Raw genomic sequence first — 56220 nt, forward strand, 5'->3', positions numbered from 1 at the left:
CAGTATCCACCGCCCCCTCGCCGCTCCGAGACTCCGGCTCATGCGCAGCTACCGAACCCTCTTCCGCACCCCGGAGTTCAGCCCGTTCCTGCTCTCCTTCGGCGTGTTCGCCGTGGCCCAGACGATCGGCGGCCTGGCTCTCGGCACGCTGGTCTTCCGGGCCACAGGATCCCCCTTCCTGTCGGCGGTGAGCATGTTCGGCCCGCAGCTGGCGCAGTTGGTCGGAGGCGCGTTCCTGCTCTCGCTCGCCGACCGCCTGCCGCCGCGCGCGATCCTGTCCGGGCTGGCCCTGGCCTTCGCGGCCGGCACGGCGGTGTTGGCGCTGCCGGGGCTGCCGGTCCCGGCGGTGTTCTGCGTGATCCTGGCGCAGGGGCTGATCGCGTCGCTCGGCGGGGGAGTGCGCGGTGGGCTGCTGACCGAGATCCTGTCCAAGGACGGTTACGTGCTGGGGCGTTCGGTGTACAACATGCTCTGGGGTCTGACGCAGGTGGCCGGTTTCGCGACGGGCGGCGCACTGCTCGCGCTGCTGTCCCCCCGGACCTGCCTGCTCCTGGCGGCGGCGCTGTACGTGCTGGCGGCCGGTGTCATCCGCCTGGGCCTCACGGCCCGCCCGCCGCGTTCCGCCGGCCGCCCGTCGGTCTCGGCGACCTGGCGCGGCAACGCCCTCCTGTGGTCCTCGCGTCCCCGCCGCCTGACGTACCTGGCGCTGTGGGTCCCCAACGGCCTGGTGGTCGGCGGTGATTCGCTCTACGTCTCGTACGCCCCCGAGGCCGCCGGCACCCTGTACGCGTGCGGGGCGCTCGGCATGTTCCTCGGCGACCTCGCGGTGGGCCGCCTGGTGCCGCCCGCCGTGCGTCCCCGGTTGGCGACCCCGCTGCGCCTGCTGCTGGCCGCTCCCTACCTGTTCTTCGTCCTGCGGCCCGGGGTGGCGCTGTCGGCCGTGGCCGTGGCCGTCGCCTCCTTCGGTTTCGCCGCGAGCCTGGTCCTCCAGGAACGCCTGATGTCCCTCACCCCCGACGACCTCACGGGCCAGGCCCTCGGCCTGCACGCCACCGGCATGACCGCGATGCAGGGCGTCGGCGCCGTCATCGCGGGCGCGCTGGCCCAACTGACCTCCCCGGCCACGGCGATCACCCTGATGGCGGCCGGATCGCTCACCGCGACCCTGACCCTGGCGGCGCTTGGCCGGCACGAGCAAGCCGCAGGTCGCCCAGCGCGCTGGCAGCGACCAGCAGCAGGGTGAAGCCCACGCCGGCGAGCACCGTGACGGACGGTGTCGCGGCACTCTGCACGGCCCCGGCCAGCGCGGCGCTGCCGCCGTAGCCGACGCCGACCACCGCGTACATCACCGAGTAGGCGGCGGCGTGCGCGCTGGGCGGCAGGGCCGCGCGCAGGGACAGCACCCGGGTCACCAGCACGCCGGCCTGCAACAGCCCGGCGACGAGGAGCGCGCCCGCGATCCAGGGCAGCGAGCGGGCCGTGGCGGCGAAGGCCACGCAGCCGGTGACGGCGAGCAGCAGGACCAGGCTCTGGGTGCGCAACGAGCCCGGCCAACTGTCGCGCAGGCCGTAGAGGGCGGCCCCCGCGGCGGCCGCGACCGAGTAGCCGGCGAGCAGAGGGCCCGTCCAGCCGACGCCGATCGCGCGCTGTTCGAGCAGCGCGGGCAGCACGAGTTCGGCCAGCGCAAGCAGCGACATCGCGGCCGCGCCGGTGAGGTAGACGGGCCAGGCGCGGACGAGGGTGCGCGCCATGGAGGCGCCCCGCCGGTCGTCGGGCTCCGCCTGCCACCCCGCCGGCAGCGCCCACAGTCCGACGGTGGCCGCGGCCATCAGCAGCGCGGCGAGCAGCAGCGGCAGCGCCGGGCCGACGCCCAGCGCGAGCCCCCCGACGAGCGCGGGCGCGGCGGCCCAGACCGCGTAGGTGAGCACGGACTCGACGCTCAGCGCCTTGACCACGAGCTCTTCGGGCAGCGGCGCGGTCAGCAGGGCACGCAGCCCGCCGGGCGCCGCGGCCGGCACGGCGCCGGAGAGCGCGGCGAGGGCGCCGAGCAGCACCGGGTGCGCGTCGGGCAGCAACCCGATCCCCGCGAACGCGCAGGCGCCACCGGCCAACCCGGCCGCCAACTGACCCCGCGCCCGCGCCGGCCGCAACCGCGGCCCGAGCGCCACCGCCCCCACGACCTCCCCGATCACATACGCCGCGGCGATCCCGGCGCCCAGCGCGGAACCGTCCGGCCGTTCGCGCACCAGGAAGACGAACGCGAGCGGCGCCATCGCGACGGGCAACCGCGCCCCCACGGCGACGAGCACCCAGAACAGCACGGGCCGGGTGGCCAGTTCGCGATATCCCACGGCTCTCCCTCCACGAGGTTCCGCCCCCCCCGGCGCCGACTGTGTCCTCACCGACGGCCGGCCGCAACCACCTTTCCCACCCGCGGACAAGGCAGCGCGGGAGCACGGTGGTTGGGCGAGCAGGTGATGAGGTCGAGGGTGGTGTAGCCGGTTGCTTGGAGATACCAAGCGGCGTGTGCGTCACCTCCCCGGTGGAGGGTGGCGGCGACGTGCGCCAGCTTCGCGGCGAGCCGCGCCGGTTCACGCTCCGGCGGATTGGCGAAGCCGGGCGCGGCGCGCGTCATCTCTTCCTCGAACCAGCGGACGGCGTCGTGGACGTCGTGGAACGTGCCGGCGATGGCGCTGGCCGGCCGCAGAAGCCAGTTGGCGATGAGGATCGGCGTGCAACCGTTCGTCGCGAACGCGGGCGACTCCGGTCGGCGTGGGCCCTCCTGGTCGTAGGTGCGGCGGTCGCCGCTCCAGCGGTAGGCGTGGACGTGCCGGCGGGGCCGGCCCCTTCCGGGGGCCGGCCGTCGTGCGCTTCTCGCTCCGGACGCGCCCACCATCTCCCAAAGGGCCGGTGAAATCGGAGAGTCGCCGGAATCCTTGGCGGGCGGGGTCCAGCTCACCGAGGCTGCCCTGAAAGGGCTCGGTGCTTCGTGCGACCTTCAGGTCTGGCGATATCGACTTCTGCCCACGTGGCGCATCATCCGGCTCGATTCGAGGATGTTCGTCTCCGCGTTCGACGCGGGTTGGGAGGGGCACGAGTCGGCGATGTACGAGATCGCGGAGACTCCCAGCGGTCCGCTCTACCACGGGTTTCGGAGGATGTTCGAGGTAATACGGGCTGACAGTGAACGAACAATCTGATGTCAGGAGGCGGCGTGATCGAAGCCGAACTCAAGGCGCGGGTGCGTGACCCGGAGGAAGTCGCGCGGCGGCTCGGGCAGTACGGGACGAGCCGTGTCGAGCGTTACTGGGACACGTACTACGACGACGGTCGTACGCTCAGCGGGCGTGACCAGGAGCTCCGAGTGCGAACGGTGGAGAACGCTCGGGGCAAACGTTCCGTGCTCACCTTCAAGGACGCCGTGATCGACGCGGAGTCGGGGTCCAAGCCGGAGCACGAGAGCGAGATCGCCGAGGTCGAGGCGTTGCACGCCATTCTGAGCGGGCTCGGCTACCGGCCGTTCATCGCCTTTGAAAAACGGTGTCGCAACTACGAGTTCGAGGCTCGTGGGCGTCGGATGCTGGCAACGCTCGTGCGGGTTCCGGAGATCGAAGGGGACTATCTCGAGGTGGAGACGCTGGTCGAGTCGAGCGACGACCTCCCCGCAGCGCTGGCCGGTATTCGAGAGGTGCTGGCCGAACTCGGAATCGGGGAGGCAGAGCTGACCCGCGAGCTCTACACGGAGGCGGTCGCCGCGACCCGGCGGACGAACGCGAGGCCAGCCCACAGCGAGGCCGGCCAGGTGCCGACGTGAGGCGTTGCGCCGCAACAGCGGATTGAGACCAGAAGGGAACACGGTATGACGGACGAGGCGGGGCGGATCTTCCGTGAAGCGTGGATCGCCGGCGTGAAGAAGCACTACCCCGGTGAGCCGAAGCCTGGCTACGTGACGCCCTGGGACGAGACGCCGGACTGGGAGCTTCAGGCCGCTGCCGCGGTCTGCGGTCAGGTGCGCGAGTTCATCTCGGTCAGCGACGGGAACACCAGGAAGCTCACCAGGGAGCAGAAAGGCCGGTTCGTGGCCCTCTGTTGGATCGCCCAGATCCACAAGCTCATCGACTCGCCCAAGCCGGGCTACGTGGCGGACTGGGCGGAACTCCCGACGTGGCAGCGGGAGACCGACGCGGACATCTTCGAAGCCATCGAGCACAGCGGAATCCAGCAGTCCTGAAGCCTGGAGAACCGCTTCGTGCCCTGGCGGGCGGCCTGCGACCCCGGCGAGCCGGCCGTGGGCGCCCCGGCGTCGGAGACGTGGCGGTGTGGCCATCGCCGGTGGCGTACCGTACCGGCTGCGACAAGATCACGTTGTCAACGCTGAGGGGCGAGATGAGAACTGCGAAGTCGAGGGTCGTGCGCCGGGTCGGTGGCATATGTGGGCTCGCCGTGGCGGCGGCGCTCACCGTGACGGCCTGCTCGGACGAGTCCGGGGAGTCGGCGGACACGACTTCGGAGGCCACCGAGTCGCAGCAGGCCGAGGGGGCGGAGGAGTCGGAGGAGTCGACCGAGGCCGACGAGTCCGCGGCGGACGCGTCCGGGGAGGCGCAGGGCGGCGGACAGGCGGCGGCCGGTGACGCGGTGGCGGTGTGGATCACCGCGATCGTGGAGGACCGGCCGGTGGACGCCTGCCTCGCGATGGGGACACCGGGTGTCGACGGCGCGGTCGCGGCCAACACCGCCGAGATGTGCGAGGGCGAAGGACCGCAGGCGGAGCAGGCACGGCAGAGCGTGAGCGCGCTCCGCGAGTCGTTCGCCCCCGAGAACCCGGGGCAGCCGCTCGCCGTCGAGGTCGCCGAGGGCACCGAGTCGGCCGGGACGGTGACGTTCGACGGGGAGCAGGTCACCGTGGACGGTCAGACGCTCCAGGACATCGTCGTGTCGAACTCGACCGGCGTGGAGCCGGGGCAGATCGGCATCGGGATCGACGCCAGCGAGATCGAAGGGCTCTGGTACGTGACCGACATGAGCCTCTCCTTCGGCTGAGGCTCTGAGGCCCGGGCCACGCCCGGCTCACGCCCCGCGCGACGCCAGCCAGTCGCGCAGCAGGGCGTGGAAGTCGGACGGGCGCTCGAGCGACGGCAGGTGGGCGACGTCCGGCCAGTCGACGCGGCGGACGTCGGGGACGTCCGCCGCCAGCCGGGCGGCCGCCGCGTGGATGGCCTTCAGGTCGAGGGCGCCGAGCAGCACCAGGGTGGGGGCCCGTAGCTCGCCGAGGCGGTCGAGGGCGGGCGGGTCCGCCTCGGCCGCCTCCACGTCGTCCCAGTCGGCGGTCAGCTCGAAGGCGCGGCGCTGCATGAGCCGCACCAGGTCGCGGACGGCCGGGTCCACCTCGTCGCCGCGCCGCTGGGGTCCTTCGACCCACCAGGCGATGTTGGCCTCGACGGCGGCCGTCAGGTCGCCACGGGTGAGGGCGGCGCGCTCGGCCTCCACGAAGGTCCGCAGGTCAGGGGTGAGTTCGGGGATGAGGGAGCCGCCGGGCGCGGCCAGCAGCAGCGAGGCGACCGACGACGGCTCTGCCAGGGCGAGTTCGACGGCCACGCCCGCGCCGTAGGAGGCTCCGACGAGGTGGCTGGGGCCCGTGACGCCGAGCGCGGCCAGCACGTCGAGCACGTCGCCGACGGGGGAGAGCGCGCCGGCCGGCCGGTCACCGGAGTCGCCGAAGCCGCGCAGGTCCAGGCGGATCGCGTCGCGTTCCGCGGTGAGCTCGGGCCAGAGCGGGTCCCACATCCGGCGGTCGGCGACGCCCGCGTGGATCAGGACGACGGGCGGCCCGCCCGCGGGGCCCGCCCGGTCGTAGGCGATGCCCGTGGGGGTGCTTGACGTCAGTGCCACTCGGGGTTCCTTTCCTCAGGGAGGCACGCAAACACGTCGGGCCGGGCGGGCGCAAACCGATTACCTCAGGTGGCCGTGCACCGATCGTCAAGTCGGTGGGCGCTGCCGGTCAAGGACAGGGGAGCCAGGACTGCCCACAATGACAGGTGCGTTCCGGCTGAGCCCCCGCTCCCGCACACCCCGTGGGAGCGGGGGCGCATCGGATGCCCGCCCCGGCGGCGGCACGGGAGTGGGGTGCCGCCGCCCAGCAGGCCGGGGAATGCTGTGGGCATGACGAACGACCCCGACACGGCCGCGCCGAGGACAGCCGCCCATCCCGCCGTCGTCGAGCAGGACCGGCCGCCCAGGGGCGTGCTGCCGGCGCTGTGCCTGACCTCGATCACCAGTTGGGGCATCCTCTACTACGCGTTCCCCGTGCTGCTGCCCGCCATCACGGCCGACACCGGCTGGTCGGCGAGCGCCTGCAACGCCGCGTTCTCCGCCGCCCTGCTGGTCTCGGCCGGCGTCGGCATACCTGTGGGCCGGCTGATCGACCGGCGCGGGCCACGCGCCGTGATGACCTGGGGCTCGGTGCTCGGCACGGTCGCGCTGCTCGGGCTCGCCGCCGCGCCCAACCCGGCGGTGTTCGCGGTGGCCTGGCTGGCGGTCGGCGTCGCCATGGCCGGCACCCTCTACCAGCCGGCGTTCGCCGCCGTCGCCCGCTGGTGGGGGCCGCGCCGGGTGCGGGCGTTGACGGCGGTCACCCTGACCGGCGGCCTGGCCTCCACCGTCTTCGCGCCGCTGACCGCCGCGTTGGCCGAGCCGCTCGGCTGGCGCGGCGCCTACCTGGTGCTGGCGGCCGTGTTCGCGGTCGTCACCGTGCCGCCGCACTTCCTCGCGCTGCGGGCCCCCTGGCCGGCGCAGCCCGAGCCGGGCCCGGCCGGCGCCGCCGGCACGGGCGTGGCGCGCAGCCGCCCCTTCGTGCTGCTCGCCACCGCCCTCACCCTCTCCGGGTTCGTGGTCTTCGGCGTCGTCATCGCCCTGGTGCCGCTGCTGACCGAGCGCGGTCTCTCGCCCTCGACGGCCGCCTGGGCGCTTGGCCTGGGCGGGGCCGGGCAGACCCTGGGGCGGGCCCTGTACGCGACGTTGGCCCGCCGCACCGGGACCGTGGCGCGCACGGTGACGCTGATCGCGCTCGGCGGGGCGACGACCGCCGCGCTCGGCCTGGTGCCGGGCCCCGCCTGGCTGTTGGTGGTGCTTTCGGTGCTCGCCGGGATGGTGCGGGGCAACGTGACGCTGCTCCAGGCGACGGCCGTGCCCGACCGTTGGGGGAGCGCGGCCTACGGGCGGCTCTCCGCGCTGCTGGCCGCGCCGGTCACGGTGGTGGGGGCACTGACGCCGTTCGCGACGGCCGCGTTGGCCGGGCCGCTCGGCGGCTACCCGCGGCTGTTCGCGTGGCTCGCCGTGCTGTCGGCGGTGGCGGCGGCGTTGGCCGTGGCGACGGGTGTGCGCGGGGCGCCTACGAGGTGATGGGCGTCCCGCGGTCCCGGGAGCGGGTCGCGTCAGCCGGCGACGGTGGTGGCGATCCAGTCCTTGTGGCTGGCGACGGCCGGCAGCACGTCCGGCTCGGTGGCGCAGTCGTCGCCGACGCCGCGACTGACGACGCCGACGACCTCCCAGCGGTCGTTGACCCACTGGAGCGCGGGCGAGCCCGAGTCGCCGCCGCAGTAGCCGCTCTCGGTCTCGGTGCTGGTACAGAAGTCGCCCTCGCCGATGTCCCAGGGCCCGCCGACGACGCAGTCCTCGGCCGGGCTGACGAGACTGTCGAGCTGCTGGAGCCGGGTGGGCAGCGTGGTCGCGCCGTTGGACTGGTAGCCCCAGCCGATCATGCGCAGTTCGGAGCCGACCTCGGGGACGTCCTCGGCGAGCACGGCCGTCGGCTGGTCGGTGATCGGCTCGGCCAGCCGCAGCAGGGCGAGGTCGCCGATCATCCGCTCGTGGTCCGCCAGGTAGTCGGGGTGGACCACGACCTCCGTCACGTCGGCCGTACTGCCGCCCGCGGTGCGGTCGTTGGAGCCGACCCGGGCGGTGAAAAGCGAGGCGTCGAGCACCTCGCCGGTGTCGCGGTCGGCGACGCAGTGCGCGGCGGTGAGGATCCACTGCTCGTCGACGAGCGAGCCGCCGCAGCGGAACCGGTACTCGCCGTTGTCCCGCAGCATGTCGATCGCCGTCATGAACGAGTAGGTCTCGGTGGCGTCCCCACCGCCGATGATGCGGGGCGCGGCGTCGTCGGCGTGCGCGCCGCCCTGGGTGGCGAGCAGCGCCGCGGCGGCGAGGGCGGCGGTCAACGTGCCACGCAGCGTCCGGGGGTGTTTGCTCATGCGGGGTTTCTCCTCCTGTGGTTCCGGGTCCTGTCGCCGAATCAGCCTGGTGCAGGACCTGGGTGGGAGGCGAGAGTCGTGCGGATCTTGCTGACTAGATCACAGAGAGGTTTGCCGGAGCGACCGTCCGTTTCGGCCGGAAAGGCAACGGCGCTGACGGCCCGGACGACTCCCCTCCGTGTCCTCCGAGCCGGCCAGCGCCGGCAGTGTCCGGTGCCGCCGCCGCGGCGACCGGACGGGTCCCGGGTCGACCGCGTTTTCCCCCGAAACGCGGTCGCCTCCGGCGGGGTTCGGTCCAGGCGGCGCCCCCTCCGCGCCGCCTGGACCACCTCGCACCGGCGCCCGTCCGGCAGCTCCCCCGTCACTGCCGAACAGAACCCGGGACCGAGTGACCGACCGCGCACCCCTGTGCGGTCGAACACTTATGAGCATGACAGCCACCAATAAACAGGCGATAAACGATTTCGCGGGGCGGGCCCGAGGGCTCGCCCCGCGAAGCGGAGCGGGTTACTCGACGGTCGCCGGGGCGGTGGTGCCCCAGTTGTCGCCGTTGGGCTCCGTCACCGGAGTGGACGCGTTCGGCCCGAGGGCCAGCGCGGGGGCGGTGGCGCCCAGGACACACGCCACCGTCGTGAGGCAGACGGCGAGGATCCTCTGAGTGCGAGTCATGCGGAGTCTCCTAGTAGCTGTTCGCTCTCCAATCGAATGTGCCCGGGATTGGGCACATAAGAACCGGCCGCCGCGGCGACGAGTCTCCGCTGCGGCCGGTCGCTCGGTGGTGCCCCCGGTTACTTCTGGGGCGTGTCGGCCGGCTGGCTGGTGCCGTAGTTGTCACCGAGCGGCTTCACCGGCGGCTTCGCGGTCGACGCGGCCAGCGGCTTGACGGCCGGCTCGCTGGTGCCGTAGTTGTCGTCCTCGGTGTCGACGGGCTCGCTGGTCCCGTAGTTGTCCCCCAGCGGCTTGATGGTGGTGCCCTGCGCGTCCCTGGTGGCCCGCTGCTTGTTGTTCTCGGTCACGATGAACTCCAGTCCTGAAGGTGAGCGGGCGCGGGCCGTCCCTTGACTCCCCCGTGGCCAACGGACGGCCCGGCCGGCAACCGTTGCCCCCGAATGTGGCGGTTGCTGCGCATGAGCCTCGCATGCCGAGATAAACGATTGATATATGGGGTGCTGGCGGGAGGTTTGAAAGCTCAGATGGCGCTGGAGCGCAGAAGGTTGCGGACGGCGTCGGCTTCCTGGCTGCCCAACTCCTCGAAGGTGGCGAGGGCCTGCTCCCAGCAGGCGTGGGCGCGGCCGGCCTGGCCGATGGCGGAGAGGGCGTGGCCGAGCAGGGTGAGGATCTGGGCGCGTCGGTAGTCGCCGCCGACGTCGCGGAGTTGGGCGAGGGCCTGCTCGGCGAGGCGCGCGGCCTCGGTCGGCTGGTCGGTGCTCAGGTGCACCTCGGCCATGCGGAAGAGGGTCATGCCCTCCCAGAGCCGCTGCCTGTGGGACGTGAAGGTGGCCAGCGCGGCGGTCAACTGTTGCATGGCCGCCTGGGGTTGGCCGTCAGCGGCCAGGGAGCGGCCCAGCGCGTACTGGCCGTTGGCGAGTCGGATCCCCGACCCGGGTGACTTGAGGATCTCCAGGCACTGGTAGGCGAGTTCCACGGCTTGGGTGGTGCGGCCCAGATTGAGGCAGCTGCGGGACAGGTTCGCCAGGGCGCTGGCCTCGCCGGGGCGGTCCTGGTACTCGCGGAACGCGTCGAGTGCCTTGAGGAGATAGCCCTCGGCGTCCGCCTCCCGGCCCAGGTAGCCGGCGGCGATGCCGCGCAGGTTGGCGGCCTGCGCTCGGATGGTGGGCTCTTCGGCCGCGACGCCGAGCAGCCAGGCCCGCTGGGCGTGCGCGTCCGAGGACTCGAAGCGTCCCGCGTGGTTGTCGGCCTGGGCCAGGGCGATCAGCACCCGCCCCTCGGTGCGCGGGTCGTCGGCGTCCTGGGCGGCGCGGAGCAGCGCCTCGGCCGCCCGCTCGTACTGGAAGGAGAACACCCCGGACTCGGACAGGTCGCGGGCCACCAGCAGCAGGTCGGCTCCCGGGCGCACCCGGCCCGGCTCGACGGCCTGCCGGGCGCAGGAGAGCAGGCAGTCGGCCTCGGTGAACAGCCACTCGACCGCGGCCTCGGCCGTGTCGAAGTCGAGGCCCGGGTGGCTGGTGGGCGTCAGGTGGTGCGGCAGCCGGTCGCCGGGCCGCTCCAGCTCGTAGACCCGGGCGGTGGTGGCCAGGTAGAAGTCGAGCAGCCGCACCCGCGCGGCCTCCCGCTCCGCCGGCGGCTGCTCGTCCCGTTCGGCGCAGGCGCGGGCGAAGAGCCGCACGAGGTCGTGGAAGCGGTAGCGGCCCGGTGCCGCGGACTCCACCAGGGAGGTGTCGACCAGCGTCTCCAGGACGGACTCGGCGGTCTCGGCATCGCGGTCGAGGAGCGCGGCGGCGGCGTGCAGGGAGATGTCGGGGCCGTCGGCGAGGCCGAGGAGGCGGAAGGCGCGGGCCTGTTCGGCGTCCAGCTGGCCGTAGCCGAGTTCGAAGGTGGCCTTGACGGCCTGGTCGCCGGCCTGGAGGACGTCGAGGCGGCGGCGTTCGTCGCTGAGCTTGCTGGCCAGCACCGAGACGGTCCAGGTGCGGCGGGAGGCGAGGCGGGAGGCGGCGATGCGGATGGCCAGCGGCAGGAAGCCGCAGGCGGCGACGACGTCCATGGCGGCCTGGCGCTCGGCGTTGACGCGTTCGGCGCCGACGATGCGGGTGAAGAGGGTCAGGGCCTCCTCGGGGCTCATCACGTCGAGGTCGACGAGGTGGGCGCCGGCGAGGTCGACCATCCGCACCCGGCTGGTGATGAGGGTGGCGCAGTCGGGGGTGCCGGGCAGCAGGTGGCGGATCTGGGCGGCGTCGCGGGCGTTGTCGAGCAGGATCAGCAGTCGCCGACCGTCGAGCAGCGAGCGGTAGTGGGCGGCGCGCTCCTGGAGGCTCTGCGGTATGGCCTCCTCGGCGGTGCCCAGCGCCCGCAGGAAGGCGCCCAGCACGGCCTTGGGGTCGGCGGGCGTGGAGCCGGCGCCCTGGAGGTCGACGTAGAGCTGCCCGTCGGGGAAGTTCTCCCGGGCCGCGTGGGCGACCTGCACGGCCAGCGTGGTCTTGCCGACGCCGCCGATGCCGGCGACGGCGGAGACGACCATGACGCGGCCGCCGGCGGTGGCCAGTTGGGCGCCGAGTTCGGCGACGAACGCGGCGCGCCCGGTGAAGTCGGGGACGGCGGCCGGGAGCTGGGCCGGGCGGATCGGCGGCGGGGCGGAGGTCTGCGGCTGGCCCACGTAGTTGAGGGAGGCGTCGGCGTTGAGGATGCGCTGCTGGAGCTCGGAGAGCTCGGCGCGCGGCTCGACCGCCAGCTCGTTGATCAGCTTCTTGCGGGCGTCGGCGTAGACGGCCAGCGCCTCCTTCTGCCGGCCGCAGCGGTAGAGCGCCAGCATCAGCAGCTCCACGAACCGCTCGTGGTACGGGTTCTCCGTGGTGAGCGCGGTCAACTCGGAGACCGACTCCGCGTGTAGACCCGCCTGGAGGCCCACGTCGAGGCGCTGTTCCATGAGGTTGAGCCGCTGCTCGGCCAGGCGGGTGCGCTGCATCTCCGCTTCGGGGCCCGGCACGCTGCCCAGCGCCTCGCCGTCCCACAGGCCGAGCGCCTGCCCGTACAACTCGTGGGCCCGGCTGAGCTCGCCGGCGGCCGACGCCTTCTCGGCCGCCGCGGTCAGCCGGGCCACGACGTTCACGTCCAGCTCGTCGTCGGGGCCGAGCCGGAGGGCGTAGCCGCCGAACTCGCTCACCCACACGTCGGCCCGCCCGCTCAGCATCTTCCGCAGCCGCGAGGCGTAGGTGCGCACCGTGGCCACCGCCTGGGAGGGCGGGTCCTCGCCCCACAGGGCGCTCACCAGCTCCTGGGCGGTGGCCGTGCGACCGTGACGCAGCAGCAGGGCCGCGATGACGGCCCGCAGTTGAGGGGAGGTGGAGGACAGCTCCCGTTCGCCCTGCCGGACACGGACGGGCCCGAGCACGGAGAAGTACAGGGTCCCCTGGGCGGTCCCCTCACCAACGGTCATGGGTTTTCTGCCTCTACCTCATTAACGTATGGGGCGAACGTTGGAGTCTATCGGCCTGAACTGCCCCCGAGGAAGACCGGATTGCTCATCGCGGCCATCGCTCCGGGCAGCCCGGACGCCCCGCCGTCGGCCGGTCGGTGGCGTACCTCGGCCCGAACATAGGCCACCAGCGAGACGGTTGTCTCCCAGGTGAGGGTCCCCGAATTGATGTCCGACGAAAGCTGCGTCGAACGCATGAGGCCCTGGTCCGTGATCAGTCGCAGCACCCCGCCCGGCACTCCGGACACCTCGAGCCGGACGGTGACCTTCCGGTCCGCCGGGGCGTCCAGGCGTTCGCCGATGCCGGCGCGCCGGCCGCGTTCGTCGGTGACCGTCAGGTCGAGCGTGACGGCCGAGGACTCGGCGAGGTAGCTCCGGCCTGCCGCGATGCCGGCCAGGACGGAGCGGCGGTCCAGACCATCGGCCAGCACCACGGTCTGGGCGAGGCCGACCGGCTGCGGCTCGCGGTGCGCGTCGCTGTTGCCCATCGCCGGCAGCCAGTCGCCGCCGCCACGCAGCAGCGACTCCCAGCTGGCCAGCGCCAGCTCCTCCTCGGCCGTCCACTCGCCGTTCCACAGCTCGACGGCGTCGGCCTCGCGGAAACCGAACTTCCACGAGCAGCCGATGCACGCGGCATGGGCGTGCGCCGGTACGACGAGTCCACCCGCCCGGTGGATACGGCGTGCGTAGCGGGGGTACGCGTCGTCGCGCGCGCGGTAGCGCCAGTCGACGAAGGTGCCGGGGTCGGTGCCGAGCGCCAGGTAGTGGCCGTTGCGGGTGGTGACCTCCTCGCCGCAGAGGACCAGCAGGTCGTCGCCGTCCAGGCCGCGCCAGGCGCCGTGGCCCGAGGTGGTGTTGTGCTCGGTGGTGACGATGAAGTCGAGCCCGGCCGCGCGGGCCGCGGCGGCGACCTCGGCCGGGGTGCGGCGCCCGTCCGAGTGGACGGTGTGCAGGTGGCAGTCGCCCCGGTACCAGGCGCGGCCACGGCCGCGGGCGCGCTCGCGGGGGTAGGTGGGGCGCGGGGTGGTGCCGGCCGGCCCGTACTCCAGGGTGATGGTCAGTTCGTAGTCCAGGCCCTGGGGGGCGATGGTGTAGGGGCCGAGCGCGACGTGCCAGGTGCCGGCGTTGACCGGTCCTGCCAGGTAGCCCGGGGTGGCCTCCTCGGCGCTCAGGAAGAACTCGGTGCGCGCGCCGCCCGACCAGCCGCGGAAGCCCTCGCCGCCGAGCTCGGTGCCGCGCTCGTCGAAGACGCCGATGTCCAGCGCGTTGCCCGGGGTGCCCGCGGGCACCTGCGGCCGGTCGTAGCTGTAGGAGACGGCCAGCCGGCGCACGCCGCGCGGCACCCGCACCGGGACGTAGACGAAGTCGGGCGCGCCGGTGTCGAGGTGGCCGCGCACGGTGCGGGTCTCGGGCCGGGCGGAGGCGTCGCCGTCGTCGGCGTTCGCGAAGTCCACGGGGGCCAGGGTAACGGCGGCCGCGCCGCCGGTGGCCGCACCGAGTCTGAGCAGGTCACGTCGGTTCACCGCGCCCATGGGCACAACTCCGTTCGGTCTTTCGGGGGTTGGGGACCGAGCCACGGTCACACGCCCGGCGGGCCCCCACATGACGTGCGGGGGAACGCCAGAGGGCTACCTGCGTCGGCCCCACCCCACTCTTATGCTCGGTGGCATGACAAGTAGCGGAGCGGCCCCCACGGCCAACGCGATGCGGCGCGCGCTGCGCCGGGCCAGGGACGGGGTGGCCCTGGACGTGACCGAGGCCGCCGTGCTGTTGCAGGCCAAGAGCGAGGACCTGGACGAGCTGGCGACCGCCGCCGCCCGGGTGCGGGACGCCGGCCTGGAGGCGGCCGGCCGGCCCGGCGTCATCACCTACTCCAAGGGCGTGTTCATCCCGCTCACCCGGCTGTGTCGGGACCGCTGCCACTACTGCACCTTCGTGACCGTGCCGGGCAAGCTGCGCCGCGCCGGCCACGGCATGTTCCTCTCCCCCGACGAGGTGCTGGAGATCGCCCGGCGCGGCGCCGAACTCGGCTGCAAGGAAGCCCTGTTCACGCTCGGCGACAAGCCGGAGGACCGCTGGCCCGAGGCCCGCGAGTGGCTGGACGCGGCCGGCTACGACTCGACGCTCGAGTACGTGCGCGCCATGGCGGTGCGGGTCCTGGAGGAGACCGGGCTGCTGCCGCACCTCAACCCCGGCGTGCTGAGCTGGACGGACTTCCAGCGGCTCAAGCCGGTGTCCGCCTCGATGGGCATGATGCTGGAGACCACCGCCACCCGGCTGTGGTCGGAGCCGGGCGGCCCGCACCACGGCTCGCCCGACAAGGAGCCGGCCGTCCGGCTGCGGGTGCTGGAGGACGCGGGCCGGTCCAGCGTGCCGTTCACCAGCGGGCTGCTGATCGGGATCGGCGAGACGTACGAGGAGCGCGCCGAGTCGCTGTTCGCGCTGCGCCGGGTGTCCAGGACCCACCGGGGCATCCAGGAGATCATCATGCAGAACTTCCGCGCCAAGCCGGACACCGCGATGCGCGGCATGCCGGACGCGGAGCTGGCCGAGCTGGCCGCCACCGTGGCCGTGGCCCGGCTGCTGCTCGGCCCGACGGCCCGCATCCAGGCGCCGCCGAACCTGGTCGACGGCGAGTTCGACCTGCTGATCCGCTGCGGCATCGACGACTGGGGCGGCGTCTCGCCGCTCACCATCGACCACGTCAACCCCGAGCGGCCCTGGCCGCAGATCGAGGAGCTGACCCGCCGCACCGCGGCCGCCGGCTTCACGCTGCGCGAACGCCTCCCGATCTACCCGGAGTTCGTGAAGCGCGGCGAGCCCTGGCTCGACCCCAGGATCCTGCCGCACGTCACGGCGCTCGCCGAGCCCGAGACCGGCCTGGCCCGCGAGGACGCCATCCCGCGCGGCCTGCCCTGGCAGGAGCCCGACGAGCCGCTGACCGCCGCCGGACGCACCGACCTGCACCGCGCCATCGACACCGAGGGACGCACCGGCGACCGCCGGGCGGACTTCGACGAGGTGTACGGCGACTGGGCCGCGCTCGCCGAACTGGCCGCGCCCGGCATGGTGCCGGAGCGGATCGAGGGGGACGTGCGGGCCGCGCTCTCCCGGGCCGCCGACGACCCGACCCGGCTGACGGACGAGCAGGCCCTGACGCTGCTGCACGCGGAAGGACCGGCGCTCGACGCGCTGTGCCGGATCGCCGACGACCTGCGCCGCGCCGTGGTCGGCGACGAGGTGACGTACATCGTCACCCGCAACATCAACTTCACCAACGTCTGCTACACCGGCTGCCGGTTCTGTGCCTTCGCGCAGCGCCGCACCGACGCCGACGCCTACACGCTGTCGGTGGCGCAGGTCGCCGACCGCGCCGCGCAGGCGTGGGAGGTGGGCGCCGTCGAGGTGTGCATGCAGGGTGGCATCCACCCCGACCTGCCGGGCACCGCCTACTTCGACATCGCGCGCGCGGTGAAGGAGCGGGTGCCGGGCATGCACGTACACGCCTTCTCGCCGATGGAGGTCGTCAACGGCGCGGCCCGCACCGGGCTGTCGATCCGCGAGTGGCTGGTCGCGGCCCGCGAGGCGGGGCTCGACACCATCCCGGGCACCGCCGCCGAGATCCTCGACGACGAGGTGCGCTGGGTGCTCACCAAGGGCAAGCTGCCGGCCGACACCTGGATCGAGGTCGTCTCCACCGCCCACGAGTTGGGCATCAGGTCGTCCTCCACGATGATGTACGGCCACGTCGACCAGCCCCGGCACTGGCTCGGCCACCTGCGCACCCTGGCCCGGATGCAGCGGGCGAACGAGGAGAAGGGGCTCGCCGGCTTCACCGAGTTCGTCACCCTGCCGTTCATCCACACCAACGCCCCGGTCTACCTGGCCGGCATCGCCCGCCCCGGGCCGACCCACCGGGACAACCGGGCGGTCACCGCGATGGCCAGGCTGCTGCTGCACCCGCACATCACCAACATCCAGACCAGCTGGGTGAAGTTGGGCACCGAGGGCGCCGCCGAGATGCTGCGCTCGGGCGCAAACGACCTGGGCGGCACGCTGATGGAGGAGACCATCTCCCGGATGGCCGGTTCCTCCTACGGCTCCTACCGCTCGGTCGCCGAACTGAAGGCCATCGCGGACTCGATCGGCCGCCCGTCCAGGCCGCGCACCACCACCTACGGCGAGGTGCCGGCCGAACGGGTGGCGGCCGCCGAGGCGGCGGACGGTCGACTTCCCAAGCTGCTCCCGGTGTTGGGCGGCGAGGGGTGAGCGTGCCGACGGGGGGCGCGCTGTGGGGAAGGTCCGACCAGCAGGACTTCCGCAGCCGGGTACGTGGCTGCCTGCTGGGCGGCGCCATCGGGGACGCGCTGGGCGCCGGCGTCGAGTTCGACTCGCTGGAGCGGATCGTCGAACAGCACGGCGAGGACGGCGTCACCGACTACGTGCCCGCGTACGGCCGGCGCGGCGCGATCACGGACGACACGCAGCTGACGATGTTCACGGTGGACGGCCTGATCAGGGCGCACGTTCGCCGGGACACCGGCGCCTGGCACCCGCCGACCGACCTGCACGCCGCCTACCGCCGCTGGTACGTCACCCAGCGCGAGTGGGGCCCGGACGAGCGGCGCGCCGAGGACGGCTGGCTGGCCCGCGAGGAGTGGCTGTACTCCCAGCGCGCCCCCGGCCGGGCCTGCCTGAGCGGGCTCGGCGACGCCAGGATGGGCACCGTCGAGCGGCCGAAGAACCCGGACTCCAAGGGCTGCGGCACGGTGATGCGCTCCGCGCCCTTCGGCCTGCTGGTCGGCTGGGAGCCGCAACTGGTCTTCCAACTCGCCGTGGAGTGCGCGGCGCAGACCCACGGCCACCCCACCGGGATGCTGGCGGCCGGCGCGTTCGCGGCCATCGTGCACGGCCTGGTGCGCGGCGACGACCTGGACGCCGCGATCCAGAAGGCGCTGGTGCAGCTGGCCACCCGCCCCGGCCACGAGGAGACCACCGACGCCCTGAAGCGCGCCCTCGGCGCCGTCCGGCAGGGCATGCCGAGGCCGGAGCTCGTGGAGTCGCTCGGCGAGGGCTGGACGGCGGAGGAGGCGCTGTCCATCGGGGTCTACTGCGCGCTGGTGGCCCAGGACATGCGGCACGGCCTGCTGCTCGCCGTCAACCACGGCGGCGACTCCGACTCCACGGGCTCGGTCTGCGGCAACCTGCTGGGCGCGTTGCACGGCGAGACGGCGCTGCCACCGGCCTGGGTGGCGGAGCTCGAGGGCCGGGAGACGCTGCTGACGCTGGCCGACGACTTCGCGATGGAGATGACGCAGGGCCCGTCGCTGCACAGCCCCGGCGAGTCGTCCTCGGTCTGGCTGGAGCGCTATCCGCGGTCCGCCGGCTGATCCGGGGCGGCGTCGTCCGGCGCGCTACCGGTGCGCCGCCGGCTGACCGGCCGCGGCCTCGCCGCCCGGCGCGGTGGCGTCGTCCCGCTCGATGCCGAGGACGTCCAGGAAGGCGGTCGCGGCCGGCGTGCGCGCCGAACGGCTCCAGATGACGTACTCGACGCGGGCCGGCGCGTCGGACACCTCGACGGTGACGACGCCACCGGGCAGCTGTGGCACATAGGCCGAGGGCAGCATGGCCACGGCCAGGCCGGCGGCGACCAGCCGGGCGACGTAGTCCGCCGTGTTCACCTCGAAGGCGACGTCCCGGCCGAGCCCGGCGGCCGCGAAGGCCAGGTCGGACTGGGCACGCCCCGCCGTGCCCGCCGGCAGGTCGGCGAACACCTCGTCAGCGAGCCGCCGCAGGTCGACCACCGGCTCGCCGGCCAGCGGATGGTCCGGCGCGACCACGGCGACGAGCCGGTCCCTGGCCAGCTCCCGCACGGCGACGCCCCGGGGGTGCGCCGTGGTCGGCAGGCCGAGGAACGCCACGTCGACGGCGCCCTCGCGCACCTGCTCGACCAGGGTGTCGCTGCCGCCCACCCGCAGGCTGACGCGCACCTCCGGATACCGCCGGCGGAAGTCGCGCAGCGCGCCCGGCACGTCGACCGCGGCGACGGTGGGGATCAGGCCGACGGCCAGCCGGCCCCGCACCTCCCCGACGGCCGCCGCGACCTCGGCGGCCGCCCGCTCCGCCGCGTCCAGGCACTGGCGGGCGGCCGGCAGGAACGCCGCGCCGGCCGGCGTGAGACGCACCCGGCGGCTGGTCCGCTCGAAGAGCCGCGCGCCGAGCTCCCGCTCCAGGCGGGCGATCTGGTGGCTGAGCGCCGACTGCACCACCAGGCACCGCTCGGCGGCCCTGGTGAAGCTGTTGGTCTCGGCGACGGCGAGGACATAGCGCATCTGCTGGAGCTCCATGGATCCATCGTGGATCGAGATCGATGAACTGACAAACATGTGTTGGACTCATCGATCACCTCGAACGAGACTTCGAGCATGACCAGTGACCTGCAACGGACCGCCCTGACGGCGCTGGCTCCCTCGGTGTGGGGCACGACCTACGTCGTCACCACGGAGCTGCTCCCGGCCGGCCACCCCCTGTTCGCCGGGCTCCTGCGCGCGCTGCCCGCCGGCCTGATCGCGCTGGCGATCACCCGGACCCTGCCGCGCGGAGCCTGGTGGGGGAAGGCCGCCGCGCTCGGCGTACTCAACATCGGCCTCTTCCTCCCCCTGCTGTTCGTCGCGGCCGAGCGCCTGCCGGGCGGTGTCGCCGCGACGCTGGCCGCCGCCCAGCCGCTCGTCGTCGCGGTGCTGGCCGTGACGGTGCTGCGCGAGCGGCTGTCCGGCTGGCGGCTCCTGTGGGGCGTGGCGGGCGTCGTCGGCGTCGGCCTGGTGGTGATCGGGCCCAACGCGTCCCTCGACACCGTCGGGATCGCGGCCGGCCTCGCCGGCGCGGCCACCATGGGGCTCGGCGTGACGCTCACCAAGCGCTGGGGACGCCCCGCCGGGGTAGGCCCGATGGCCTTCGCCGGCTGGCAACTCGCCGCCGGCGGCCTGTTCCTGGTGCCCGTCACCCTCCTCGCCGAGGGCCCACCCCCGGCCGTCGACGCGCCCGCCGCCCTCGGCTACCTCTGGCTCGGCCTGGTGGGCGGGTTGATCACCTACACCCTGTGGTTCCGGGGCGTGACGGCCCTGCCCGTCACCTCGGTCGCCGTCCTCGGCCTGCTCTCGCCGCTGGTGGCCGCCCTCCTCGGCGCCGCCCTGCTCGGCGAGACCCTGGGCCTCGTCCAGCTCGCCGGCTTCGGGCTCTCCCTCGCCGCGATCGTCGCGGGACAGCTCCCCGCGCCCACCCGTGCCCGTCTGGCCACGGTGCGCCGGGGCCGGGCTGAGCACCCGCCCGGTCGACCGGTCACTGCTTCGCGGCGTCCCACGGATCGCCGACCCAGCTGTCGAAGGCACGCAGCAGAACCAACAGCGCCGCCCCCAGACGCCAGTCCGTCTCCGGCGCGTGCAGGAGCAGACGGTCGCCGCCAGACCTGAACTCCAACGTGGCCCGCCCGCCCACGCGCCAGATGATGCGCCGGGGCCCACGCGCGACGTCACCACCGCCGGAGAACAGGCTGGCCAGGACGATCAGAGCCTGCACCGGCCACAGAGGCCACCACACGCACCACCAGAAGATCCGCCCCTTGAAACCCACCGCCGCGGGACCACCGGCCTGCGTCACCGTCCAGCGAGTGCGCAGACCCCTGCCGCGCAGCGCCTTCTCACGTACGAACGAGCCGATCAACTCGCCCTGCGGACCCAGCACCTGGAACGTCGCGACACCACTCGCGGCAGAGGCGGTCACCAGGGTCGCCACCCGCTCCCGACGGTGCTCGTCGGCCCACAGGACGAAGGAACGGGCCCCACTGCCACGGGCGGCCAGGTACGCGGGTATGCCGCCCGGCGGCAACTCGCGCTCCGCGTGTGCGACCACCCGTGGCGCCCCCGATCCCTCGGAGAACTCGACCCAGGTCTTGACCGGCTCCGGAGTGCCGCCCGGACCGGCGGGACGGCGGACTTTCATGGTCAGTACGTTGCTCACCCGACGTGCTCCCCCTTGTGCGCGGAGCCCTCCGCTCTCTGAGACTCCCCGGCTGATCCTACGGACGGCACGGGCGGCGACAACAGCCACCGTGCTCCGACCAGCCCGCCGATCGAACACATCGCCCGAACCAACCTCGCTCCCGCGGCTCGACATCCACAGGAGCTCCCCCGCACAGGAAGGAACCCTCGTTGAGGATCACCGTGTTGGGAGCGGCCGGCATGGTCGGCTCCCGCGTCGTCGCCGAGGCCGCCGCCCGGGGCCACGAACCGGTCGCGGTCCACCGGCGAGCGCCGTCCGGCACGTCCCCGACCGCCGTCGTGGCCGACGCCGACGACCTCCACCGCATGACCGAACTGTTCGCCTCCACCGACGTGGTCGTGGCCGCGACCCGACCCGCACCCGGCCACGAACCGACCCTCGTCCCGACCACGACCACCCTGCTCGACGCGGCGGCCAAGGCCGGCACCCGGATCCTGGTCGTCGGCGGCGCCGCCCCACTGCGGCTCCCGGCCGACCCCGACCGGATCGTCCTCGACAGCGCGGAGTACGTGCCGCCGCCATACCGCGCGATCGCCGCCGCCAGCGCCGCCCAACTGGCCACCTGCCGCGCCCACCCGGCCGACTGGACCTACCTCAGCCCACCCGCCCTCCTCCAACCCGGCCCCCGCACGGGCCACTACCGGCGCGGCACCACCACCCTCCTCACCACCGCCGACGGCACCTCCCACATCTCGGCCGAGGACCTGGCCGTCGCCATCCTCGACGAACTGGAGAACCCGCGCGCGGACCGGCACTTCACCGTCGGCTACTGAGCGGCACCACTCTTTCGTGCGGATGTCCGGCGAACTCCCCTCGGTTCGGCGGCGATCGACCTGGCGTGCCCAGGGGATCGTGGCGAAGGAGTGTGCGCATGCCGGCGGAGAAGGAGAAAGCGCGCGCGGACGAGCGGTCGGCGCGGCAGACGTTCGTCCAGGAGTTGGCCCGGCTACGGGCCGAGGCGGACTGGTCCTACCGGGAGTTGGGCGCGAAGGTCGGCTACGACTTCTCGCACCTCTACAAGATGGAGCACGACGGCAGCCTCGGCAGCGCGGAGATTGTGGCCGACCTGGACGCGCCGTACGGGACGACACCGCATCTGACGCTGCTGTGGCGGCTGGCCAAGGTCGAGGCGTTCCGCAGCAAGTACCTGTCGTACATGCGGACCGAGGCGGAGGCCAGCGTTCTGCACCAGTTCGCGGTGTCGTTGGTACCGGGCCTGCTCCAGACCGAGGACTACGCCCGTGAGTTGATCCGGTCCGCCGAGCCGCTGGAGGACGACGTGGAGGAGCAGGTGGCGGCACGACTGGCCAGGCGATCCCTGCTCACCGGTGCGGACCGGGCCGACTTCCGGGCGGTCCTCGATGAGGCCGTCCTGCGCAGGCCGCTGCGGGACCCAGTGGCCTGGCGCGCACAGCTGGCGCAGCTTGTGGAGATGGCGCAGTGGCCGAACGTCACACTCCAACTGCTGCCGTTCTCCGCAGGGCACCACGGCTTGAGCAACACGGACACCATGCTGCTGTGGTTGCGGGACGGGAAGGGAGTCGACTACACCGAGACGGGATACTCCGGGAATCTGATCGAAAGCCCGTCAGGGTTCGATCGCCTACGTATCGCCTACGATCGGCTGCGAGACGTAGCCCTGCCGCCACCAGAAACCGTGGCGTCCATCGAGCAGTTGATGGAGGAGCTCCCATGCGATCCCCCCGAATCGACGTGAGCCACGCGGCTTGGCGCAGGTCCAGCTACAGCAACCAGGACGGCGGCAACTGCGTGGAAGTCGCCGACGGCTTTCCCGGTGTCCTGCCGATCCGGGACAGCAAGCGACCGGACGGCCCCGTGCTGGTGGTGGACGGTGCGGCCGTGGCACCGAACCGCCCCGCTCCGGCGGGCTCAACTCCTCCATGACCAGCAGCATCGCCGAGACGGCACCTCAGCACGGAGGCCATGTCAGCCGCTCGCCCCGTCGCCACTCGCCGCGCTCGTCAGGATCGCGCTCGTGACGAGCTCGAAGAGGTGATCAGCGCGCGGGGCGAGCGAAGGCTGTTCGCCGAGCCACGCGAGCGCCGCGATCAGTGCGAACAGGTCGGTGCCGTCGACGTCGGCCCGCGCCACGCCCGCGGCCTGGGCGCGGGTGAGGAGCCGAGCACCGGACGCGCGCAGGGTGACGCACGCAGCGTGGAGTGCGGACTCGGGGGCGCCGATGGCCGCCGCCATCAGCACGATCACGCCACGGTACTCGGTCGCCCACGCGGTGTAGTCGCGCACCCACGATACGAGAGCGTCTTCGGGTGAGCTCGACGTCTCGAGCTCGCCCGCCCTCGCCGTCAGTGCGTCGAAGCTCGTGCGGAGCAGGGCTTCGAGCAGCGCCTCGCGGGTCGGGAAGTGGCGGAGCAGCGTGGCGAGTCCCACGTCGGCCCGGCGCGCGATGTCGCGCAGCGACGCGTCGACGCCCTGCTCGGTGATGACGGCACCCGCGACCGCGAGCAGGTGGTCGCGGTTCTTCCTGGCGTCGGCTCGCATCTGCCTCCTCTTGATTATCCGGATCACTGGTCCATATATTTGGATCAGTGATCCGGATAAGTGTATCCCGCGAAACGAGAGGGAGAGAATGATGTCGACGCGCACGATGAGGGCGGTCCGGCTCCACGAGCACGGAGGCCCCGAGGTCCTGCGGTACGACGAGGTGCCGATTCCCGAGCCGGGGCCGAGCGAGGTGCTCGTGCGCGTGCGCGCGGTCGGCGTCAATCCTCCGGACTGGTATCTGCGCGGCGGGCTGACCAGGGTGGCCGGGTCGGACTCGACGGTCAGTCTGCCGGTGATTCCGGGCACGGACGTGTCGGGGGTCGTCGAGGCCGTCGCCGCGGACGTGGCCGGTCTGGCCGTGGGAGACGAGGTCTTCGGTCTCCTGCGCTTCCCCAGTTTCGACGGCCGCGCGTACGCCGAGTACGTGGCCGCGCCCGCGTCGGACCTCGCGCGCAAGCCGGCCGGCATCGATCACGCGCACGCCGCCGGGGCACCGATGGCCGGGCTGACAGCGTGGCAGTTCCTGATCGAGCTCGGGCACGATCATCCCTCGCCCCTCCAGGAGGCACCGCATCGCCCGATCGCGCTCGATGCCGACACGACGGTGCTCGTCAACGGCGCCGCGGGCGGCGTGGGGCACTTCGCGGTGCAGTTGGCGAAATGGAAGGGGGCGCGTGTCATCGCGGTGGCTTCGGGCGCGCATGAGTCGTTCCTGCGCGAGCTCGGCGCCGACCGGTTCATCGACTACACCAAGGAGCGTCCCGATGACCTCGTGCGCGACGTCGACCTGGTTCTCGACACCGTCGGTGGCCGCGACAGCAGCCGCTTCCTCCGCACGCTCAGGCACGGCGGCGCCCTGTACCCGGTGTTCCCAGGCGACTTCGACGACGCCGAGATCGCGAAGTCAGGCGTCACGGTCTCGGTCACCCAGGTCCGCTCGAACGGCGCGCAACTCGCCGAACTGGGACGGTTGCTCGACGCGGGCGCGGTCCGCGTCGCGATCGACAGCACGTTCCCGCTCGCGGCGGCCCGAGCGGCGCACGAACGCGCCGCCCGAGGCCATATCCAGGGCAAAATCGTGCTCACGGTCGATGAGCGGTGAGCCGACAGCCCCGCCGCGTCCGGCGCTCGTCCTCGGGGACTTCGGGGACTTCGGGGACGTGGCCCGCGGCGTCGCGCGGCGCCGGCGGCCTGTCTGGACTCGCTTCCACCGAAACCGGCATCCGGATCCGCACCGGTCGAAGCCGGTCCGTCACGCACCGCAGGAGCGGCGGATGGTCAGCACGGGGTGTAGCACCACCTGGCGCAGGGGGAGTGGTTCCTCGGCGTCGAGGCGGTCGAGGAGCAGGTGGGCGGCCTGCTCGCCCAGTTGGCGTTTGGGTGGGGCGACGGCCGTGAGGGGGGTCTCGGCCAGGGCGGCGATCTCGTCGTCGTAGGCGATCAGGGCCAGGTCCTCCGGGGTGCGCAGGCCGCGGGCGCGGGCGCGTTGGAGGAGCTCGACCGCGTCGTGGTCGGAGTGGACCAGGGCCGCGCGGGTGTCGGTGTCCAGGCAGTGGTCGAGGAAGACGTCGTACTGGCGGTCCGTGCCGCGGCTGGCCTGCCGGACGGGGGCGGTCGGGTCGAGGGCGAGGCGCTGTACGGCGGCGGTGTGGCCCTCGCGGACCAGGGGCGCCGTCGGGCTGTCGGCGAGGTAGAGGGCGACGCGCCGGTGGCCGAGGTCGCGCAGGTGGCGGGTCGCGCGGTAGGCGCCCTGGCGGTGGTCGGAGACCACGAACTCGCAGCGTGCGTACGGGTCTTCCGGCTGGCGCTCCAGGAGCACGAACGGTCGGCCGGTGGCGCGCAGCGCGGTCAGGGTGGCGGTGGGCGGGTAGTGCCCGCCGGCGGTGGCGACCAGCAGGCCGTCCGCGCCCGAGGCGCGGAGTTCGTCGATCTGCGCCGGCTCGCGTGCACCCCTGTAGTCGGTGAGGGCGATGACGACGCGGGCGCCGCGCCGGGCGGCCACGGCGCGGACGCCGGCCAGTACGCTGGGGTAGTAGTAGGTGGCCGAGGGCACCAGCAGCCCGAGGGTGCGGCCGGGGCCCTGGGCCGCCGGCGCCGGTGCGGGGATCGCGCCGCCGCGCACCCTGGTGAGCCGCCCCAACTCCGCGAGCTCCGACAGGTCCCGTCTGATCGTGCCGGCCGAGACGCCGAAGCGGGCGGCGAGTTGGGCCACCCGCACCGCGCCCGTCGCGCGCAGCTCACGCAGCAGCAGCTCCTGTCGTTGTTCGGCGAGCAGCTCGGTCATGGTGCCGGAGTCTACTGCACGTTCCTGCACGTTCATTGATAGTGATGCTCAATCTTGCGCATTTCTATTGACTAGTTGGCGGTCCTGGTTCAAGGTGCGGTGGCACACATCACAAAGGAGCCGCCTTCGTGTTTCAGCGCATCCTCGCCGCAGTGGCGGCGGCCCTGCTGCTCGCCTCCTGCGGGATCGGCGGCGGCGCGTCGGGCAACGACGGCGACGGGCCCACCGTCATCACCTACTGGTCCTGGATCTCCGGTTCCCAGGAGCTGGTCGACCGCTTCAACGCCACCCACGACGACGTCCAGGTCGCCTTCGAGCGAGTGCCGGCCGGCACCGCGGGCGGCTACTCCAACATGTTCAACGCCGTGCGCGCCGGCCGCGCCCCCGACGTCGTCACCGTCGAGTACCCGCAGCTGCCCGGCTTCGTGACGCAGCGGGTCGTACAGCCCCTGGAACCGTTCGGACTCGACGAGCTGGAGCCGGAGTTCCCCGACTGGGCCTGGCAACAGACCGCACTCGGCGGCCGGTTGTCCGCACTGCCGCTCAACATCGGCCCGACCGTGCTGTTCTACCGGGCCGACCTGTTCGAGGAGTACGGGTACCAGCCGCCCACCACCTGGGCCGAGTACCGCGCCACCGCCGAGCGGCTGCGCGCTGACCATCCCGACGCCACCATGACCAACTTCGGCTCCAACGACGCCGCGCTGTTCGCCGCGCTCGCCTGGCAGGCCGGCGCCGAGTGGTACGACACGTCGAGCGGCCACTGGCAGGTCAGTGGCGTCGACGGACCGACCACCCGCGTCGCCGAGTACTGGGAGTCGCTGATCGCCGACGACCTCGTGACGGTGGGGCCCACCTTCGAGGAGCAGCACGTGACCGCGCTCCAGGAGGGCACCTCGCTCACCCTCATCGGCGGCCCCTGGACGGCCGCCAACATCTCCCGCTTCGTACCCGAACTCGCCGGCGCCTGGGGGGCCGTGCCGCTCCCGGCGTGGGAGGAGGGCGGCGCGGCCAGCGCCAACTACGGCGGCTCCTCGCTCGCCATCCCCGAGGGCGCCGAACACGCCGAGGAGGCGGCCGAGTTCATCCGCTGGGCCGCGACCTCACCCGAGGCCGTCGACGCCATCGCCGGCGTCAACACCTCCTACCCCGCCCACCTCGGCCAGGCCGAGGTCTGGGGCCCCGGCATCGAGGCCGCCAACCCCTTCGTGGCCGGCATGAACCTGCCCGACGCCGCCGCCGAGGCCGCAGCCACCGTGGACCCCGACTGGGAGTGGGGCCCCGACATGACCGTGGGCTTCGCCCGCCTCGTCGACGAGACCACCACCGGACTCGACCGCCCCGGCGGCCTCGCCGACGCGCTGCGCCGCTGGCAGGAAGCCACCCGGGCGCAGCTGCGGCAACGCGGCTTCGACGTCAGCGGCTGAACCGGCCGAGAAAGGACCCCGAACCCCCATGGCAATCGTCAGTCAACAGCGGGCGGCGGGCACCGGCGCGGGCAACAGGCGGCGGCGCGGCAGCGGCCCGCTGCTCCTGCTCGGCCCCTTCTTCCTGCTCTTCGCCTTCACCTACCTCATCCCCATCCTCTACGGCCTCGGCCTCAGCCTGTTCCGCGAACGCTACGACGGCGTTGGCTGGGAAGGACCCGAGCGCGTCTTCGCCGGGCTGCACAACTACACCCGCGCCCTCAGCGACCAGGACTTCCTGGTCGGCACCGGCCGCGTGCTGCTCTACGGCCTGATCTACGTGCCGCTGCTGATCGCGCTCGCCGCCGCGCTGGCGCTGCTGCTCGACACCACCCTCACGGCGGCCCGCCGCCTCTTCCACACCGTGCTGTTCCTGCCGCACATCGTGCCGGGCCTGATCGCCGCCATCGTCTGGGTGTACCTCTACACCCCAGGACTCAGCCCGGTCATCGACGCGCTGGAGTCCCTTGGTGCCGAGGTCGACTTCCTCACCGGGCCCAACCTGCTGTTCTCGCTCGTCAACATCGCCGTCTGGCAGTCCCTCGGCTTCAACGTGGTGCTGATCTACGTCGCCCTCCAGGCCGTGCCCCGCTCCACCGTGGAGGCCGCCAGGATCGACGGCGCCGGCGAACTGCGCACCGCGCTGAGCGTCAAACTGCCGCAGGTGTTCCCCGCGATGATGGTGGCCACGCTGTTCACCATCATCGGCTCGCTCCAGCTCTTCACCGAGCCGACGATCGTGCAGAGCTCCGCCGAGTCCTCGGTCACGTCCACCTGGACGCCCAACATGCTCGCGTTCTCGGCCGCGTTCAACTCCAACGACTACCACTACGCGGCCACCGTCTCGGTGCTGGTCGCCGTGCTCGCCGGGATCCTCTCCTTCGCCGTCACCACGTTCGCCAACCGCAGGAGCGCTCGATGACCGACGTGCTGCCGGCCCCGTCGCCCACCGCCGAGGAGCGGCGCGGCGCGCCGAAGCCCGCCACCAGGCCCGGCACCGCCTGGTGGCTGCGGCGCGGAACCGCCACCACCATCACCGCGATCGCCGCCGTCTACACCCTGCTGCCGCTGGTGTGGCTCCTGTTCGGCGTCACCAAGACGCTGCCGGAGCTCTACGGCAGCAACGGCTTCGCGCCGTCCGCCGGCTTCCACGTGCTGGACAACGTGCGCGACCTGTTCGCCCAGGACGGCGGCCTGTTCGGCCGCTGGATGCTCAACACCGCGCTCTACGCCGTCGGTGGCGCCGCCGTCGCCACCCTGCTCTCCGTCGCCGCCGGCTACGCCTTCGACAAGTTCGACTTCCGCTGGCGGGAGAAGTGGTACGCGCTGGTCATCGGCGGCGTGCTCATCCCGCACACCGCGATCATCGTGCCGCTCTACCTGATGATGGCCGAGATCCGGATGACCGACACCGTCTGGTCGGTGCTGCTGCCCGTGATGGTCAACCCGTTCGGCGTCTACCTGGCCCGCGCCTACTCCTCAGGCGCCATACCAGACGAACTGCTGGAGGCCGCGCGGCTCGACGGCGCCGGCGAGCTGCGCACCTTCTTCTCCGTAGGGCTGCGCCTGATGGCGCCCGGCGCGCTGACCATCTTCCTCTTCCAGTTCATCGCCATCTGGAACAACTTCTTCCTGCCGCTGGTGATGATCACCGACAACGACCTCTTCACCATCGGCCAGGGCCTCTTCACCTGGAACTCCGCGGTCGGCCAGAATCCCGACTACACCCGGATGGTGGTGGTCGGCTCGGCCGTCGCCACCATCCCGCTGATCCTGCTGTTCATCCCGCTCCAGCGCCGCTGGCGCGCCGGCCTCGCGGAAGGCGGCGTCCGTTGAACCTCCCGTCCGAAGACCCCGTACTCTCCCCGCACACCGGCTGGACCAGGGCGCACTGGGAGGCGGTCGCCGACGAACTGCTGGCCGCCGTCCGGCCGTTCGCCTCCCCCAGCGGCTCGCTCGTCCGGCTGCCTGGCCCGGCCAGCGGTTCCGGCGAGTGGAGCGACGACCTGGAGGGCTACGCGCGGACGTTCCTGCTCGCCGCGTTCCGCGCCGCGCACGCGGCGCCCGAGCACGCGGAACGGATCCTCGCGCCCTACGCGACGGGGCTCGCCGCCGGCACCGACCCCCGTTCCCCGGAACGCTGGCCGAGGCCGGGCGAGCTCCGGCAGGCCAGGGTCGAGGCCGCCTCCGTCGCGCTCGCCCTGCACGAGACCCGCGCCCTGCTGTGGGACCGACTCCCGGACGCGGTACGCGAGAACACCGTCGGCTGGCTCGCCGATCTTGGCGGCGTCGAGGTGCCGGCCAACAACTGGGTCTGGTTCCGCGCGGTGGTCGCCGCCTTCCTCCGCTCCGTCGACGCCCCGCACGCCGTCGCCGACATCGCGCACGCCGTCGAGGTCACCGACTCCTGGTACCGGGGCGGTGGTTGGTACACCGACGGGGGCACCAGCCGCTTCGACCACTACAACGGCTGGGCCATGCACCTCTATCCGCTCTGGTACTGCCGGATCTCCGGCGACCACGAGCCGCTGGCCCGCTACCGGGACCGGCTCCGGACCTTCCTGGAGGACGCCGTCCACCTCGTCGGCGGCGACGGCGCGCCGCTCTTCCAGGGCCGCTCCCTCACCTACCGGTTCGCGGCGGCCGCGCCCTTCCTCACCGGCGCGCTCTTCGACGCCACCCCGCTGCCGCCGGGGCTGACCAGGCGCACGGCCAGCGGCATGCTGCGGTACTTCCTCGACCGGGGCGCCACCGAGGAACGCGGCCTGCTGTCGCTCGGCTGGCACCGCCGCTTCGAGGCGATCAGGCAGAACTACTCGGGCCCCGCCTCGCCCTACTGGGCCAGCAAGGGCTTCCTCGGCCTGCTGCTGCCGCCCGACCACCCGGTGTGGACCGCCACCGAGGAGCCGCTGCCGGTGGAGCGCGGCGACTTCACCCGCGCGATCGCCGCGCCAGGCTGGCTGGTCAGCGGCACCGCGGCCGACGGCGTGGTGCGCGTCGTCAACCACGGCACGCCGCGCACCCCGAGCGGCCGCGACCCCTTCTACGCCCGCCTCGCCTACACCACGCACACCGCGCCCGAGCTCGGACCGCCCGACCCGGCCGCCGACTTCCGGCTGGACGGCGACGCGCGGGCCGGCGAGGCCGCCCCCGACAACCAGGTGGCGCCGGCCGACGCGCCCGCGGCGCGGGCCGGGCTCGAACTCCTCTCGCTCGACGGGCGGGTGGCCGTCTCGCACCACGAGTCCGTGACGGTGGCCTCGGCGGTCGAAGGCCCGTGGGAGGTGCGGGTGGTGTGGCCCGACGAGCCGGCGCCCGGCCGCCGACTGGTGATCGGCGGCCACGCGCTGGCCGCCGACCGCCCGCCGGCGGAGCCGGGCCCCGGCGTGGTCCGCCGCGCCGACGGACTGACCAGCGCGCTGCTGGTCCTCCACCCACCGGCCGAACCACCGCCGGCGCACCGGGCCGAGCACACCAACCCGTTCGGTGCCCACAGCGCGACGCCGTGGCACGAGGCGCCCGCCGAAGGCCGGGTCGCCGTCGCGGTCTTCCTCGGCACCACGGATTCCGCTGCGCTGCCACCCGCGCCGCGCTACGACGCCGCGAGCGGCGAGGTGACCTGGCCCGACGGCAGCCGGGATGTCGTCGCCCCCGACTGAGCGGGCCGGCTGCCGCCGGCCTGGCGGCGGCAGCCCGGTTCCCGGAACGCCGTTGTCCCGGGACGCGGAGCGGGTCGGCTGCCGCCGGCACGTCGGCCGTTCTCCCGGGGCACCGGCGGGATGTCGTCGCCGTCGCGGTTGAGCCGGGCGGCCGCGGGGCGTGAGGTTGTCGTCGCCCGGTCGGCCAGCCGTCGCTGGCGCGACGGCCGTTCGCCCGGGGTACCGGGCTACCCGGTGGGACGTCGTCGTCCGGGGGCGCGGATCTGGAGGGGCGCGGCCGTGCCTGGGCCGGCTGGCGCCGGCTTGGTGGCGGCCCGGTTCCCGGAACGCCGTTGTCCCCGGGCACTGAGCCGGGTGTGCGTGCGCTGGCCAGCTGTCGCTGGTGCGACGGCCGTTCGTCCGGGGTACCGGGCTACCCGGTGGGACGTCGTCGTCCGGCGGCGCGGAGCCGGAGGGGAGCGGCCGGCCGGCTGCCGTAGCTCCGATGGTGGCCCGTCAGGATGGCGGTTCCCGGGACGCCATTGTCCCGGAGTCGTGCGTCGCCGGAGGCGACGGCCGCCCGTCAGGGCGCGGGCGGGACGCCGTTGTCCCGCGCGCAGCGCACCTGCGGCGTCTGCGCTGCAAGCGCACAGCGCACCGGTGCCGCGCGCTCGGCTTCGCCGCGCAGCGCGGCGCGTCCGTCGCTCACCGCGCGCAGCGCGGTGGCGCCCCGGCCCGTCCGCGCGAAAGCGCGGAAACGTGGCTCGACCCGCCGTCAGGCGATCCGTAGACGCGGCGCCTCGTGTTCGCGCGCCTCGGCGTCGTGGTCGACGTGCGTGTCGAGTTTGGCCAGCTGTCTGACCATCCCGGCGTAGCCGTGGCGTCTGGCCAGCGACGTGGCCTGGCGCGCCCACTGGGCGCCCTCCGGGGAGTGTTCGGCGGCCTCGGCGAGGCCGGCCAGCGCGTGGAGTTCGCCGCGCCGGTAGCTGAGCCCTCTGGACTGGGCCAGTGCCGCCTGGTGTTGGGTGATGGCGCCCGCGGTGTCGCCGAGCAGGGTCAACGTCCTGCCCACCGCGTTGCGCGCCTCGACGTGCGCCCACCGGTCGCCGTTGTTCTCGGCGGTGCTCAGGCCCTTCTGGCAGGCGACCCGGGCCCGGTCGCGCTCCCCGAGCGCCGCGAGGTGCGTGCTCAGGTAGGCCTGCCCCAGCGCGATCGGCCGCGGCAGCTCGCCCGCCACCGCGACGGCGGCCTCCAGGGACGCCACCGCCGCCTCCTGGTCGCCCAGCGCGCCCAGCACTATGCCGAGTTCCGCTCTCAGCACCGCCAGCATGGGGAGCGCGCGGTGCGCGACGGCGAGCCGCAGCGCCGTCCGGTAGGCCCGTTTGGCGAGCTCGGGCCGGCCCAGGTCGAGGTCGACCCGGCCCAGCGCGGCGAGCGCCAGTGCCAGCCGCAGCGGCTGCTGGAGCCGGCCGTACCGGCGGACGGCCTCCGCCAACAGCTCGTGCGCCTCGGTGAGATCGCCGGTGAGCCAGCGGGAGCGCCCCAGGTGCTCGTGGGCGGCGGCCAGCGGCCCCGGCAGCTCGTGCCGCCGGCCCAGGTCGAGGGCGCGCAGCGCGTGCTGCTCGGCCTGCTCCATGCGGCCGGCCGTCAGCATGGCGTCGACGAGGCTGATGGACAGCTCCGCCTCGGCCTGCTGGTCGCCGGCCCGGCGCGCCGCCCGCAGCCCGGCCTGCGCGCCGGCCAGCCATTCGGGCATCAGGCTGTGGTGCTTGCACATGCCCCACAGCCGTTGGGCGAGCATCCAGGCGGCGGGGTAGGGGCCGTGCTCGGCCGCGTACTCGGCGAGCGGGGCCAGGTTCGCCAACTCGGCGAGCGGCGGCCGCTTCCGGTCGGCCCTGGTCTGCAACTCGTCCTCGGCCGAGGCGATCTCGCCGCCCGGCGCGACGGCGAACAGCCGCCCCGAGCCGCCGTCGAACACCGAGGCGGCCCGCATCGACCAGGCGGTCAGCCGGTGGACGGCGGCCTCCCGCTCGGCGTGCGGCTCCTCGGCGAGCGCCCGCTTCCGCGCGTACTCGCGCAGCAGGTCGTGCGGGAAGCGGTAGAGCCCCGGCGCCTCGGCCTCGATCAGGTTGGCGGCGACCAGCGAGTGGAGCACCCGCTCGGTCTCCGCGGACTCCGCCCCCGCCACCACCGCCGCGCCCTTGCGGGTGAGGTTGGGGCCCGGCACCAGGCCGAGTCGGCGCAGCACCCGGCGGGCCGTCTCGTCCAGGGTGCCGTAGGAGAGGTCGAGCGAGGCGGAGAGCGACAGGCTCTCGTCGCCCGGAATGGCGGCGCCGGCCAGCGGGCCCTCGGCGGCCAGCTGGCCGGCGACGGTGTCCAGGCCCTCGGATCTGACGGCGGCGCCGGCGGCCACCAGGCGCAGGGCGAGCGGCAGGTAGCCGCAGAGCCGGGCGATCTGGGTGGCGGCCGGACCGACGGCGGCCGGGCCGAGCATGGTGCGCAGCAGGTGCTCGGCCTCCCGCGCGGACAGTACGGGCAGCACCACCCGGCGGGCGCCCTCGCGGGCGACGAGTCCGGGGAGCCCGCGGCGGGTGGTGATCAGCACGGCGCAGCCGCGTGATCCGGGGAGCAGGGGTCTGATCTGGTCGGCGTGGGCGGCGTTGTCCAGCACGACGAGCACCCGGCGCTTGGCGAGCAGGGTGCGGAAGAGGTCGGAGCGTTCCCGCGTGTCGGGTGGTACCCGCTGGGCGGGGATGCCTAAGGCGCGGAGGAAGCCGCCCAGGATCTCGGTGGGATGGGCGGGCCCCAGCTGGTCGAAGCCGCGCAGGTCGGCGAAGAGCTGGCCGTCGGGGAAGTCGTCGGCGACCTGGTGGGCGCAGTGCACGACGAGCGCGGTCTTGCCGACGCCCGCGGTGCCCTCCACGTAGACGATGGGCATGCCGTCCGAGCGCAGCAGGCTGGTGATCTGCTCGGCCTGCCCGTGACGCCCGGTGAACCCGAACGCCTCGTGGGGGAGTTGGGCGGGCACGGCGGTGGGCACGTCCTGGGTGGGCTCGGCGGTCACCTGTTGGGTGGCGCCGGAGAGCACCTGCTGGTGGGCCGAGCGGAGTTCGGGGCCCGGGTCGGTGCCGTACTCGTCGGCGAGCCGGCGGCGGATGCGGGCGTAGACGTCCAGGGCCTCTATCTGGCGCCCGGACTGGGCGAGTGCGCGCATGAGCAGCCCGTGCAGCCGTTCCCGCTGCGGGTGTTCGGCGGCGAGCCTGACCAGCTCGGGCACCGAGTCGGGGCCGCGGCCGAGCAGCAGGCCGAGCGCGTACAGGTCCTCGAAGGCGATCAGTTGCTGCTCGGCCAGTCGATCGCGCTCCAGTTCGATACCGGGACCGCCGATGCCCTCCGCGAGCGGGCCCCGCCACAGCGCCGTGGCCTCGGTCAGGGCCTCGGACGCCGTGTCGGCGCGGCCACCCGCCCGGGCGGCGCGCGCGGTGGCCAGCAGTTGTTCGAACTCCCAGAGGTCGAAGCCGTCTCCGGGGTGGAGCGAGTAGCCGCCGGAACTCAGGGTGATGGGCGCGCTGTCGGGGAGGCAACGCCGCAACCCCGACACGTATTTCTGTACCAGGTTCACCGCGTGGGCCGGGGCGTCGTCGCCCCAGACCGTGGTGATGACCCGTTCCGCCGAGACCGGACGTGGCGCGCGCAACAGCAGTGCGGTCAACACCGCTCGTTGGCGCGGCGGTCCCAGCGGTATCTCGTCGGCCCCGCGCAGTGCTCTGACAGGACCCAGCACCTCGAACCGAACACCATCGTGACTCACGACAACCCCCGTAATCGATCACGACTTTTTCCGAATTGGTCACTTCGGCCGTGCGTTCTGCTGATGTGTGGAGCATAGGCGACGGAACGCGTGATCACGCAGTGGTTACGCGGAGTTCATGGTGGCGGTCGTCAGCTTTCCTTCAGGGGCGTCTTCAGGGGGCTTCAGCGTTTCTTCCAACGGCCGGTCAGCGGGCCCCGCCATGGTCGCTAGGCGGGGCGTCGAACGCGATGTCCCCGTCCCCAGGACCCGGTAAGGAGAGCACGGCATGACCCTGCCCACGAAACTCCCCTCGGCCTCGTCCCGCGACCGACTCAGGTACGACGCGACCGTCCCGCGTGCGCTGGTGCACCGGGCGTCCGTCGCCGAGGTCTTCATCACTGACTCGGTCGCGGACGCGACCAACGGGATCGGCAGAGCCGAGGCCACCTTCGAGGTGGCCGCCCAGCTTCCCCGCGGACACCTCATAGGCGAGCGTGCCGCGACCTACGACTTCCTGCTCATCGTCGAGGTGCTGCGGCAGGCGGGCGTCTTCGTGGCCCACCGCCACCTCGACGTCCCGCTGGACTCGGCCTTCATCTTCAAGGCCATGAACTACCAGGTCCGCTCCATCGACGCGCTGCGCATCGGCACCAGGCCGGCCCACCTCGTCATCTCCCTGACCGTCAGGCCCGAGCGCAACCGCGCCGGCCGGGTGCTCGGCTTCGACTTCGACGGAGTGATGTTCGTCGACGACGTGCCGGCCCTGGAGGCCACCGGCGGCCTGGTCTTCGTCAGCAAGCGGGCCTTCAGCATGCTGCGGGCCAAGGGCCGCGACCGGGTGCGGGCGGCCACCCCGGCGTCCACCCTGGTCTCCCGCCTCGCGCCCGCCGCCCCGGCCGCCGTCGGCCGCCACGACCCGCGCAACGTCGTGGTGACCGAGCCCACCGTCGACCCGAGCGGCAACGCGCGCGCCCGGCTCGTCGTGGACACCCGGCACCCGCACCTGTTCGACCACGAACTCGACCACGTGCCGGGCAACCTCCAGCTGGAGGCGGCGCGCCAGCTGGCGGTCGCCGCCGTCGCCCGGCTGCACGGCCTCTTCCCCGAGCAGCTGCTCGTCACCGAACTGCGCGCACACTTCCCCGAGTTCGCCGAGCTCGACCTGGCGACCACGGTGGACGCCCGGGTGGGCGGCGTGCGGCAGTCCAAGGCGGTCGGGCTGCTCTCGGTCCCCGTCGACATCCGCCTGGAGCAGAGCGGCAGCACCGTGAGCGAGGTCGCGCTGGAGGTGGCGCTGTGGGCCTGACCGGCGAATCCGGGATCACCACCCTGGTGTGCGACTACGGCGGCGTCCTGACCAACCCGCTGCTGGAGACGTACCAGGCGTTCGCCGACCGCACCGGCATCCCCCTGGAGACCATCGCGGCCGCCTTCGCCGCCGCGACCAGGCGGCACGGCGCGACACCCATGGCCGACCTGGAGATCGCGGCCATCACCGAGGAACAGATGGTGCGGCGCGTCACCGACGAGATGCCGCCGGAGACCGCCGACCTGTTGGACGGGCGTTCGTTCGGGGAGCTGTGGTTCCTCGGCCGGCACGCCAACGAGGAGCTCGTCACGTTTCTGCGGACGGTACGGGAGGACGGCCGTCGCGTGGCGCTGCTCACCAACAACGTGCGGGAGTGGGAACCGCGTTGGCGGGCGACGCTGCCCGTCGACGAGCTCTTCGACGTCGTCGTGGACTCCTCCGTGGAACGGGTGCGCAAGCCGGACCCGGAGATCTACCGCAGGCTGCTCGCCCGGCTCGACGCGGAGCCGAGCAGCTGCCTGTTCGTGGACGACACCGAGGAGAACCTGCTGCCGGCGCGCGAACTCGGCATGCACACCGTGCTCTTCCACGACACGAGCCAGGCGGTCAAGGAGATCGCCACGCTGCTCGGACTCGACCCCGACCACATCCCCGAAGGAGCCGGCGCATGACCGAGGACCGGACCGTACTCGTCGCGGGAGCCGGGCCCACGGGCCTGACCGCCGCCTGCACCCTGCTGCGGCAGGGCGTGGACGTGACCGTCGTGGACCGGCGGAGCGGGCCGGCCACCGCGCCCAAGGCGATCGTCACCTGGAGCGGCGCCCTGGAGGCGCTCGACCGGGTCGGTGTCGCCGAGCAGGTGGCCGAGCGTGCCCTTCCGCTGGCCGGCGCCTCCTACTGGTCGCGCGGCCGCAAGGTCGCCGCCGTCACCTTCGGCGGCCTCCCCAACACCCGCTTCCCGGGGCCGCTGAGCGTGCCGCAGCCGGTCATCGAGGAGCTGCTCTACGAGCGTCTCACCCAACTCGGCGGCACCGTGCGGTGGAACACCACCGTGCGGTCCGTCACCACCGCGGGCGCTGACGGTGAGGAAGGGGGCGAGGTCGCCCTTGACGAGGCGGAGGGCGCCGAGACCACCCTGCGGGCCCGCTGGCTGATCGCCGCCGACGGCATGCACAGCACCGTGCGCGGCGCGCTCGGCGTGCCCTTCGAAGGCGACACCTACCCGCGGGACTTCCTGCTCGGCGACGTCGTCCTCGACGCCGCCGGCGGCGCCCCGCTGCCGGAGGCCGAGGCCCAGTACCACCTGACGCCGGACGGCGTGCTGGTGGTCGTGGCGCTGCCCAAGGGCGGCCACCGGGTCTTCTTCGACCAGCCGGCCGGCACCAGGACCGACCGGCCCACCACCGCCGAGCTCCAGCAACTGCTCGACGAGCGCGGCCCCGGCAGGTGGCGGATCGGCGAGTCCTGGTGGACCAGCAGGTTCCAGGTGCACGCCAGGGTCGCCGGCGCCTTCCGACAGGGCGCCGTCTTCCTCGCCGGCGACGCCGCCCACGTGCACAGCCCCGCCGGCGGCCAGGGCCTCAACACCGGCGTCCAGGACGGCTACGACATCGGCTGGAAGCTCGCCGCCGTCTGCCGGGGCGCCGACGAGTCGCTGCTCGACAGCTACGAGGCCGAGCGCCGGCCCACCGCCGTGCGGGCCGTGCGCAACGCCGACCGGCAGACCAAGCTGTGGATGGTGCGCAACCCGCTGCTGCGGGGCCTGCGCGACACCCTGCTGCGCCGGCTGTCGAAGAGCGGCGCCCTGGAACGCCGCCTCATCCCGGAGATCGCCCAGATCGACCTGGACCTGACCGCCAGCCCGGCCGTCGACACCACGCCCGGCGGCGCCCGCGTCACCCCGGGACGCCGGATGCCGGACCTGGTGCTCACCCCGGTGCGCGGCACCAAGTCGGCCACCCTGCACGGCTATTTGTCCGCCGGCCGGCACGCCGTCGTCGTCTTCGACGACGGCGCGGGGACGGCGGCCGAGGCCGCCGAGCAGGCCAGGGCCCGCTTCGACCCGGAGGCCGTCGACGTGCTGCTCGTCGCCTCCGGTGGGGTCCCGGGGGCGGCCGCCCACGACGTCGCCACCACCCACGAAACCCGCCCGGCCCAGGCCGTGTACGTCCGCCCGGACGGCGTGGTCGGCGCCGCGCTGGTGCTCGACGGCGCCCGCTCGTTCGGCGAACTCCTCGCCCGGGTGCCGGAGTCGGCGGACGCCCCGGCCGGCGACGCCCAGGGACGGCGGTGATCTGACCCATGGCGAAACCACGACCCGAGGAACCGGCCACCAGACCCAGGTGGCCCAGGTTCGTGCTGCTGCTCGCGGTGCTGTTCATCATCGACGCGGTGCTGGTCGGCGGCGACGTCGCCGACCGGCTCCTCAACGGCGGCACCGAGGACGAGGGTTCCGAGTCGGCGCAGGCCACCGAGCTGCTGGAGGACGCCTTCCCGGCCAGCGAGCCCAACCTGGTGCTGGTCGTCAGCGCCCCGGCCGGCGGCACCGTCGACGACCGCGCGGTCGCGGCCGACGGCATCCGGCTCGCCGAACGCCTGGCGTTCCAGCCCGACGTCTCCGGCGTCACCTCCTACTGGGCCACCGGAGCCGAGCAGTTGCGCTCCGAGGAGCGCGACCACGCGCTGATCCTGGCCCACATCGAGGGCACCGAGGACGAGGCCCAGGCCGTCCTGGAACGGCTCGAACCCGACTTCCGGGGCACCCCGGAGGGCACCGAGCAGGTCGAGGTGCGGATCGGCGGCACCGTCGCCGCCATCGGCCAGGTCCAGGAGACCATCTCCGAGGACCTGCTCACCGCCGAACTCATCGCCCTGCCCATCACCTTGATCATCCTCATCCTGGTGTTCGGCGGCGTGGTCGCCGCCCTGCTCCCGCTGGGCGTGGGCGTGGTGGCGATCCTCGGCACCAACGCGGCGCTGCGCGTCGTCACCGAGTTCACCGACGTCTCGATCTTCGCGCAGAACCTCACCACCGCGCTCGGCCTCGGCCTGGCCATCGACTACGCCCTGCTCATCGTGCGCCGCTACCGGGAGGAGTTGGCCGGCGGCCTCGCCCCGCGCGAGGCCGTCGCCAGGACCGTGCGGACCGCCGGCCGCGCCGTGCTGTTCTCGGCGCTCACGGTCGCCGTCTCGCTCTCCGCGATGCTGGTCTTCCCGCTCTACTTCCTGCGCTCCTTCGCCTACGCCGGCATCAGCGTGGTGCTGCTCGCCGCCGCGGCGGCCCTGGTGCTGCTGCCGGCCGTGCTGCTGCTCCTCGGCCACCGGGTCGACGCGCTGCGGGTGCGGCGGCGCCGCGACCCGGCGGCGGCCGTCGCCGACGGCGGCGGCGCCTGGCGGCGGATCGCGGGCACCGCGGTGAAACACGCGCCGCTGGTGGCGATCGGCACCACCGTCGTCCTGGTCGTCGTCGGACTGCCTTTCCTCCGCGTGGAGTTCGGCACCACCGACGACCGGCAGCTGCCCGAGACCGCCGAGGCCAGGGTGGCGCAGGACATCATCCGGGACGACTTCGACTCCAGTGCCACCGCCACCGTCGAACTCGTCGCCCGCCAGGCCGACTCGGAGCGCGACGCGGACGGCATCGAGACGTTCGCCCTGCGGCTCTCCGAACTGCCCGGCGTCGCCTCCGTCGACAGCCCCGTCGGCACCTACGAGGACGGCGTGCGGACCGTCTCCGAGACCCCGGCGCACGCGCTGCGGGCCCACGAGGGCATGAGCCACCTGTCGGTGGTGCCCGAGTCGGGCATCGAGGTCAGCTCGGCCGAGGCCCAGGAGATCGTGCTCGGCGCCCGCGAACTGGCGGGCCAGGCCGACTTCCGCGCCTTCGAGACCCTGGTCGGCGGCGACGCGGCCGTGCTGGAGGACAGCAAGGAGGCCATCTCCTCACGGCTCGGCTGGGCGCTGCTGATCATCGTCGGCGCCTCGCTGCTGCTGATGTTCCTGCTCACCGGCAGCCTGCTGATCCCGGTGATGTCGGTGGTGCTCAACGCGCTGAGCCTGTCGGCCATGTTCGGCGCCGTCGTCTGGGTCTTCCAGGACGGCAACCTCTCCGGGGCGCTCGGCTTCACGGCGACCGGCACCATCGAGGTCACGCTGCCCGTGCTGATGTTCTGCGTCGCGTTCGGCCTGTCCATGGACTACGGCGTGTTCCTGCTGTCCAGGGTCACCGAGGAGTACCGCCGCACCGGCGACTCCCCGGGCGCCATCGTGGCCGGCGTGCAGCGCACCGGCGGCGTCATCACGGCGGCCGCGCTGATCCTCTCCGTGGTGCTGGTCGCCATCGGCACCTCACGCATCACCAACACCAAGATGCTCGGGCTCGGCGTGGCGCTCGCCGTCATCGTCGACTCGACGCTCGTCCGCGGCCTGCTGCTGCCCGCCGTGATGCGGCTCGGCGGCCGGCTCACCTGGTGGGCGCCGGCCCCGCTCGCCCGCTTCCAGGAACGGTTCGGTCTCCGCGAGGAGGTCCCCGAGCCGGCCCCGCCGTCGGCGGCCGGCGAGCCACCGGCCAGGCCGCGCCCGTCGGAACCCGTACTGGAGGACGCCCCATGAGCGGCCGACTTCCCCACCGCGTCGTCGTGACCGGGGCGACCGGACTGCTCGGCACCGCCGTCGTCGAGCAGTTGCTGACCGAGGGCCGCGAGGCCGTGGCCCTGGTCCGCGACCCGGACAAGGCGCGCCGGCTGCTGCCTGACCACGCCGCGCTGACCCTGGTCGTCGGCGACGTCAACGACCCGGCGAGCTACCGGTCCGCGCTGGCCGGCGCCGACGCCGTGATCCACACCGCGGCCTACTTCCGCGAGTACTACCAGCCGGACCCCGACCTGCCGCTGCTGTTCCGCACCAACGTGGACGCGGTCCGCACGCTGCTGCGGGAGTCGGTGGACGCCGGGGTGCCGGTGGTGGTGCACACCAGCTCCATCACCACCCTGGCACCCGGGACCCAGGAGGCGCCGGCCGACGAGTCGGCGCCCCCGCCGCCCGGGTGGGAGCGCAACTCCTACCGGGCGAGCAAGGTGCGGGCCGAGGAGGCGATCCGGGAGTTCTGCGCCGAGGAGCCGGGGCTGCGGGTCCCGATCGTGCTGCCCGGCTGGATGTGGGGCCCGCGCGACGTCGGCCCCACCTCGGCCGGCCGGCTCTTCCTGTCCGTCGCCAGGCGGCAGCTGCGGGCGGTGCCCCGCGCCGGCAACCACGTGGTGGACGTCCGCGACGTGGCCGGCGCCCTGCTGCGGGCGGCCGAGAGCGGCCAGAGCCTGCGCCGCTACATCGTGGCGGGACGCTGGCAGCGGCTGGCCAGCACCGTCGGCGGGGTCGCCGAGTCCGTCGGCGTGCCGGCGCCCCGCGAGGTGCCGGCCGGCGCGGCCTTCGCCTTCGCCACCGTGCTCGAACTCTCGGCGAAGCTGCGGCGGCAGCCGCCCATCGCCACCCGCGAGGGGGTGCGGGTGCTGCTCGACGGCAACCGCACCCGGATCACCTCGGCCCGCGCCGAGCGCGAACTCGGCATCTCCTTCCGCCCGTTGACTCAGACCTTCGCGGACGAGGCCGCCTGGTACCGGGCCGCCGGGATCCTCGAATCGACCAGGGGGGCCGCCGCATGAGCCAGCGCACGCTCCCCCGTCCGCACGCAGCCAGGAGGCCGTAGACCATGCCCCGCAGTAAGAAGAGCCTCGCCCTGGGGGCGGTCGCCACGCTGCTGGCGCTCAGCCCCGCCTACTGGGCCCTCGCCGTCGCCTCCGAGCCGCCCACCGTGGCCGACCCGGTCGCCGAGGCCAGGGCCGCCGAGATCGACGCCGAGGCCGCCGCCCAGGCGACCCGGGAGCGGATGGCGGCCGCCGACATCGTCGACGTGCCCGTCTCCTTCACCGTGGTCAACCAGAACCGCACCCTCGCCGCCTGCGCCGTGGACGGCGAGACCTACACGATCCGCGGCCATCTCACCGCGCCTCGCGCCCTGTTGGAGGGCGAGGCGGCCGGCGAGGAGACGCCGATCACGCTCTACGAGCACGGCATCGCCGGCGGCGAGTGGTACTGGCGGCTCGACGCCGAGGGCTACCACTACGCCGAGGAGCTGGCGCTGCGCGGCCACGCCTCGTTGACCATCGACCGGCTCGGCTACGACTCCAGCGACCAGCCCAACGGGCTCGGCTCCTGCATCGGCGGCCAGGCCGACATGGCGCACCAGATCACCGAGCAACTCCGCGACGGCTCCTACGAGATCGGCGACCCGGACGCGCTGCCCGGCGACGAGACCCCGTCGTTCGAGCGGGTCTTCCTCGCCGGACAGTCCAACGGCGGCCAGGTCATCCAGATCGCCGCCTACTCCTTCCAGGCCGTCGACGGGCTGATGATCATGGACTGGACGGACCTCGGCCTCACCCCCGAGGCCAACGCCCGGTTCTTCACCTCGCTCCAGACCTGCCTACGCGGCGGTGACGACGGGTACGCCTACTACGACCTCGGCACCGAGGAGTTCGAGACCGGCAACTTCACCGAGACCGAACCCGAGGTGCTGGAACTCTCCCTGCCCCTGCAGAACGCCCACCCGTGCGGCGACATGGTCTCCCAGCTCGGCGGCGTGCTGATGGACGTCCAGCACGTCTCGGAGATCGACGTGCCGGTGCTGTTCATGTACGGGGCGGAGAGCGCCCGCGTCGAGGGCGGCGAGGAACACCGGGCCCTGTTCACCGGCAGCCCCGACACCGAGGTCGTCGAGATCCCGGGCGCCGGCCACTACATCAACATGGCGCTCGAAGCCCAGCAGGCCTTCGACGTCGCCGCCGACTGGCTTGATCGCAACGGCGGTTGATCCAACCGGTTCGACCGCGACACCCACCCCCACACGGGTTTGACACCGAGGAGTCACGTTCATGTCCGCATCACCGCCGCCGTTGAGTCGGCTCGGCGGCCTGGCCACCCGGCGTCGCCGCGCCGTGCTCGTCGTCGGGGCGATCCTCTTCGCGATCGCCGCCGCGATCGGCGCCGGCGCCCAGAGCGCCCTGTCGCTGTCCCGGTTCGAGGCCCCGGGCTCCGAGTCCGACCGCGCCGAGGACGTCCTGCGCGAGGAGTTCGGCGACGGCAGCCCCAACTTCCTGCTGCTCGTCACGGCGAAGGAGGGCACGGTCGACGACGCGGCGGTGGCCGATGCGGGCAGAGCGCTGACCGAGGAACTGGCCGAGGAGCCGCTGGTCACCACCGTCGGCTCCTACTGGACCCGCGGCAACACCCCGACCCTGGCCAGCGAGGACCGCACCCAGGCCCTCGTGGTCGCCTGGCTGGCCGGCGACGCCACCGAGGTCCGCGAGGAACTCGCCGACGTCTCACCCGAGTTCACCCGGGACGAGGCGCTGATCACCGTCCAGCCCGGTGGTCAGGACGAGATCTTCCGGCAGGTGAGCGACGAGTCCCGGCAGGACTTCCTGCGCGCCGAGGCCGTCATCATCCCGGTGGTGCTCGTGCTGCTGGTGTGGGCCTACCGCCGCTGGTCGGCGGCCGGACTCACGCTGGGCGTCGGCCTGTTCTCGGTGCTCGCCACGCTGGCCATCCTGCGCGGCGTCACCGCGTTCGTCGAGGTCTCCACCTTCGCCGCCAACCTGGCGCTGGTGCTCGGCCTCGGACTCGGCATCGACTACAGCCTGTTCGTCATCGCCCGCTTCCGGGAGGAGAGCGCGGCCGGCCGCGACAAGCTGGCCGCCGCCGCCCGCACCGTGGAGACCGCCGGCCGCACCGTGCTGTTCAGCGGCATCACCGTGGCCGCCTCGCTCGCCGCGCTGTTCGCGTTCCCCTTCCCCTTCCTCCAGTCCTTCGCCTACGGCGGCATCGCCGTCGTGCTGACGGCCGCGTTCGGCGCCGTCGTGCTGCTGCCCGCCGCGCTGGCCGCCGTCGGCCACCGGGTGCTGCGGCCCCGGCCGCCGGCCACCACGACCGACGTCACGCAGGGCCGCTGGTACCGGTCCACGCTGCGGGTGATGCGCCGGCCGCTGCTGTACGGCCTGCCGGTGCTCGTCGTCCTGCTCGCGCTCGGCGCCCCGTTCCTCGGCGCCCAGTTCGGCCTGCCGGACGAGCGGGTGCTGCCGTCGGACGCCGCCAGCCGGGTCACCCAGGAGCAGATCCGCGAGAACTTCCCCACCGAGGTCACCGACGGCCTGCAGATTGTCGCCACCGGTGTCGACCAGCCGACGGGCACCGCCACCGACGAGTACGCCGCCCTGCTCTCCGAGCAGCCGGGCGTCTTCCAGGTGGACGCCCCCACCGGCTCCTACGTGGACGGCACCCGCGTGGGCGACAACCCGGCCGAGCCCGGGCAGTTCGCCACCGACGACGCCGTCCGCCTCACCGTGGTCGCCGACCGGCCCGCGCTGGAGGGCGACATGACCGAACTGGTCGCCGACATCCGCGCCGTGGACGCCCCCTACGAGGTGCTGGTCGGCGGATTCCCCGCCGCCATGACCGACTTCAGGGAGGCGCTGCTGGACCGGCTGCCGCTGGTCGTCGCCATCATCCTGCTGGTCACCTTCGTCATCATCTTCCTGATGACCGGCAGCGTGCTCATCCCGGCCAAGGCCACGGTGGCCAACGTCCTCAGCCTCACCGTGATGTTCGGCTCCCTCGTCTGGGTCTTCCAGGACGGCAACCTGTCGGGCCTGCTGGACTTCACCCCGGCCGGCAGGATGGAACCGAGCATCCCCATCCTGATGTTCTGCATCGCCTACGGGCTCTCGATGGACTACGAGGTGTTCATCATGGCCCGCATCAAGGAGGAGTACGACCGCACCGGCGACAACACGGCGGCCGTGGCCGCCGGCATCCAGCGCAGCGCGCCGCTGATCACGGCCGCCGCCGGCATCCTGGCGCTGACCTTCGCCGCCTACGTCACCGGCAGCGTCGTCTTCCTCAAGCAGCTCGGCGTCGGCATGGCCCTGGCCGTGCTGGTCGACGCGCTGCTGATCAGAACGGTCCTGGTCCCCGCCGCGATGCGCCTCGCCGGTGACGCCAACTGGTGGGCCCCGGGACCGCTCAGGCGCCTGCACGAACGCTTCGGCCTCCGCGAGGCCGGCCCGGCCGAGCCGGCGCCGACGGCCTCCTCGGCCACGTTGACCACCGGCGCGCGGTAGCCCTCACCCCACCCCCGACCGCCCGTCCCGCCCGGCCCCTCACCGGACGGGGCGGGCCTCCGTGCCACACTGCCGCCATGCACCGTTCCACCGAGGAGACGCCGCTGACCGGCGGCAACGTCAGCGCCGGCGTGGTCCGCGCCGGCGACACCGTGCGCCGCCCCACCGGGCCGTGGACCCCGGCCGTGCACGCCCTGCTCACCCACCTGCACGCGGTCGGCTACCACGCGGCGCCCCGCCCGCTCGGCATCGACGAACGCGGCCGTGAGGTGCTGACGTTCGCCCCGGGCACCACCCTCTGGCCGGATCGGATGGTCCTGCTCGACCCCGCCGACCGCCTCGCCCTCGTCGCCCGGCTGATCCGCGACTACCACGACGCGGTCGCCGACTTCACCCCGCCGCCGGACGCCGACTGGCGGCCCATCATCCCGGTCGAGAACCCGGACATCATCGCCCACCACGACCTCGCCCCCTGGAACCTGGTCGTCGACGAGCCCACCGACACCTGGACGATCATCGACTGGGACGGCGCGGGCCCCGGCACCCGGCTCTGGGACCTGGCCTACGCCGCCCGCGGCTTCGTCCAGCTCACCGCCAACCCCGCCTACCGGCACCCGGATCGGCTGGCCGCCGCCCGGCTGCGGACCTTCGTCGACGCCTACCGCCTCGACGAGCCCGACCGCCGTGCCCTGGTGCCGCTGCTGACCAACCGCACCCGCGCCATGCACGACTTCCTCCGCGACCAGGCCGCGCTGGGCACCGAGCCCTGGGCCACCCTCCCCCAGACTTCGTCCGGGAGGTGCCCCCAGGCGACCGGCCACGGCGACGCCTGGCGCTCCGACGCCGCATACGTCGAGGAACGCGCCGCCTTGTGGACGGCCGCGCTCCTCGACTAGGGCCTGTCGTCTAGCGGCCGTTCCAACGCGCCGCGAAGGCCCGGGCCGGGTTCTCGACGAAAACCGCGTTGGCCACCCGGGCGCCCAACTCGCGTTCCACGCGGGGCCGCAGCGTCGCCAGCAGGAACGGCATGCCAGGGCCCTCGCCGCCGGTGGTGGCGCGGGCCCTGGCCGTGGTGGTGTCGCCGCCGAGCAGCAGCCGGTCGGCGTGGCCCGCCTCGCAGAGCGCCGCCAGCGCGTCCAACAGCCGCCAGTCGGTGGCGTGGTGGGCGCGTGAGGGGCCGTCGAACGCCAGGAACGCGCCCGCCTCGGCCGCCTGCCGGTGCACCCGGGCGTCGGGGGAGCGGTTGAGGTGGCTGAGGATCACCCGTTCCGGCGGCACGTCAAGACGCTCGCACAGCAGCGCGAGCACGTCCAACGCCGCCGTGCCGCCCTCCAGATGCACCCCGATCGGCGCGTCCGTCGCGTGGTGCGCCTCGGCGGCCGCCGTCATCACGGCGCGGGCGTGCGCGTCGAGGCCGTGGAACGCGCCGGCCACCTTGATCATCCCGGCCCGGGCCGTGCCCATCGGGGCGTCCGGATCGTCGTCGTTGCGCAGGCCGCGCGCCAACTCGTCGACGAACAGCTCCGCCAGCCGCCCCGCGACCCGCTCCGTCAGCAACTCGCCCGCGTGCGCCGCCTGGTGGAAGCCGGTGGCCGCGATCACGTGCACCCCCGCCGCCCGCGACACCTCGCCGAGCCGGCCCGCCCTGCGGCCGAGACCGAACGGCGTCCACTGGGCCACCGCCTGCCCGCCGGCCGCCGCGAACGCCCGCAACTCGGCGACCGCCGCCACCGGATCGTCCAACTCCTGCCCCGGCAGCAGCGCCGAACGCAGGAACAGATGGTCGTGGGCGTCGCATACCCCCAGCTCGCCGGGGGCGATGTCTCCCAGGACCGTGCGGATCGTGAGGGCGTCAGACATGCCCGCATGGTAGCCGGGGACGCCGAGGCGCTACCGTACGGTTGCATCCCGTCGCCGGGCGCCCGTTCATGGACAATCTGATCCACCGCCCGGAGGATGGGTCGCTATGAGCCACGACCAGCGCGACATCGGCCCCGTCCTCGTCGCGCTGGCCGACCCGACGCGCCGGCTGCTCCTCGACGCGCTGGCCGAGGCCGGCCAGGCCAGCGCCACCACGCTCGCCGCCCGCCTCCCGGTCTCCCGGCAGGCCGTCGCCAAGCACCTCCAGGTGCTGTGCGAGGCGGGCCTGGTCGCCGGCGGCCGGGCCGGCCGCGAGGTGCTGTACCGGGTGGCACCGGCCCCGCTCGACAGCACGGCCCGCTGGCTCACGGAACTCTCGGCGGCCTGGCGACGGCGCCTCGCCGCCCTCGGCACCCCGACGGAAGGAGAGGTCGGCTCACGGTGACGACCCCGACCCGCCACACGGTCTCGATCGAGTACTGCACCCGCTGCCGCTGGCTGCCCCGCGCGGCCTGGCTCGCCCAGGAACTGCTCACCACCTTCGAGGCCGAACTCGCCCAGGTGGCGCTCGTCCCCGGCACCGGCGGGGTCTTCACGGTCCGCGTCAACGAGGAGGTCGTCTGGGACCGGAAGACGCAGGGCTTCCCCGAACCCACCCAGATCAAGCGCCTCACCCGCGACCGCGTCGCGCCCCACCGCTCGCTGGGCCACGCCGACGGAGGCTGACCGGGCGGGCTCACTCCCGCCGGAACCCGGCCACCCGAACGGAGACCGTCGCCCGTACCGGCTCCCGCAGCGCCGCCGCCCGCTCCCGCAGCGCCGCGGGCGCCACGTGCCGCGCCGCCGGGCCCATCGACGCCAGCGCGACCGCCTCCGCCGGTGAGAGCTCCACCGGGTACTCGACGACCGCCGCGTGCTCCGCCGCCCCGAAGTGCCCGGCCAGCGACCGCCGCAGCCGCTCCTCCTTCGCCTCGTCCACCGACAGCAGGCCCAACGGGCCACGCAGCTCCGCCAGATGCCGGTCCGAGGGCGTGACGACCACCAGCGCGCCCCCCGCACGCAGCACGCGCCGGAACTCCGCCCCGTTGCGCGGCGCGAAGACGTTCAACACCACGTCCGCCGCGCCGTCCCCGACCGGCAGCGCGCGCCACACGTCGCACACCGCCGCTCCCGCCCGCCCGTGCGCCCGCGCCGCGTACCGCAGCGCGTGCTTGGACAGGTCGAGACCGAGCCCGACCGCCCCCGGCCGGGCGTCGAGCACCGCCGACAGGTAGTACCCGGTGCCGGCCCCGGCGTCCACCACCGCCCCGGCCGCCGGCGGACACGCCGCCACCACCGCGTCCGCCACCCGCGCGTAGTGCCCGGCCCCCAGGAACTCGACCCTGGCCCGCACCATCTCCGCGCTGTCCGCGTTCCGCGCCGCCGCCGCTGATCCGGCGCCCGTCAGCAGGTTCACGTAGCCCTGCCGGGCGACGTCGAACGAGTGCCCGGCCGCGCACCGCAACGCGCCGTCGGCCTCGAACCGCCCGCCACAGACCGGGCACCTGAGCATGTCGACGACGGCGGGCGGCATTGCGGAGTTCATGGCGTTCTTTCCTGTGGCGGCTTCGGGTCGGGCATGGTACCGCTGCCCGCCCTCGGGCTATCGTCCCTGACCATGGCTACGAAGCTGCGCTGCGCCGTGCTCGACGACTACCAGGGCGTCGCCCTCTCCCTTGCCGACTGGTCCCCGCTCGCCGACGCCCTCGACATCACCGTCGTCCGCGAGCACATCGCCGACCGCGACCGTCTCGTCGAGACGATCCGCGACTGCGAGATCGTCGTCATCATGCGCGAACGCACGCCGTTCCCCGCCGAGCTCCTCGACCGCCTGCCGGCCCTGCGGCTGCTCGTCACCACCGGCATGCGCAACGCCTCCGTCGACCTGGCCGCCGCCAGGAGACACGGCGTCACCGTCTGCGGCACGCTCAGCCGCCCCGAGCCGCCGGTCGAGCTCACCTGGGCGCTGCTCCTCGGCCTGGCCCGCGAGGTCCCGCGCGAGAGCGCCGCCGTCCGCGAGAGCGGCCCCTGGCAGTCCACGGTCGGCGCCGACCTGCACGGCCGCCGCCTCGGCCTCGTCGGCCTCGGCAAGATCGGCTCCCGAGTGGCCCGCGTCGGCGCCGCGTTCGGCATGGACGTGGTCGCATGGAGCCCCAACCTCACCGACGAACGCGCCACCGCCGGCGGCGCCACCCGCCTCGCCACCCTCGCCGAACTCCTGGAGACCAGCGACTTCGTCTCCCTCCACCTGGTCCTCGGCGACCGCACCAGAGCCATCATCGGCGAGCCCGAACTCCGGCTGCTGCGACCCACCGCCTACCTGGTCAACACCTCACGCGCCGGCCTCGTCGACCAGACCGCGCTCGCCACCGCCCTCCGCGAGGGCTGGTTCGCCGGTGCCGCCGTCGACGTCTTCGACGCCGAACCCCTCCCCGCCGACCACGAGTTCCGCTCCCTGCCGCGGCTCCTCGCCACCCCCCACCTCGGCTACGTCACCGCCGGCAACTACCGCACCTTCTTCGGCGAGGCCGTCGCCGACATCACCGCCTACCTGGCCGGCGAGCCGGTACGCGTCCTGGGCTAGGACGGGCTAGAACTCGATCAGGGCCCGCAGATCGATATCGATGGGGAACGGCTTCTCCGCGCTCAGCTTCTCCCGGTGGATTGCGTACTCGTGGGCGGGGATGTAGGCCCCGGTGTCCGGATCGATCCGGTACTCGTGAACCACCGGAAGGTTCTCCCGGTCACGCTCGACACGCCAGTAGTGCGGCACGCCGGCCTCGACCAGGATCGCCGGCTTCAGCCACTGGTCCCGCCGCTTCGAACCAGGGGAGACGACCTCCACGGCCAGCCGGACGCTCGCCACGGGCACGCACTCCATGGTGAAGGGATCAAGGCCCCGCTTCTCGAAGACGACGACGTCCGGCTTGATGACGTTCCGCTCGTCCACCAACACGCAGGTCTCGACCCGGACAGCGTAGGCCTTCGGCCCGGCCGAGGACAGGGCGCGGAAGATCTCGCCCTTCACCATGTCGTGCCAGTGCGGCGTCTGTCCCCGGACCACGATCACTCCGTCCACCAGTTCCCAGTCGAACGGGAGCTCGACGTCCTTGACCTGGTCGTACGTCCAGCCCTCTTCCGGCGGGCACCACCAGTTGTCCGAGGTCGCCTGGATCTCCTGCGGGCGCTCGGTCATCAGTACTCCCATGGACGCCAGAATGGTCGAGACGGGGGATGTGATCCCTCCATATGACCGTACCCTCACCCCAAGTGATGGACGTGACGGCGCGGCCTTGACGCCGATCCGGATCGCCTCACGGCCACAGCAGCTCGCGCCGCCACCCCGCCCCGCCGGCCGCGCGGCGGTACCGCAGGCGCACGTGCCGCCGGCCCGCGTCGCCCTGCCAGAACTCGACCTCGTCGGCCCACAGCGCGTACACCGAGTGCCCCGGCGGCACCGCGTCCGGCTCGGCGGCCAGGCGCCGCTCGGCCTCCGCCGCCGCGGCCTCGTACCGGGCCGTCGACTCCAGCGGCTCGCTCTGCCGCGCCACGAGCCCGGCCACCCGGCTGCGCGGCGACCGTTTCCGGAACTCGGCCGCCGCCACCTCCGCCGGTGCCGTCTCCACCCGCCCCCGGAGCCGCACCTGCCGCCCCTGGGCCGGCCAGTAACACGTCATCGCGGCCACCGCCCGGGTCGTCAACTGCCGCCCCTTCGGGCTGTCGGAGCTCGCCGCGAACACCCAACCGCCGCCCGCCACGTCCACGTTGCGCAGCGCCACGACCCGTGCGTCCGGCACCCCGTCGAGGCCGACCGTCGCCAGCGTCATGGCGTGCGGATCGAGCACCCCGGCCGCCACCGCCTCCGCCAGCCAGGCCGCGAACAGCTCACCGGGCCCTTCCGGGGCCGCCGCGGCGTCGAACCCCGGCAGCTCCCGCGCCATCAGCGGCGTCCGCACCAACAACCACCCCACCTCGCCGGGACCGGCGGGCCACCACCACTCGCGCTCCGTCATCCGCCCATCATCGCCGCTCACGATTGGCGCGAACGTGCTGTCGCGGTCCGCGCATGGCGGGTAACACCCGGAGGAGGGGATTCCGCGGGTGGGGGAGATGGCATGAGCAGCACAACTGACCCGGAGCCCGGTCCTGGGCCGGCCGGCGGGCGGCTGACGAGGGCGTGGCAGGGCTTCCGGCAGCACGTCCTCCGCAACACCCTGATCACGCTCGCCGCCGCCACGGTGGTGACCACCGTGGTGACAGCTGTGACCGAACGCCTCATCGCCGAGGACCCGCCGCCCACCTGCCCCGGCACGGACTGCGACGGCCGCAGCCCGGAGTCCACCGACTGCGGCGCGGACGCCGGCTCGCACCGGCCCACCGAGTCCAACCCGGCCACGCTCGACATCCGCTACAACCCACGCTGCCAGGCCGTCTGGGGCCGCATCCTGACCGGCGAACCGGGCGACCGCGTCACCGTCCAGGTCACCGGCGGCGGCGCCGCCGAGGCCCAGATCAACTACGAGACCGACCAGTTCACCAAGATGGTCGCCGTCGACCCCACCGCCTTCCACGTCGAGGTCTGCGCCGTCCCCGGCGACGGCCCCGACCGGCAGGCCACCTGGCAGCGCTACTGCGTCGAGGCCACCCACGAGACGGACTTCACCCTGCGGTAGCGCGGCCGACCAGCCGTCAGCAGTCGTACCGGTGCGCGAACGGCCGGTCGGGGCAGGTGGTGCAGACAAAGAGGTACACCCCGCCCAGGTCCCCCATGTCCATGCCGTGGCCCGCGTCCGCGTCGTCGTCCCCGTGCCACGGGCCGGTCTCCGTCGCGGTGACGCTGAGCAGGTGCGCCATCCGGCGACCGCAGCGGCACGTGGGCCAGTCGGGCGCCTGCGTCCAGCCGGGGTAGCCGCCGACCTTGCTCTGGATCGTGGTGGCGGCGTCGAAGTAGGAGACCCCGAACCGCCGCTCGACCTCGTCGAACCGGTCGGTCAGCGCCTCGCCAAGCCCCTCGGGCAGGTCCCCGTTCGGGTACTCGACGGCCCGGGTCGGGGTCACCGTGCAGGGCCGCGGCACGAAGTCCTCGTCGGCCGTGTACGGTTCCGGCCGGTCCGACCGCAACGTCCCCGCGCCGACGGCCCGTTCGTCGCGCCAGTACAGCCGCGGCGACACCGCGTCGATCCCGTCGTCGTGGAGCAGTGGGCACCACACCACCTGGAGCACGTCCGTGCCCGCCGGGAACGGCAACTCCGGCACGTCCCTCGCGTACAGCTGCACCACGGGCACCATCGCCACCGGCTCGGGCCCCACCACCTCGGTGGGCCTCCGCAGCGGCTCGTAGTGCCCCTCGGCGCCGCACATCGGCCACGGCTCGTCCGCCGGCCACAGCAGCGGACCGCCGACCGAACTGTCCCGCACCCCCGGCTCCCCGATCCGCGGGCAAAGCAACGTCGTCTCCCGCGCGAGCCCGGTCAACTCCGGGAACAGCGCCTCGACACCGAGACGGGTCGGTCGCAGCGGCGGGGCGGCGGGCGCGGTCATGACTGCGGCACAGCCCCGTCCAACTCGGCCATCTCCACCACGAAGTTGTCGTTGGGGCGCTGGAAGGGCAGTTCGGCGTCGAACCGGCCGTAGTCGATGACGTTCACCATCGTGTCCATGCCGTCGAACGCCATCTCCGTGGTGGCCCGGAGCGGATAGGGCTCGCCCTCGGCGGCGATCAGCACGGTGCTCGTCACCCCACCGGCATCGCCGGACTCCTCGCGCCGCACGGTGACCACCGGCGTGCCGTGGTGTTCGCTCGCCGCCTCGACCGTGAGGCTGGTCGTCTCGAAGCCGTCCTCCGCCGGCTGGCCGTCGAGCAGCGCCGCCGGCAGACCGCCCCGCTCGCACATCTCGGCCCAGTCCGCCAGGCTCGGGTCGTCCGCGGAACCATGCAGATACTGGTTGGCCAACTCCTCCGCCCGCGCCTCGTCGAAGATCAGCGCCAGCATCTCGGGGGACATCCGCACCCAGAGATCGTCGGCGTCCCGGGTCACCTCGACGTGGCCCTCGGCGGTGTACAGGCCGCTGGTGCACCGCTCGTCCGTCGCGAACAGGCTGTTGCCGGAGGGGACGCTGGTCCCCTGGATCTCCTGCGACATGTCGGTGGTGTAGGACGCCGCGCCCCGCAGCGTCTCGTCGGCCAGCCGCAGCAGTTCCTCGGCCTCCATGTCCGCCAGGTTCGGCCCTTCGGCGGCAGCCGATCCGCTCGGCTCGGCGTCGTCGCGCGGCTCCTCGCTCCTCCCGCCACCACCGCAGGCGCCCAATGTCAGCACCAATGCCACACCGGCGGACACCAGTGTGCCGCGTTGTCTCCAACTCTCCATGATCTCCCCACTCTTGAGCGGCGATCATCATGGCACGGCCCGGTGACACCCCGATGTGCGCGGGCTTGCCTTCGGCCGCCTCCGACCGTGGGCCCCGACCGCCCCCTTGTGCGCCGCTGTCCCCGCCGTCACTCTGCGGGCTGGCAGGTGCATGACTAGAAGCGACGAAAGGAAACCCTCGCTGTGACAGCGAAGCGCAAGCTCCGTGGGCGCGCCCTGAGCGGCGCCGCGGCCCTCGCCCTCGTGTTCGGCCTCGGCGCGCTCGCCGCGCCGGCCGCCGCCGGGGCCCCCGGCCCGCCGCAGGGCCGCATCGTCCACGCCGGCGCGCCCGACGCCGTCGCCGGCAGCTACCTGGTCCGGTTACGCGAGCCGGCCGCCGTCCGTGCCGACCAAGCCGGCGCCGAGCGCGTCGCCGAGCGGCACGGCGCGGAGGTCACCGACGCCTTCCCGCTCACCCTCAACGGCCTCGCGGTCACCGCCACCGAGGCCGAGGCCCGGGAGCTGGCCGCCGACCCGGCCGTCCGCTCCGTCACCCAGGACCGCCTGGTGCGCGGCGCGGCCACCCAGCCGAGCCCGCCCTCCTGGGGACTCGACCGCGTCGACCAGCCCAACCTGCCCCTCGACCGCTCCTACACCTACCCCGACGACGGCGGCGGCGAGGGCGTCACCGTCTACGTCCTGGACACCGGGATCCGGTACGGCCACGTCGACTTCGGCGGGCGCGCCGCGTTCGGCTACGACCGGTGGAGCAGCGGCGGCAACGACGGCTACGGCCACGGCACCCACGTCGCCGCCACCGCGGGCGGCACGAGCTACGGCGTCGCGAAGGCCGCCGACCTGGTCTCGGTCCGGGTCCTCGACGACAACAACACCGGCACCACCACGTCCATCGTGGCCGGCGTCGAGTGGGTGACGGCCAACGCCGAGGGGCCGGCCGTCGCCAACATGAGCCTGACCGGCGGCGCCAACGGCCTGATCGACGACGCGGTCCGCGCCTCCATCGCGTCCGGCGTCACCTATGTGGTCGCCGCCGGCAACAACACCGGTGCCAACGCCGGAAGCTACTCGCCGGCCCGGGTGACGGAGGCCATCACCGTCGCGTCCAGCACCAACACCGACGCCCGCTCCGGCTTCTCCAACATCGGCCCGGTCGTGGACATCTACGCCCCGGGCACGGACATCGTCTCGGCCTGGTACTCGTCCGACACCGCCAGCCGGTCCTGGTCCGGGACGTCCATGGCCGCGCCGCACGTCGCCGGGGCCGCCGCGCTCCACCTCGCGGACCATCCGGGGGCCACGCCGGCCGAGGTGCGTGACGCCCTGGTCGCGGCCGCCAAGCCGGGCGGGATCGCCCAACCCGGCGCCAACACCACCGGCGCCCTCCTCCAGATCGACTGACCACCGTCACCGGGGTCCCGCCCGCCCCTCCCGACGGGCGGGCCCCGGGGGAGCGTCAGCCGCAGATGAGCTCCTTGACCGCCTGGAACGCCTCGTACTCCTCCTTCTGGTCCACCGGCAGCTGGTAGAAGGCCGAGGTGATCCTGGGCACCGAAGGTATGACGACGAAGCGGAACTTCTGCCCGTCCGTCGTCGCGACGTGGAACCGGCCCTGGAGGTCCCGCTTCTTCACGTTGCCGCGGTTGGCGTCGGTGATCCGCACCGGGGTGCCGGGCGTGACGGTCCCGTTCTCCTCGTCGACCGGGACGATCACCAGCTCCGTGCCGCCCGGTCTGAAGCCCACCGCGTAGTTGTAGACCTTCGTGCTGCTGAACACGATGTAGTTCCGCTGCCTCATGTCCGACGCGTACACCTTGGTGTAGCTCGCGCCGTCGGGAACCGCGGAGTCGAAGGCCGCGTGGATCGCCGCCTTGAGTTCTTCCTTGCTCGCCACCGTGTGGGCTCCTTGCTCCTTGCGATCGTGAAAGTTCTGCGCACCGCAGGGGGAGCTGGACGTGTCGACGGTCCTCGGGCAGGGCGGGAGGCCGTCTCGCCAGCCGAGGACCGTCGCCCCCCGTCGGTCAGGTTGACTGTACAGCCATCCAGTACACGGGGCAACGGGCTTCCGTCGCCGTCACGCAGAGTGCCGGCGGGGGAGGCGCGACAATGGGAGACGCGGGAGAGCGAGAGCCGGAACAGTGGGAATGGGGTAGCCGAGTGTCACCACGATCCGTGGAGACCAACGAGGAGATGCGGGCACAGTCGCGGGAGCGGATCCTCGCCGCGGCCCTCGAGGTCTTCGCCGAGAAGGGCTACCACGAGGCCACCATCTCCGACATCACCGCCCGCGCCGGCGTCTCCCGGGGCCTGATCACCTATTACTTCCCCGGCAAGCAAAGACTGGTGGACGAGCTCCTCGACCGCTACCTCGACGGCGTCGCCGGCGTCCTCGACGTGACCGGCACCCCCGACGAGCGCCTCGCCGCGATCATCGACGCCATCCTGCACGCCGCGGCCACCACCGTCGGCGTGCAGCGCATGGCGCTCAGCCTGGTGGTCAACCCGGCCACGCATCCCCTCTTCGCCGCCGCCGAGGCCCGCAAGGAGGAGCGGCTGCTGAGCCTGGAGGACGGCCTGCGCGACCTGTTCGCCGCCCGGGGCGCGGAGGACCCGGCGCTGGAGGAGGTGCTGCTGCGGAGCGTCCTGGAGGGCGTGATCTTCAAGACCGCCGTCTACGCCGACCAGTACCCGACCGAGCGCATCCGCCACCGCCTCTACGCCATGTACGGCCTGCCGCGCCCCACGACCCCGCTGCTGCACGCCGACCCGCCCCCCGTCGGCCGGATGCGCGCGAGCCGACCCGCCGACTGACCGGGTGCCGGTCCGAGCGGGCGCCCGGACACGGAGCGCCGATGAAGGTCCGGACCAGACCGTGGAGAGACGGTGGAGCTCTTTCGCGCGGCGGGGGCCCTCGTGCCGAACCGGCGCGTTCGCGGCCTAGCATCCCCAAGGTGCGAACACCCCACACCGACCCCATACCGCCCACCCACCGCCAGCCGTCCCGCCTGCCACGGCGCGCCGTGATCGGCGCCGCGAGCGGCGTCGCCGCCGCCGGCGTGCTGACCCCGGCCGTCTTCGCGGTCACCGGCTCCGGCGACGACGACGCGCCGAACGACGCGCCGAACGACGCGCCCGCCGACGACACCGGCCCGACCGAGCGGTTCGCCACGACCCGCACCGAGGACACCTCGGGCGCCACGGAGGCGGCCGTCGGCTTCCCCCTCAGCTACGTGGGCCTCCGCCTGCCCGCCGACGGCTCCGAGGCCGCCATCCGCTTCCCGGACGCCGACGCCGAGGCCGCCGGGGCCACCACCGA

50 protein-coding genes (1 of these 50 running past the window's edge) are annotated in these 56220 nt (G+C 73.4%); 31 read left to right on the plus strand and 19 right to left on the minus strand.

The window, feature by feature from the left end; genetic code table 11:
- The first annotated feature begins 40 nt into the window (after positions 1-40).
- Positions 41-1243 carry an MFS transporter gene (locus ACFWI8_RS04380; RefSeq protein WP_387085473.1) on the plus strand — a complete coding sequence of 401 codons (1203 nt, stop codon included), beginning with the start codon at positions 41-43 and terminating at the stop codon, positions 1241-1243.
- Here the strand turns inward: ACFWI8_RS04380 and ACFWI8_RS04385 are convergent.
- Together ACFWI8_RS04385 and ACFWI8_RS04390 are read right to left on the minus strand one after the other, a co-directional pair.
- Entirely contained in the window at positions 1155-2351 is a 1197-nt protein-coding gene (locus ACFWI8_RS04385; protein WP_387085476.1) for an MFS transporter, read from the minus strand. The two genes, ACFWI8_RS04380 and ACFWI8_RS04385, sit on opposite strands and share 89 nt — an antisense overlap.
- A gap of 47 nt (positions 2352-2398) precedes the next feature.
- On the minus strand, positions 2399-2896 hold the full coding sequence (locus ACFWI8_RS04390; protein WP_387085479.1) for a hypothetical protein: 498 nt from the start codon (positions 2894-2896) through the stop codon (positions 2399-2401).
- Positions 2897-3214: 318 nt separating this feature from the next.
- On the opposite strand from ACFWI8_RS04390, the gene cyaB reads away from it, so the two are divergent.
- The 3 genes from cyaB to ACFWI8_RS04405 all read left to right on the plus strand — a co-directional run bounded on the left by cyaB (position 3215) and on the right by ACFWI8_RS04405 (position 5040).
- On the plus strand, positions 3215-3814 hold the full coding sequence (gene cyaB, locus ACFWI8_RS04395) for a class IV adenylate cyclase (protein ID WP_387085482.1): 600 nt from the start codon (positions 3215-3217) through the stop codon (positions 3812-3814).
- 45 nt (positions 3815-3859) lie between these two features.
- Positions 3860-4231, plus strand: coding sequence for a hypothetical protein (locus tag ACFWI8_RS04400; protein ID WP_387085485.1), 372 nt, complete (start codon positions 3860-3862; stop codon positions 4229-4231).
- Between the two features lie 155 nt (positions 4232-4386).
- Entirely contained in the window at positions 4387-5040 is a 654-nt protein-coding gene (locus ACFWI8_RS04405; protein WP_387085488.1) for a hypothetical protein, read from the plus strand.
- A 27-nt stretch (positions 5041-5067) separates the two neighbouring features.
- Here ACFWI8_RS04405 and ACFWI8_RS04410 read toward each other — a convergent pair whose 3' ends face one another.
- The gene (locus ACFWI8_RS04410; protein ID WP_387085491.1) at positions 5068-5889 is read right to left on the minus strand and encodes an alpha/beta fold hydrolase; all 822 of its coding nucleotides are present in this window, start codon (positions 5887-5889) and stop codon (positions 5068-5070) included.
- A 270-nt stretch (positions 5890-6159) separates the two neighbouring features.
- Here ACFWI8_RS04410 and ACFWI8_RS04415 point away from each other — a divergent pair, with 270 nt between their 5' ends.
- Positions 6160-7398: an MFS transporter gene (locus ACFWI8_RS04415; RefSeq protein ID WP_387085494.1), complete on the plus strand. Its 1239-nt coding sequence runs from the start codon at positions 6160-6162 to the stop codon at positions 7396-7398.
- Between the two features lie 32 nt (positions 7399-7430).
- Here the strand turns inward: ACFWI8_RS04415 and ACFWI8_RS04420 are convergent, their stop codons facing one another.
- From ACFWI8_RS04420 to ACFWI8_RS04440, 5 genes are all read right to left on the minus strand, one after another.
- Complete coding sequence (locus ACFWI8_RS04420; RefSeq protein ID WP_387085497.1) at positions 7431-8249, minus strand: S1 family peptidase; 819 nt, start codon at positions 8247-8249, stop codon at positions 7431-7433.
- 507 nt (positions 8250-8756) lie between these two features.
- The gene (locus ACFWI8_RS04425) at positions 8757-8918 is read right to left on the minus strand and encodes a hypothetical protein (RefSeq protein WP_311599765.1); all 162 of its coding nucleotides are present in this window, start codon (positions 8916-8918) and stop codon (positions 8757-8759) included.
- A gap of 119 nt (positions 8919-9037) precedes the next feature.
- Positions 9038-9265 (minus strand): hypothetical protein, encoded by a 228-nt coding sequence (locus ACFWI8_RS04430; RefSeq protein WP_387085501.1) that lies wholly within the window; start codon positions 9263-9265, stop codon positions 9038-9040.
- 173 nt (positions 9266-9438) lie between these two features.
- On the minus strand, positions 9439-12360 hold the full coding sequence (locus tag ACFWI8_RS04435) for a BTAD domain-containing putative transcriptional regulator (protein WP_387085504.1): 2922 nt from the start codon (positions 12358-12360) through the stop codon (positions 9439-9441).
- Between the two features lie 47 nt (positions 12361-12407).
- Entirely contained in the window at positions 12408-13931 is a 1524-nt protein-coding gene (locus ACFWI8_RS04440; RefSeq protein ID WP_387085507.1) for a CehA/McbA family metallohydrolase, read from the minus strand.
- A gap of 124 nt (positions 13932-14055) precedes the next feature.
- Between ACFWI8_RS04440 and ACFWI8_RS04445 the strand changes: the two genes are divergently transcribed.
- Together ACFWI8_RS04445 and ACFWI8_RS04450 are read left to right on the plus strand one after the other, a co-directional pair.
- A complete protein-coding gene (locus ACFWI8_RS04445; protein WP_387085510.1) occupies positions 14056-16668 on the plus strand; it encodes a bifunctional FO biosynthesis protein CofGH in 2613 nt (870 codons plus the stop codon).
- Positions 16665-17789: an ADP-ribosylglycohydrolase family protein gene (locus tag ACFWI8_RS04450; RefSeq protein ID WP_387085513.1), complete on the plus strand. Its 1125-nt coding sequence runs from the start codon at positions 16665-16667 to the stop codon at positions 17787-17789. Before ACFWI8_RS04445 ends, ACFWI8_RS04450 begins: the two co-directional genes overlap by 4 nt.
- Before the next feature lie 24 nt (positions 17790-17813).
- Here ACFWI8_RS04450 and ACFWI8_RS04455 read toward each other — a convergent pair whose 3' ends face one another.
- Complete coding sequence (locus ACFWI8_RS04455) at positions 17814-18746, minus strand: LysR family transcriptional regulator (RefSeq protein WP_387085516.1); 933 nt, start codon at positions 18744-18746, stop codon at positions 17814-17816.
- A 78-nt stretch (positions 18747-18824) separates the two neighbouring features.
- Here ACFWI8_RS04455 and ACFWI8_RS04460 point away from each other — a divergent pair, with 78 nt between their 5' ends.
- From ACFWI8_RS04460 to ACFWI8_RS04475, 4 genes are all read left to right on the plus strand, one after another.
- The gene (locus ACFWI8_RS04460) at positions 18825-19868 is read left to right on the plus strand and encodes an EamA family transporter (RefSeq protein ID WP_387085519.1); all 1044 of its coding nucleotides are present in this window, start codon (positions 18825-18827) and stop codon (positions 19866-19868) included.
- Between the two features lie 738 nt (positions 19869-20606).
- Positions 20607-21230 carry an NAD(P)-dependent oxidoreductase gene (locus ACFWI8_RS04465; RefSeq protein WP_387085522.1) on the plus strand — a complete coding sequence of 208 codons (624 nt, stop codon included), beginning with the start codon at positions 20607-20609 and terminating at the stop codon, positions 21228-21230.
- Between the two features lie 98 nt (positions 21231-21328).
- Positions 21329-22174, plus strand: a complete 846-nt coding sequence (locus ACFWI8_RS04470) for a helix-turn-helix transcriptional regulator (RefSeq protein WP_387085525.1) — start codon at positions 21329-21331, stop codon at positions 22172-22174.
- Positions 22150-22362, plus strand: coding sequence for a DUF397 domain-containing protein (locus ACFWI8_RS04475; RefSeq protein ID WP_387085529.1), 213 nt, complete (start codon positions 22150-22152; stop codon positions 22360-22362). Before ACFWI8_RS04470 ends, ACFWI8_RS04475 begins: the two co-directional genes overlap by 25 nt.
- A gap of 42 nt (positions 22363-22404) precedes the next feature.
- Here the strand turns inward: ACFWI8_RS04475 and ACFWI8_RS04480 are convergent, their stop codons facing one another.
- Positions 22405-22977 carry a TetR/AcrR family transcriptional regulator gene (locus ACFWI8_RS04480; RefSeq protein WP_387085532.1) on the minus strand — a complete coding sequence of 191 codons (573 nt, stop codon included), beginning with the start codon at positions 22975-22977 and terminating at the stop codon, positions 22405-22407.
- Between the two features lie 91 nt (positions 22978-23068).
- Here ACFWI8_RS04480 and ACFWI8_RS04485 point away from each other — a divergent pair, with 91 nt between their 5' ends.
- Positions 23069-24082: an NADP-dependent oxidoreductase gene (locus tag ACFWI8_RS04485; protein ID WP_387085535.1), complete on the plus strand. Its 1014-nt coding sequence runs from the start codon at positions 23069-23071 to the stop codon at positions 24080-24082.
- Positions 24083-24232: 150 nt separating this feature from the next.
- Here the strand turns inward: ACFWI8_RS04485 and ACFWI8_RS04490 are convergent, their stop codons facing one another.
- Positions 24233-25264, minus strand: coding sequence for a substrate-binding domain-containing protein (locus ACFWI8_RS04490; RefSeq protein WP_387085538.1), 1032 nt, complete (start codon positions 25262-25264; stop codon positions 24233-24235).
- A gap of 128 nt (positions 25265-25392) precedes the next feature.
- Here ACFWI8_RS04490 and ACFWI8_RS04495 point away from each other — a divergent pair, with 128 nt between their 5' ends.
- From ACFWI8_RS04495 to ACFWI8_RS04510, 4 genes are read left to right on the plus strand one after another with little or no spacing between them, the layout of a single operon-like run.
- Positions 25393-26691: an ABC transporter substrate-binding protein gene (locus ACFWI8_RS04495; protein ID WP_387085541.1), complete on the plus strand. Its 1299-nt coding sequence runs from the start codon at positions 25393-25395 to the stop codon at positions 26689-26691.
- Positions 26692-26719: 28 nt separating this feature from the next.
- Positions 26720-27652, plus strand: a complete 933-nt coding sequence (locus tag ACFWI8_RS04500; protein ID WP_387085544.1) for a carbohydrate ABC transporter permease — start codon at positions 26720-26722, stop codon at positions 27650-27652.
- Complete coding sequence (locus ACFWI8_RS04505; protein ID WP_387085547.1) at positions 27649-28566, plus strand: carbohydrate ABC transporter permease; 918 nt, start codon at positions 27649-27651, stop codon at positions 28564-28566. The genes ACFWI8_RS04500 and ACFWI8_RS04505 overlap by 4 nt, the downstream gene beginning before the upstream one ends.
- Positions 28563-30389 (plus strand): DUF2264 domain-containing protein, encoded by a 1827-nt coding sequence (locus tag ACFWI8_RS04510; protein ID WP_387085550.1) that lies wholly within the window; start codon positions 28563-28565, stop codon positions 30387-30389. Before ACFWI8_RS04505 ends, ACFWI8_RS04510 begins: the two co-directional genes overlap by 4 nt.
- A 754-nt stretch (positions 30390-31143) precedes the next feature.
- Here the strand turns inward: ACFWI8_RS04510 and ACFWI8_RS04515 are convergent.
- Complete coding sequence (locus tag ACFWI8_RS04515; protein ID WP_387085553.1) at positions 31144-34179, minus strand: BTAD domain-containing putative transcriptional regulator; 3036 nt, start codon at positions 34177-34179, stop codon at positions 31144-31146.
- Positions 34180-34447: 268 nt separating this feature from the next.
- Between ACFWI8_RS04515 and ACFWI8_RS04520 the strand changes: the two genes are divergently transcribed.
- The 8 genes from ACFWI8_RS04520 (at position 34448) to ACFWI8_RS04555 (ending at position 45536) form a co-directional block, all read left to right on the plus strand.
- Positions 34448-35467, plus strand: coding sequence for a ScbA/BarX family gamma-butyrolactone biosynthesis protein (locus tag ACFWI8_RS04520; RefSeq protein ID WP_387085556.1), 1020 nt, complete (start codon positions 34448-34450; stop codon positions 35465-35467).
- Positions 35458-36141 carry an HAD family phosphatase gene (locus tag ACFWI8_RS04525; protein WP_311599727.1) on the plus strand — a complete coding sequence of 228 codons (684 nt, stop codon included), beginning with the start codon at positions 35458-35460 and terminating at the stop codon, positions 36139-36141. The genes ACFWI8_RS04520 and ACFWI8_RS04525 overlap by 10 nt, the downstream gene beginning before the upstream one ends.
- Positions 36138-37763, plus strand: a complete 1626-nt coding sequence (locus tag ACFWI8_RS04530) for an FAD-dependent monooxygenase (protein WP_387085560.1) — start codon at positions 36138-36140, stop codon at positions 37761-37763. The genes ACFWI8_RS04525 and ACFWI8_RS04530 overlap by 4 nt, the downstream gene beginning before the upstream one ends.
- Before the next feature lie 8 nt (positions 37764-37771).
- Complete coding sequence (locus ACFWI8_RS04535; RefSeq protein WP_387085563.1) at positions 37772-40081, plus strand: MMPL family transporter; 2310 nt, start codon at positions 37772-37774, stop codon at positions 40079-40081.
- Positions 40078-41127, plus strand: coding sequence for an NAD-dependent epimerase/dehydratase family protein (locus ACFWI8_RS04540; protein ID WP_387085566.1), 1050 nt, complete (start codon positions 40078-40080; stop codon positions 41125-41127). Before ACFWI8_RS04535 ends, ACFWI8_RS04540 begins: the two co-directional genes overlap by 4 nt.
- 47 nt (positions 41128-41174) lie before the next feature.
- The gene (locus ACFWI8_RS04545; RefSeq protein WP_387085569.1) at positions 41175-42335 is read left to right on the plus strand and encodes an alpha/beta hydrolase; all 1161 of its coding nucleotides are present in this window, start codon (positions 41175-41177) and stop codon (positions 42333-42335) included.
- Positions 42336-42396: 61 nt separating this feature from the next.
- Positions 42397-44640, plus strand: a complete 2244-nt coding sequence (locus tag ACFWI8_RS04550; protein WP_387085572.1) for an MMPL family transporter — start codon at positions 42397-42399, stop codon at positions 44638-44640.
- A gap of 77 nt (positions 44641-44717) precedes the next feature.
- Positions 44718-45536, plus strand: coding sequence for a phosphotransferase (locus ACFWI8_RS04555; RefSeq protein WP_387085575.1), 819 nt, complete (start codon positions 44718-44720; stop codon positions 45534-45536).
- A gap of 10 nt (positions 45537-45546) precedes the next feature.
- Here ACFWI8_RS04555 and ACFWI8_RS04560 read toward each other — a convergent pair whose 3' ends face one another.
- On the minus strand, positions 45547-46500 hold the full coding sequence (locus ACFWI8_RS04560) for a phosphotriesterase (RefSeq protein ID WP_387085577.1): 954 nt from the start codon (positions 46498-46500) through the stop codon (positions 45547-45549).
- Positions 46501-46606: 106 nt separating this feature from the next.
- On the opposite strand from ACFWI8_RS04560, the gene ACFWI8_RS04565 reads away from it, so the two are divergent.
- Both ACFWI8_RS04565 and ACFWI8_RS04570 read left to right on the plus strand, forming a co-directional pair.
- Positions 46607-46945 carry an ArsR/SmtB family transcription factor gene (locus ACFWI8_RS04565; RefSeq protein WP_387085580.1) on the plus strand — a complete coding sequence of 113 codons (339 nt, stop codon included), beginning with the start codon at positions 46607-46609 and terminating at the stop codon, positions 46943-46945.
- On the plus strand, positions 46942-47226 hold the full coding sequence (locus ACFWI8_RS04570; RefSeq protein WP_311599713.1) for an Rdx family protein: 285 nt from the start codon (positions 46942-46944) through the stop codon (positions 47224-47226). The genes ACFWI8_RS04565 and ACFWI8_RS04570 overlap by 4 nt, the downstream gene beginning before the upstream one ends.
- Positions 47227-47236: 10 nt before the next feature.
- Here the strand turns inward: ACFWI8_RS04570 and ACFWI8_RS04575 are convergent, their stop codons facing one another.
- Positions 47237-48085, minus strand: a complete 849-nt coding sequence (locus tag ACFWI8_RS04575) for a putative RNA methyltransferase (RefSeq protein WP_387085583.1) — start codon at positions 48083-48085, stop codon at positions 47237-47239.
- A gap of 72 nt (positions 48086-48157) precedes the next feature.
- On the opposite strand from ACFWI8_RS04575, the gene ACFWI8_RS04580 reads away from it, so the two are divergent.
- Positions 48158-49123 (plus strand): D-2-hydroxyacid dehydrogenase family protein, encoded by a 966-nt coding sequence (locus tag ACFWI8_RS04580; RefSeq protein ID WP_387085586.1) that lies wholly within the window; start codon positions 48158-48160, stop codon positions 49121-49123.
- Positions 49124-49129: 6 nt separating this feature from the next.
- On the opposite strand, the gene ACFWI8_RS04585 is transcribed toward ACFWI8_RS04580, so the two are convergent.
- A complete protein-coding gene (locus ACFWI8_RS04585; RefSeq protein WP_387085589.1) occupies positions 49130-49747 on the minus strand; it encodes a Uma2 family endonuclease in 618 nt (205 codons plus the stop codon).
- Positions 49748-49853: 106 nt separating this feature from the next.
- Positions 49854-50552 carry a pyridoxal 5'-phosphate synthase gene (locus tag ACFWI8_RS04590; RefSeq protein ID WP_387085592.1) on the minus strand — a complete coding sequence of 233 codons (699 nt, stop codon included), beginning with the start codon at positions 50550-50552 and terminating at the stop codon, positions 49854-49856.
- Between the two features lie 102 nt (positions 50553-50654).
- Here ACFWI8_RS04590 and ACFWI8_RS04595 point away from each other — a divergent pair, with 102 nt between their 5' ends.
- Positions 50655-51212, plus strand: coding sequence for a DUF2690 domain-containing protein (locus ACFWI8_RS04595; protein WP_387085595.1), 558 nt, complete (start codon positions 50655-50657; stop codon positions 51210-51212).
- Positions 51213-51228: 16 nt separating this feature from the next.
- Here ACFWI8_RS04595 and ACFWI8_RS04600 read toward each other — a convergent pair whose 3' ends face one another.
- Both ACFWI8_RS04600 and ACFWI8_RS04605 read right to left on the minus strand, forming a co-directional pair.
- A complete protein-coding gene (locus ACFWI8_RS04600) occupies positions 51229-52080 on the minus strand; it encodes a hypothetical protein (RefSeq protein ID WP_387085598.1) in 852 nt (283 codons plus the stop codon).
- Positions 52077-52865, minus strand: coding sequence for a hypothetical protein (locus ACFWI8_RS04605; protein ID WP_387085601.1), 789 nt, complete (start codon positions 52863-52865; stop codon positions 52077-52079). Before ACFWI8_RS04605 ends, ACFWI8_RS04600 begins: the two co-directional genes overlap by 4 nt.
- A gap of 225 nt (positions 52866-53090) precedes the next feature.
- Between ACFWI8_RS04605 and ACFWI8_RS04610 the strand changes: the two genes are divergently transcribed.
- Positions 53091-54305: a S8 family peptidase gene (locus ACFWI8_RS04610; protein ID WP_387085604.1), complete on the plus strand. Its 1215-nt coding sequence runs from the start codon at positions 53091-53093 to the stop codon at positions 54303-54305.
- A gap of 55 nt (positions 54306-54360) precedes the next feature.
- Here the strand turns inward: ACFWI8_RS04610 and ACFWI8_RS04615 are convergent, their stop codons facing one another.
- Positions 54361-54798 (minus strand): hypothetical protein, encoded by a 438-nt coding sequence (locus tag ACFWI8_RS04615; protein WP_311599698.1) that lies wholly within the window; start codon positions 54796-54798, stop codon positions 54361-54363.
- A gap of 263 nt (positions 54799-55061) precedes the next feature.
- Here ACFWI8_RS04615 and ACFWI8_RS04620 point away from each other — a divergent pair, with 263 nt between their 5' ends.
- Together ACFWI8_RS04620 and ACFWI8_RS04625 are read left to right on the plus strand one after the other, a co-directional pair.
- Positions 55062-55715: a TetR/AcrR family transcriptional regulator gene (locus tag ACFWI8_RS04620; protein ID WP_387085607.1), complete on the plus strand. Its 654-nt coding sequence runs from the start codon at positions 55062-55064 to the stop codon at positions 55713-55715.
- Between the two features lie 140 nt (positions 55716-55855).
- Positions 55856-56220 carry the beginning of a peptidoglycan recognition family protein gene (locus ACFWI8_RS04625; protein WP_387085610.1) on the plus strand. The gene runs 811 nt beyond the window's last position, so only the first 365 of its 1176 coding nucleotides appear in the window; the start codon lies at positions 55856-55858; its stop codon lies beyond the right edge, outside the window.

Origin of the sequence: Streptomyces sp. NPDC127098 (genome assembly GCF_042722465.1) — a bacterium.
Taxonomy (GTDB): Bacteria; Actinomycetota; Actinomycetes; order Streptomycetales; family Streptomycetaceae; genus Streptomyces; species Streptomyces millisiae.

Bases quoted from the DNA above. Each gene is read 5' to 3' on its own strand.
- ACFWI8_RS04380 (WP_387085473.1), top strand. From the start codon at position 41: ATGCGCAGCTACCGAACCCTCTTCCGCACCCCGGAGTTCAGCCCGTTC.
- ACFWI8_RS04390 (WP_387085479.1), bottom strand. From the start codon at position 2,896: ATGGTGGGCGCGTCCGGAGCGAGAAGCGCACGACGGCCGGCCCCCGGA.
- ACFWI8_RS04400 (WP_387085485.1), top strand. From the start codon at position 3,860: ATGACGGACGAGGCGGGGCGGATCTTCCGTGAAGCGTGGATCGCCGGC.
- ACFWI8_RS04405 (WP_387085488.1), top strand. From the start codon at position 4,387: ATGAGAACTGCGAAGTCGAGGGTCGTGCGCCGGGTCGGTGGCATATGT.
- ACFWI8_RS04415 (WP_387085494.1), top strand. From the start codon at position 6,160: ATGACGAACGACCCCGACACGGCCGCGCCGAGGACAGCCGCCCATCCC.
- ACFWI8_RS04420 (WP_387085497.1), bottom strand. From the start codon at position 8,249: ATGAGCAAACACCCCCGGACGCTGCGTGGCACGTTGACCGCCGCCCTC.
- ACFWI8_RS04425 (WP_311599765.1), bottom strand. From the start codon at position 8,918: ATGACTCGCACTCAGAGGATCCTCGCCGTCTGCCTCACGACGGTGGCG.
- ACFWI8_RS04435 (WP_387085504.1), bottom strand. From the start codon at position 12,360: ATGACCGTTGGTGAGGGGACCGCCCAGGGGACCCTGTACTTCTCCGTG.
- ACFWI8_RS04440 (WP_387085507.1), bottom strand. From the start codon at position 13,931: ATGGGCGCGGTGAACCGACGTGACCTGCTCAGACTCGGTGCGGCCACC.
- ACFWI8_RS04445 (WP_387085510.1), top strand. From the start codon at position 14,056: ATGCTCGGTGGCATGACAAGTAGCGGAGCGGCCCCCACGGCCAACGCG.
- ACFWI8_RS04455 (WP_387085516.1), bottom strand. From the start codon at position 18,746: ATGGAGCTCCAGCAGATGCGCTATGTCCTCGCCGTCGCCGAGACCAAC.
- ACFWI8_RS04460 (WP_387085519.1), top strand. From the start codon at position 18,825: ATGACCAGTGACCTGCAACGGACCGCCCTGACGGCGCTGGCTCCCTCG.
- ACFWI8_RS04470 (WP_387085525.1), top strand. From the start codon at position 21,329: ATGCCGGCGGAGAAGGAGAAAGCGCGCGCGGACGAGCGGTCGGCGCGG.
- ACFWI8_RS04475 (WP_387085529.1), top strand. From the start codon at position 22,150: ATGCGATCCCCCCGAATCGACGTGAGCCACGCGGCTTGGCGCAGGTCC.
- ACFWI8_RS04480 (WP_387085532.1), bottom strand. From the start codon at position 22,977: ATGCGAGCCGACGCCAGGAAGAACCGCGACCACCTGCTCGCGGTCGCG.
- ACFWI8_RS04485 (WP_387085535.1), top strand. From the start codon at position 23,069: ATGTCGACGCGCACGATGAGGGCGGTCCGGCTCCACGAGCACGGAGGC.
- ACFWI8_RS04490 (WP_387085538.1), bottom strand. From the start codon at position 25,264: ATGACCGAGCTGCTCGCCGAACAACGACAGGAGCTGCTGCTGCGTGAG.
- ACFWI8_RS04500 (WP_387085544.1), top strand. From the start codon at position 26,720: ATGGCAATCGTCAGTCAACAGCGGGCGGCGGGCACCGGCGCGGGCAAC.
- ACFWI8_RS04505 (WP_387085547.1), top strand. From the start codon at position 27,649: ATGACCGACGTGCTGCCGGCCCCGTCGCCCACCGCCGAGGAGCGGCGC.
- ACFWI8_RS04520 (WP_387085556.1), top strand. From the start codon at position 34,448: ATGACCCTGCCCACGAAACTCCCCTCGGCCTCGTCCCGCGACCGACTC.
- ACFWI8_RS04530 (WP_387085560.1), top strand. From the start codon at position 36,138: ATGACCGAGGACCGGACCGTACTCGTCGCGGGAGCCGGGCCCACGGGC.
- ACFWI8_RS04535 (WP_387085563.1), top strand. From the start codon at position 37,772: ATGGCGAAACCACGACCCGAGGAACCGGCCACCAGACCCAGGTGGCCC.
- ACFWI8_RS04540 (WP_387085566.1), top strand. From the start codon at position 40,078: ATGAGCGGCCGACTTCCCCACCGCGTCGTCGTGACCGGGGCGACCGGA.
- ACFWI8_RS04545 (WP_387085569.1), top strand. From the start codon at position 41,175: ATGCCCCGCAGTAAGAAGAGCCTCGCCCTGGGGGCGGTCGCCACGCTG.
- ACFWI8_RS04550 (WP_387085572.1), top strand. From the start codon at position 42,397: ATGTCCGCATCACCGCCGCCGTTGAGTCGGCTCGGCGGCCTGGCCACC.
- ACFWI8_RS04555 (WP_387085575.1), top strand. From the start codon at position 44,718: ATGCACCGTTCCACCGAGGAGACGCCGCTGACCGGCGGCAACGTCAGC.
- ACFWI8_RS04560 (WP_387085577.1), bottom strand. From the start codon at position 46,500: ATGTCTGACGCCCTCACGATCCGCACGGTCCTGGGAGACATCGCCCCC.
- ACFWI8_RS04565 (WP_387085580.1), top strand. From the start codon at position 46,607: ATGAGCCACGACCAGCGCGACATCGGCCCCGTCCTCGTCGCGCTGGCC.
- ACFWI8_RS04575 (WP_387085583.1), bottom strand. From the start codon at position 48,085: ATGAACTCCGCAATGCCGCCCGCCGTCGTCGACATGCTCAGGTGCCCG.
- ACFWI8_RS04580 (WP_387085586.1), top strand. From the start codon at position 48,158: ATGGCTACGAAGCTGCGCTGCGCCGTGCTCGACGACTACCAGGGCGTC.
- ACFWI8_RS04585 (WP_387085589.1), bottom strand. From the start codon at position 49,747: ATGGGAGTACTGATGACCGAGCGCCCGCAGGAGATCCAGGCGACCTCG.
- ACFWI8_RS04590 (WP_387085592.1), bottom strand. From the start codon at position 50,552: ATGACGGAGCGCGAGTGGTGGTGGCCCGCCGGTCCCGGCGAGGTGGGG.
- ACFWI8_RS04595 (WP_387085595.1), top strand. From the start codon at position 50,655: ATGAGCAGCACAACTGACCCGGAGCCCGGTCCTGGGCCGGCCGGCGGG.
- ACFWI8_RS04600 (WP_387085598.1), bottom strand. From the start codon at position 52,080: ATGACCGCGCCCGCCGCCCCGCCGCTGCGACCGACCCGTCTCGGTGTC.